The organism is Streptomyces sp. NPDC057950 (genome assembly GCF_042887295.1).
Lineage (GTDB): Bacteria > Actinomycetota > Actinomycetes > Streptomycetales > Streptomycetaceae > Streptomyces > Streptomyces kaempferi.
Genome location: NZ_JBHVPP010000013.1, coordinates 1 through 55480 on the forward strand (window position 1 = coordinate 1; position 55480 = coordinate 55480).

Sequence of the window (55480 nt, forward strand, 5' to 3'; positions counted from 1 at the left end):
GGGCCCGGCTTCGGCCGGACCCCGCGGCCCACACCCGGGGGCCCGCCGGACAAGGCCGAACCCGTGGCCCGCACCACCGCCGGGCGCCGTGAGGACCGTGCGGCGGTCCCCTGCCCGGTCGACGTGGTCGTGTCAACTCCCGGGGCGGCGGAGGTAGTTGTGATGCGTGCGCCACGTCGTCGAAACCAAGATTCAGTGTGCCGAATCGCAGCGGCGAGACCATTTGCGTGCGAGGCTGTCGCGTGAGGCATATGACCTGAGGGCTCTTGACCGTGTCCGAGAGGGATGTCGCACGGTCGGGGAGGGGGCGGGGCGGATGTGCCGCAGACAGGGAGAGGGCCCCGGCACCAGATGGCGCCGGGGCCTGTCCTCCCCTGTGCTGACCCGGAGCCCCGAGCTCCCAGGGTCATCCCCTTCGGACCGTTGTCCCCGAGCGGTCCGCCTCCCGCTGAAGATCTCCCCTCGGCAGCGGCGGTCAATCCCCGCTGGTGGTCACTCGAACGAGGGGTGTTGTCGCCGAGCGGGCTATTTTCGAATGTCTATTCGATAATGTGGCGGTGTACGACGGACGCACCGGGTACCCGTGGAGCGGCACAGGAAGCGGCACGGACGGCACGCCGGCGATATCGGCACATCAGTGGTGACAGCGGCACGACAGCGGCAGGAAGCGGCACAGAGCGGTACGAGGGACCGGCGGGCTCGAGTGGGAGCGGGCGGTCCGAGCGAGCTAGGGGGGTGCCAGACCTATGGTGCGGCGCATCGACGTGACAGGCGCGGGCGGTCTACGCCTGGCCGCGTGGGAGTTCGCCGATTCTCCCGAGAACGCTCCGCCGCCGGGCCCGTCGGCCCCCGGCGTGCTGTTGCTGCACGGCCTCATGGGCCGCGCCTCGCACTGGGCCCCCACCGCCCGCTGGCTCTCCGGGCGGCACCGTGCCGTCGCGCTCGACCAGCGCGGCCACGGCCGGAGCGACAAGGCGCCGCAGGAGGAGTACACCCGGGAGGCGTACGTCGAGGACGCCGAGGCCGCCCTCGAGCAGCTGGGTCTCGGCCCGGCCGTCCTCGTCGGTCACGCCATGGGCGCGCTCACCGCCTGGCAGCTCGCCGCCAAGCGCCCCGACCTCGTCCGTGGGCTGGTCATCTGCGACATGCGGGCCTCGGCGTTAGGCGCCGCGTCGCAGCGGGAGTGGGAGCACTGGTTCAAGGCATGGCCGATGCCGTTCGCCACGCTCGCCGACGTACGGAAGTGGTTCGGCGAGGACGACCCCTGGGTCGAGCGCCCCAGCCCGTCCCGCGGCGAGTTCTACGCCGAGGTGATGCACGAGACGGCCGACGGCTGGCGGCCCGTCTTCGAACCCGAGCAGATGCTGAAGTCCCGCGAGACCTGGGTGTACGACGCCCACTGGGAGGAGCTCGCCCAGGTCCGGTGCCCCGCCCTGGTCGTCAGGGGCCTGGACGGCGAGCTGGGCCGGGCGGAGTCCCAGGAGATGGTCCGTGTCCTGCCGCACGGCCGGTACGCGGAGGTGGCCGACGCCGGCCACCTCGTGCACTACGACCGTCCACAGGCGTGGCGCACCGCGATCGAGCCGTTCCTCGACGGCGTCCTCACCGGCTGACCGGGAACCCGGGGGCGCCCGTCCGCGCGCCCCCGGGGCGTGGCCGCGAGGGCCCGCGCCCGGCGCACCGAGAGCACGCACCGAGAGCACGCACCGGGCGCCGCCGGGCCCGCCCCTCGGGCGGACGACGGGACTTCACGGACGCGCCCCGGCTCACCCCTTGCTCACCGCCGCCAGGATCTCCGGCAGCCGCCGGGCCGTCCGCGGCGCGGCCATCCGCAGCCCCAGCAGCGCGATCAGCGCCCCGTACCCGGCGCCCAGCGGCAGCAGCAGCCAGCTCCACCGGTCCCCGTCCGCCGTCACGTTCACCCAGATGGCGAGGGCGATGACGGGAGAGCTGAGCAGCGCCGCCGAGACCATCCCGCCGAAGATGGAGATCCAGGCGAGCCCCGCCTGCCCGGGGGCCACGTTCTTGTAGCCCTCCTGCGGGATCGAGTACGGGAAGCGCGCCGACGACCAGGCGCCGGTGGCCAGCATCGCGCCGAGCAGCGCGAAGGACAGTCCCAGCACCTCGGGCAGCCGGGTCCAGTCGCCGAGCAGCGCGGTCGTCAGAACGCTCACGAGCGTCGCGTACGGCAGGGTGATCACCAGCAGCGCCAGCGCCCGCCCGCGCAGTTCGACATACGCGTCGCGCGGGGACGAGATCGTCATGGCGACCATCCAGAACGCGGACGTGTCCTGCCCGAACTGGTTGTACATCTGGATCCCGAGCATCCCGGCCGCGAAGCACGCGAAGTAGACCGAGCCGGTGCCCTGCATCGCGTTGAACACGGGCACGATCAGCCCGATGGCCAGCGAGGTCACCCACGCGGCCTTCGTCTTCGGGTCCCGCCACACGTACCGCAGACTGCGCTCCATGACCGTCCCGGTGCGCCCGGACGGCAGCAGCCGGCCGAGCCCCGACGGCCCCCTCTCCCGGGCGGGCTCCGCGGCCCGCAGGGTCGAGCCGTCCGGTGAGGTCATCAGGCGGGTCAGATGCCGCGACCACAGTGCCAGCAGCCCCGCCAGCGCGGCCACGCCCAGCGCCAGTTGAACGGCCCCGGCCCCGTACGAGCCCTCGCTCACCGAGTCCACTGCGCCGATCGCCGACGCCGGCGGCACCCACCGCAGCACCTCTGCCACCGGGTCGAGTTCCGCGAGGCCGCCCGCCGAACCGAGCCGCTGCGCACCGAAGTTGACCAGTTGCGCGCCGACCGCGATCACCAGCCCGCTGAGCACCGCGAGATCGCGGCCCTTACGGCTGGACAGCAGCCGGATGTTGGCGGCGGCGACGGCGCGCGCGAGGGCCACGCAGACGAGCAGGGCCACGGCCACGGCGACGACGGCGGTGACGTACGCCGCCGCGCCGTGCGCCACCGAGACGACGGACCCGACGAGCAGACAGAGCGTGAACAGCGGCCCGATGCCGACCAGCGAGGCCGCGAGCAGCGCCCTGACGAGCGGGCGCGGCCGCAGCGGCAGCATGACCAGCCGGGTCGGGTCGAGCGTCTCGTCGCCGCTCGGGAAGAACAGCGGCATCACCGCCCAGCCGAGCGCCAGGACCACCACGAGCGGCACGGTGACGGAGACGGCGTGCGCGTTGCCGCGCAGGGCGATCAGGCCCAGCAGCTGGAGGGCGGCGAAGAGCAGGACGAGGACGACCGAGGTGACGTACGCGGCCCGCCGCCCGCCCGACTGCCGCAGCCCGTTGCGCAGGAGCGACAGCTTCAGCCGTACGACGACGGGGGTGATCGACGCGGCGGAGGCGGGCGCGGCGGAGCTCGCCGGGGTGCCCGACGCGGTGCTCGCGGGGAGGCTCGCCGGGGTGCTCATAGTGCGCCGCCGCCCAGCCAGTCCAGATCGGCCCCGGGCGTGCGGCCGTGCGCGCCGACGAGTTCGAGGAACGCCTGCTGGAGGGAGGGCGCGTCGCCGCGGACCTCCGCCAGCGGGCCGTGGGCGCGGATGCGCCCCGCGACCATGACGGCGACCCAGTCGCACAGCGACTCGACGAGTTCCATCACGTGGGAGGAGAAGACGACCGTGGCGCCCGATCCCGTGTACCGCTCCAGGACGCCACGGATGGTCTGCGCCGAGACGGGGTCGACGCCCTCGAACGGCTCGTCGAGGAAGAGGACTTCGGGGTTGTGGAGGAGAGCGGCGGCGAGGCCGATCTTCTTGCGCATGCCCGTCGAGTAGTCGACGACGAGCTTGTGCTGGGCGCCCGCGAGGTCGAGGACGTCGAGGAGCTGAGTGGCGCGCTTGTCCACCTCCGGGCCGGGCAGTCCGCGCAACCGGCCGGTGTAGGCCAGGAGTTCACGCCCGGAGAGCCGCTCGAACAGCCGCAGGCCCTCGGGCAGGACGCCGATCCGGGCCTTCACCGCCGCCGGGTCGCGCCACACGTCACGGCCCACGACCTCGACGGTGCCCTGGTCGGGCCTGAGCAGTCCGGTCACCATCGAGAGGGTGGTGGTCTTCCCGGCCCCGTTCGGGCCGACGAGCCCGATGAACCGGCCCGCGGGCAGTTCCAGGTCGATCCCGCCGACGGCGACCTGCTCCCCGAACCGTTTCCAGAGCCCTTGCACGTGTACGGCTGCTCCTTGGGTCATGGAGGCACCCTACGGGGGAGCGCCCTCCTTCCAAGGGGGAGGGAACGGCGCGACCGGCCACGACGGAGAGCCGGGCCGGATCAGGGTCACGGTCCTCCAGCGTCACGGCCCTACCGTCCTACCGTCCTACCGGTCCCGTCCGCACGCGTAGGCGAGCGGTGAGATCAGCTCCTCCACGTCCGGCAGCCATCGGTTGGCGGGCGTGGGACGGCAGGCCCACTGCACGGCCCCCCGGGACCCGAACCGGGTCGGCGGGGCGGCGACGTACGAGCCCTCGCCGAGCGCGACGAGGTCGAGCGAGGCCGACGGCCAGCCGAGCGCCCGTACGAGGTCGGGGACCTTCGCGGCGGCACCGGGGAGTACGAAGAAGTGCATGCGCCGGTCCGGGGTGCAGGTGACCGGACCGAGCGTCAGCTCCATCCGCTCCATGCGGGCGAGCGCGAGGAAGCCCGCCGACTCGGGCACGTCGATCGCGTCGAACGTCCGCCCGGTGGGCAGCAGGATCGACGCCGTGGGCTGCTTCGCCCACATGCGGCGGGCGACGGTCGCGCTGCCGGTGGCCTGCGTGGCCCAGTCGTCGCGCGCCGGATGTGCGCCGGGGGCGGAGCACCCGTTGTCGCCGCAGGAGCAGCGCTGGGTCCCGTCCACGACTTCCAGCCAGGCCCCCGGGAACACGTCCCAGTGGCGTTCCTCGGCATATCGCACGGCGGTGTCCAGCAGCGGTTCGCCGCGCTGCTTCGGGATCTGGGCGGCCTCGGGCCCCGCGATGGTCTCTTCCACGATGAACACAACTCTGGTGGCCACGGGGGGTTACGGGCGTCCCGTGCGCGGGGGAGGGGCATCGTTCCCGCATGTGGGGCGCATGGATGCACGGGTGGGGGCGCGCACGGGGAACGGCAGCGGGGGGTGGGTAACCAGGGGAGGGGTCGGGCAACCGCCCTTACCCCGGCAATCCTCACATGTCCCGCATCTTCGGTATGTCTGCGGGGCATTGATCTTCCTGGCCGGCCTCGTTCCCCGACGTCGGCCGATGAGGACACGTCAAACCGGTGCGTGGGCAGGCACCGCAGCCACAGGGGGTACGCATGGCCGCAAGGCCGCTCGTCGCGCGGCAGCCGAACGAACGACTGCAGGCGCTCATCCAAGAAGCGGGCTGTTCCAACGCCGGACTGGCCCGCCGGGTCAACATGTGCGGCGCGGAGCACGGCCTCGATCTGCGCTACGACAAGACGTCCGTGGCGCGCTGGCTGCGAGGCCAGCAGCCGCGGGGACGGGCGCCCGCGATCATCGCGGAGGCGCTGGGCCGCAAACTCGGCCGTACGGTCACGATCGACGAGATCGGCATGGCGAACGGCAAGAACCTCGCGTCGGGCGTCGGCCTTCAGTTCTCGCCCACCGTCCTCGGCGCCATCGAGCAGGTGTGTGAGCTGTGGCGGAGCGACGTCGGGCGCAGGGACTTCCTGTCAGGCTCGTCCGTCGCCGCCTCCGCGCTCGTCGAGCCCAGCCGCGACTGGCTGATCTCCGCGCCGGACTCCCAGGTGGCGCGCGCGGCGGGGCCGCGGGTCGGGCTCTCGGACGTGGCGGCGGTGCGCGCGATGACCCAGGCCCTGGTGGACCTCGACCACCAGTACGGCAGCGGCCATGTGCGCCCGGTCGTCGTGCACTACCTCAACAGCGTGGTCTCCGGCCTGCTCGCGGGCTCCTACCGGGAGGCGGTCGGGCGTGAACTCTTCGCCACCGTCTCCCGGTTGACGGAGCTCGCGGGCTACATGGCCATCGACACCGGTCAGCCGGGTCTCGCCCAGCGCTACTACATCCAGGCGCTGAGACTCGCCCAGGCGGCCGGGGACCGGGGCTACGGCGGCTACGTACTCGCCGCGTCCATGAGCCACTTGGCGGCGCAGCTCGGCAACCCGCGCGAGATCGCGCAGTTGGCGCGCGCCGCCCAGGAGGGCGCGCGGGGGCGGGTGACACCGCGCGCGGAGTCGATGTTCCACGCCGCCGAGGCGCGCGGATACGCGCTGATGGGCGACGTGCGCGCCGCCCAGGTGGCGTCCGGGCGCGCCGTCACCGCCCTGGAGTCCGCCGACGCGGCCTCGGGCGACGACCCGGCGTGGATCGCGCACTTCGACGAGGCGTATCTCGCCGACGAGTTGGCGCACTGCCACCGTGACCTGGGGCAGTCGGAGGCGGCCGCGCGGTGCGCGGAGGAGTCGCTGGCCGGGCTTCCGGAGTCACGGGCCCGCCGCCGCGCCATCGGCTATGTGCTGCTCGCCACCGCGCAGGTACAGCAGCGCGAGGTGGAGCAGGCGTGTCATACGGGGCTGAGGGCGGTCGAGTTGCTGGGCACCCTGCGCTCCAACCGTGGCGCCGAGTACCTGGAGGACCTGCAGCAACGCCTCGATCCGTACCGGGAGGAGCCGGTGGTGAGGGAGTTCGGGGCAAGGCTGGAGCTGCAGGCGGCGGCGTGAACGTTTTCCGAGCGCGGGCGTGAACGGCGGGAAAACGACGGTGTCCCGTGGGAAGGGAGGGGAATACAGCGCACGGCGGGACGTATTCGTTACCCCGGTCACCGGGGGCGGGGTGATGACCTGTGCTGCGTGGCACGGGCTCGTGGGGACCCGGTAGCGTGAGCCGACGATTCCGAAAGGTCCCCCATCAGTAGGAGTCCCGGTGACGCAGAGTGGACAGGGCGAGCAGCCCTCGGCGCGCCCCGCGCGTGAAGGCATCGTGCTGCCCTCCGACGGTGGCGAGCCGTTGCTGCCGGGCATGACGGGCGACCAGGCCGTTCCGGCGGGAGGCCGGTCCTGGGACCGGCCGTGGGGTCCCGACCCCGCCGCCGCCCCACAGCCCGGTGAGGGCTGGGGGCCGCCGGCGGACGGCACCCAGGTCTGGGGCGAGCCCGGTGCGCACCGGGCCGCCGAGCCGGGTCCGGACTGGGGCGCCCACGAGGTGTCGTCCCAGGGTTCCGGCGGCTGGCCGGCGGGGTCGGACCAGACCCCGGACGCGCGCTGGGGCACCGCGGCCCAGCAGGGCGCACAGGCGCCGGGCGCCGGGCCGCTCCCGGCCGAGGGCACGCAGCCCCAGCCTTACGGCGGGCAGCAGTCGCCGTCGTACGGCGGCCACGGGGCGCCCGCGTACGACAACGGTTCGTACGACAACGGCTCGTACGACAACGGGCAGGCCCAGGCGTACGGCGCTCAGGGCGGCCAGGCCCACGACGGGTACGCGGGAGCCGGCCCCGTGGGCCCGCAGCAGCCCGCGGGCGGCCGGCCGCTTCCGCACGCCGTCGCCCCCGGCGCCCTGCCGCCCGTCGCCGACGAGGGTGCCACGCAGTACATCCCGCCCGTCCCGGCCGCCGACGAGGGCGCGACCCAGTTCCTCCCGCCGATCGGCCCCGGTGCCCTGCCGCCCGAGGTGAGCGGGGGCGGGACGCAGTTCCCGGGGCACGCGCCCCAGGGGATGCCCGGCGCGGGATCCCCGTCGCAGGCCGCGAACCCGGACGCCGAGGCCACCCAGTTCATGGCTCCGGTGCCCGCCGATCAGTCCGGGGGGACGTACGGGATACGACCGGGCGGCCCGGAGGACCGGCAACCGCCCGCGGAGTTCGACAATCTCTTCCGCGCCGATTCGAGCGCACCGGAAGCGCCCGGGTCCACGCAGCAGCTTCCGCGCTTCGAGGCGCAGGCCCCGCAAACCCCGCAGACCCCGTACGGCGCGCAGGCCCCGCAGACCCCTTACGGTGCGCAGGCCCCGTACGGCGCGCAGGCCCCGGGGGCACCCGGTGGACCGGGTGGGCGGGCCGCCACCCGGCGTGGCGCGCCCGCCGAGGGCGGCGGCGGGCGAGGCGGCTCGCGCGTCCCGCTGATCGCTGCCGTCGGCATCGGCATCGTCGTGCTCGGTGTCGGCGCCGGTGCCCTGCTCAGCGGCGGTGGGGGCGGCGACAGCACGGGCGGCGGCAGCAAGAACGTGTCGGCGACGGCCGCCGCCACCGACGGTTCGGCGTCCACGGGTGCCGACCCGGCCAAGGCGCAGGCCGTCGCGCTGGACAAGCTCCTCGCGGACAGCAACAACAGCCGTGACTCGGTCGTCAAAGCCGTCGAGAACGTGAAGGCGTGCAACAACCTGGGCCAGGCGGCCGGCGATCTGCGGGGCGCGGCCAAGCAGCGCGCCGGGCTCGTCACCCGGCTCTCGGCCCTCTCCGTCGACAAGCTCCCGAACCACGCAGAGCTGACCGCCGCGCTGAACAACGCGTGGAAGGCCTCCGCGGCGGCCGACAACCACTACGCGGCCTGGGCCGACCAGGTCGGCGGCAAGAGGGGCTGCAAGGGCGGCCACGCCCGCACCACCGGCCAGACCCAGGCGGCCAACGCGGCCAGCGGCACCGCGAGTGCGCAGAAGTCGAAGGCCGCCGGGCTGTGGAACTCCATCGCGTCGAAGTACGGACTGACGCGGCGCACACCGATCCAGCTGTGAAAACCCCTGGGGCCCGCCCCGCCGGATCATCCGGCGGGGCGGGCCCCAGGCGGCTCAGTGCTGGTCCGCGTTCTCCAGAGTCTCCGACTCGTCCTTGAAGCTGCCGTCGCCGGCCGGGACCAGCTGACCGTCGCGCACCACCTGGAAGGTGACATGGGCGTTGACCAGGCGCGGGAAGTCGACGGCCGCGATCAGGTCCTCGAAGCGCCAGCTGAGCGTCGGGGTGAGCCGGCCCGTGGTCACCTTGAGGCCGTTGTCGAGGGTCTGCCGGATCGCGTTCGAGGTCACGTCGCCGCCGAGCGACTGCACGATCTTCTTGAACACGTTGTAGGCGATCCAGGTGGTCTGCACCCCGGCGTCCGCGGGGTCGATCCGGTTGTCGCCGAAGGCCTGCTCCTTGATGACCTTGTGCATCGGGTCCCAGCGCGGGTCGCTGGCCACCGGGTACCAGCCGGTGACGTACGCGCCCTCGTAGGGGCCCGACTTCCCGCCGCTGGCGTCGATCCGCGACTGGTCGACGCTGCCGAGGACCGTGCCCGTCCCCACCTTCCGGTAGTCCGCGCGGCTGCGCCGGAAGGAGTCCATGAAGGTGTCCGTGTGGTCCCCGAGCGCCGTCACCACGCATCCCGTGCTCTGCGGGTTCGTGGTCGCGCGGTCGAGAGCACGCTTGGCCTGCTGGGAGTACTCGGTCGCGTCCTCGGCGGCGCGCTGGTCCTCGGCGGGCGGGTGCTGCTGTGACTTGAGGCCCGCGTCGAGCAGCACCGGGAGCTGGTCGCCCGCGACGGTGTCGGGGCGGATCAGCGACACCGGGCCGCACTTCTTGCCGAGCTGCTGCCCGAGTCCGGCGAGCAGCGCGGGCGCGCCGCCGTTGATCGGGTAGGAGTCCGGGCTCGTGAACTCGTCGTCGGTGACGCCGTAGCCGCCTATGTACGGGATGCCCGCGGCCTCCAGCGGAGCCAGGAACGAGCGGCCGTGCTGGCTGTAGGAGCCGACGACGGCGACCACGTTCTCCCTGGCCGCGCGCCGGGCGCACTGCGCGGCTCCCACCGTGTCGTTGTGGTCGTTGCAGGTCAGGACGGTGAGCTTGTGGCCCTTGATGCCACCGTGCGCGTTCACCCAGCGGGCGTATGCCTCGGCCATGGCGGGCATGCCGGGCTTGTTGGTCGCGGCGGTGTCCTGGGGGGCCCAGGTCATCACCTTGATGGTGTCGTCCCCGGAACCTCCCGTGACACCGGGCACGACCCCGCATCCGACGGCGATCGACGCGCACGCGACCAGCGCGGCCGCGGGCAGCAGTCTGGCCCTGGCGGGTCGGGAGCGGGTGGGTGAGGTGGTGCGGGTACGTCGCCTGCCGGTCATGGACACGCACGATTCCCCCACATCACAAACCCGCGTGTGACCCGCGGTCAACACGAGGTGACATAGGGGTGAATTGGAGGGGCGGATGATCTGCTTTTCATGAAGAACGTACGATCGGTGACCGTGCAAGGTTCGGAGAACTCTTCCCGTCGCGGCCGTCGCTCCCCCACCATGGGCGGCATGCCACTGAACGACATGCCGTGGTGGCGCTGGCGCAGCAATGTGCGCTCCGCGCTGCACATGCTCTCCGACCCCGCCTTCCAGCGTGATGTCTGGCTCGCCGGGGTCGACGGATACGGGGACGTCACCGACGCCGTGTACCGGCTGGTCGAGGACACCTGGCTGGACAACTGGTCCGCCGAGAAGTACGTCGGCACGATCTTCCGGGACTCCCAGGAGGCGGCCCTCGTCGACACCGCGGTGCTCCGCGTCCTGCGGATCGTGCACCAGGTCGGACCCGACGCGCCCGTCTCCGCGTACGTCGACCACGCGGCCTGGCCGGAGGCGGTGCGGGCGGCGCGTGACGCGCATGTGCGGCTGGCCGCGAGCGACGGCGAGGACCCCGACGTCCCGCCGCGGACGCTGGAGGTACTGCGGATCATGACGCGCTCGGCGTAGCGCCGCGGCGCGGGCGTCCGCGTGGCGGGACGGTCGCCCGTCGCCGGGGCCCCGTATGGGACCCTGTGCCGCATGAACGAGCAGTCCGTGCGTGCCGTCGAGGCCGCCGCCGAGCCCGCCGAGCAGTACGTCCTGACCCTCTTCTGCCCGGACAAGAAGGGGATCGTGCACGCCGTGTCGAGCTACCTCTTCATGACCGGCTGCAACATCGAGGACAGCCAGCAGTTCGGCGACCACGACACGGGCCTGTTCTTCATGCGCGTCCACTTCTCGGCGGAGTCGCCGGTGACCGTGGACAAACTGCGGGCGACCTTCGCGGCCATCGGTGATTCCTTCCACATGGACTGGCAGATCAACCGGGCCGAGGACAAGATGCGCATCGTCCTCATGGTCAGCAAGTTCGGCCACTGCCTCAACGACCTGTTGTTCCGGGCACGGACCGGGGCGTTGCCCGTCGAGATCGCGGCCGTGGTGTCCAACCACACGGATTTCGCCGAGCTTGTGGACTCGTACAACATCCCCTTCCGCCACATTCCGGTGACCAGGGACACCAAGGAGCAGGCCGAGGCGGAGCTGTTGGAGCTGGTCAGGGCCGAGGACGTGGAACTGGTCGTTCTGGCCCGCTACATGCAGGTGCTCTCCGACGACCTGTGCAAGCAGCTCAGCGGCCGGATCATCAACATCCACCATTCCTTCCTGCCGAGCTTCAAGGGCGCCAAGCCGTATCACCAGGCGCATGCCCGCGGCGTCAAGCTCATCGGCGCCACCGCGCACTACGTCACCGCGGACCTCGACGAGGGGCCGATCATCGAGCAGGAGGTCGAGCGTGTCGCCCACGACGTGACACCCGACCAGCTCGTCGCGCTCGGCCGGGACGTGGAGTGCCGGGCTCTGGCGCGCGCGGTGAAGTGGCACGCGGAACGCCGCATCCTCCTGAACGGCCGCCGCACGGTCATCTTCGCGTAGCCCGGCTGCCCCTGCCCGGGGGCCGCCTCGGCCTCGGCGGCCTCGTCCTCGATCGGGCCGGGCGGGCTGATGGCGCGGGCCTGGGCTGCGGAATTTCAGCCCGTCCGGTGTTCGAGGACGAGACCTTCGGGCGAGCGGCGGTCCAGGGGGCGGCAGCCCCTTGACGGGGGTCTGGGGGCGGAGCCCCCAGGGACAGGACGGGGCGTCGGGGGCGAGGAAACGCCCCCGCCACCTACATCCGGCTCAACGACGCCGCGGCGAACAGCACGTCCCTGATCGCCTCCCGGTCACCGACCTGCCCCGCCGCCGCTTCCTCCGGCGGCACGTGCCCGGCCGCCAGCCGACAGAACTCCACCCCGTCCAGCGCGACATGAGCGACCTCGTGCTCGGCGGACGCCACGGCGGCCGGCGAGTCGAGCGGGATCAGCCACTCCCCACCCCCGGCCCCCTCGATCTCCAGCCGGAGACTGCGCCCGGGTGCCCCCGCCGCGACCAGATGACGCGAGGCCGGGGCCGCCCGCCCCGCCCGCCGCCGCTCGGCCAGCGACATGGGCAGCATCCGCGCCGCGAGATCGATCATCCGGTGCAGATGCCGCGGCGCCGGCGGCTCGTACGGATAGTCCACCGCGTCCGCGATGTCCCCGGCGTGCACCCAGCACTCGAAGGCCCGGTCCAGCATCGAGTCACGGAGCGGCAGCGCGAAGCCGCCGTAGGACACGGCGAGCCGCCCGGAACCCCCGCCGGCGAACGCCACCGTGCGGACGAGATGGTGGCTCTGCTCCCGCCAGGGCCCGCGCACGGCCCGGGTGGGCGGGAAGTGCGAGGCACGCCAGTAGGCCTCGGTGCGCCCGGTGGGCGTCGCGGCCTCCGGCGCGGCCGGGCCGGGCCCCTCCGCGGCCCCGGTCGCGGCGGCCGCCGCCTCGGCCCGTCCGCGCGCGGCGGCCCCGCCGAGCGGATCGTCCAGGCCCAGCGCGACCCCGACCAGCCCGTCCACGCTCAGCAGGTGCGCGATCACCCCGGCCACCGTCGTCCGACGGCTCACGGGCCCGTCGTCCTCGAACCAGCGCAGCCGCACCGGGGCGTGCCACTCCGCGTCCGCTATGTCCTGCAGCAGCGCGTCGAGCCGCGCGGTCTCCGCGTCGTAGGGTGCCGCCCACTCGGGCACCGGGATGCGCGGCGGACGCCGGTCCAGGCAGCTCTCCAGGACCCGGGTGCGCAGCGCGGGGTCGAGGTCGAGGCTCTCCGGCGGGTGCAGCAGCCCGACCGCCCCGCGCAGCCGCAGCGCCTCGTCCGCGCACGCACCGCACCCCCCGAGATGCTCCTCGACCGCGGCGGTCTCCTCCCCCGAACACGCGGCCAGCGCCCACGCGCCGAGAAGCGACTTCAGCACCTGGTGCTCCAGGACGAGCGGCGCGGGTGCCGGCAGCGGCGGCCCGGTGTCCTCGACGGACGAACGCGGCGTCGGTAGGCGCGACGGCTGCCCGATACGGCCCGAACCGCCGTCGCTCCCGTCACCGAAGCCCCCGTCACCGAAGCCCCCGTCACCTGAGCCGCGGGCGTCGCCGACATCGGCGACATCGCTGTCACCGCCTTCGGACCCAGCGGGACCACGGCCCTTCCCCTCGTACGACGTCTCGTGTTCCTTCCCCGGGCGCTCCTTCTCCTCGCGCTCCCAGTGCTCCTCGCGTTCCCGGGGCCCCTTGCCGGCCTCGTGATCGGCGAAGCCGTCGGACCGGTCCGCTCCTTCCGTCACCGCGCACCCCCGAACCCGGGCGGCCCGCCGGGGGACCCGGCGTCGTGGGCGGTGGACAGCAACTGCAGGCCGAGGCGGAGCCGGCGCCGGGCCTCGTCCTCGGTGACGCCGAGATCGGCGGCGGCCTGGCGGTAGTCGCGGCGCTGGAAGTACGCCAGCTCCAGCGCGGCCCGCAGCGGGGTGGGCATGGACGTGACGATGTAGTCCGCGCGGGCGGCGACGGACGCACTGCGCACCTTGCGCTCCAGCTCCTCGGTGGTGCCCCCGCCCTCCAGGGCGAGCGCGGCGGTCTCGGTCGCGCGCAGCCGCTGCACGGCGAGGCGATGGGTCAGCGTGGCGACCCAGGACCGCAGCGGGCCCTGCTTCGGGTCGTAGGACTCGGGGTTCTCCCAGACGTGGACGAACACCTCGCGGGTGATCCCGTCGGCGGCCCGCTCGTCGCCGAGCACGCGGTGCGCGAGGCCGTGCACCAGGGAGGCGAACCGGTCGTAGAGCTCACCGAGCGCCGCCGCCTCCCCGCGTGCGAGCCGCTGCTGCATCTTGCGGTCCCAGCGGGGCGGTGCGTCCTTCGCCGCCATACGGCCCCCTCGCGCCTGCTCGTGCCCGGTGTGTCTGTGCGTGTCCAGCCTGTGTGTACCGCTGTCTCGAATGTAGTCGGCACGTAGGACAGCGCACGCCCCTTTACGCCAACGTGCGCCCCTGGACGGGCCGGGAATGGTAAAAGCCCCCCACATGCCCCGCACATCCGATCGAATGAGACCGTACGTGACCGACATGCGACCGAAACAGTTCGCTCGTTCAGCAATTTCGACCGTAGACCGACGTTTCATCGATCGCGGTCCGGTGTTTCATGGAACGACGGTTGGGCAGCCGCGCTGAAAGGAAGCGTAGGAACTGCTTCCGTTTCCTGGTGGGCGAGGCGAGCGAGAGGCGACGCGGTGACGCTCAAGGTGACCGACGGCGAACTGGGCGGATGGGCCGTGCTCCGGGTGTCGGGCGAGATGGATCTCGCGACGTCACCGGTGCTGCGCCAGCGGGTGCACGACGCGGTGGCGGAAGGCCGCCGCAGCCTGGTCCTCGACCTCTCCGAGGTCCTCTTCTGCGACTCCAGCGGTGTCGGCGTCCTGATCGCCACCCGCCGGCTGGTCCGCTCCTGCCAGGGCCGGCTGCGCCTGATCCTGCCGGACCAGGGAGCGGCCGACGGTTCGCACGTCAACCGCGTCCTCGCGGCCCTCGGTGTCCGCCGTCTCTTCGACGTCTATCCGGACGCCCGCACGGCCGTCGACGAGGAGTCGAGCCCCCTCTCGGCGTGAGATCCCACGGGTCACGCCCCGCGTCAGACCGGCGCCGCGGTGCGCCACGGAGTTGTCCAAGAATTCCTGCGGTCTTGGTACAAGCGTCGTTTTCCGGCTCCCTTCGCGGCCGGGCCGTCGTACGCTCCCTGCCAGATGAACCCGCAGTCCGGCACAGAGTCCGGCTGAGTTGTAAGGCGGTCCGAGAAGGCCATGGTCAGTACCGAGTACGAACGCAGGATTGCCGCCCGTTTCGCGGGCTTCGACCAGGACGGCAACGGCTACATCGACCGGGAGGACTTCAACGCGGCGGCGAAGTCCGTCCTCGCCGAGTTCGGCACGGCGGCCCGGTCCGACAAGGGCCAGGCCCTGTACGTGGGCGCGGAGGCGTTCTGGCAGGGCATGGCGGGCATAGCGGACCGTGACGGAGACCAGCGCATCAACCGGGAGGAGTTCGTCAACGGCGCCGTGAAGCGGCTGCGGGACAACCCCGACCGCTTCGGGGAGATCGCCCGCCCCTTCCTGCACGCGGCCCTCGCCGTCGCGGACACCGACGGGGACGGAGCGGCCACGGTCGAGGACGCCGAGCGCGTGCTCAGGGCCCTGGGCGTGAGCGACGAGATCGCCGCCCTGGCGGCCGGTGCCCTCGACACGGACGCCGACGGCCGGATCGGCGAGTCGGAGGTCGTGACCGCGTTCGCCCGCTACTTCACGGTGCCGGAGTAGCCCCCGCCGACCCGGCCGGCCCCGAGAACCGCTCCCGGAGCCGGTACTTCAGTACCTTCCGCAGCGTCTCGTTGCGCGGGAGGGCCTCCATCACCTCCAGCTGCTCCGGCAGCTTGTGCACCGAGAGCCCTTCCGCGCGCAGGTACGACACCGCGGCCGCGAGCGTCAGCGGCGCCGCCCCGGGCGGTTGTTCGACCACCGCGCAGACCCGTTCCCCGCGTTCGGCGTCCGGCAGCCCGATCACCGCGACGTCACCGACGGCCGGGTGCCGGTGCAGCAGGTCCTCGATCTCCTTCGCCGAGATGTTCTCGCCCTTGCGGATGATGACGTCCTTCAGGCGCCCGGTCAGGACGAGGTGCCCGCTCTCCGTCAGACGGCCCACGTCACCCGTGATCAGGAACCCGTCCGCGTCGAAGGACTCGGCGGTCTGCGCCGGATCCAGGTAGCCCTGGCAGACGGCCTCGCCGCGCAGCCGTACCTCGCCGTCCACGATCCGTATCTCCATGCCTTCCGGAGGTCTGCCCTCCGTGGTCGCCAGGTTCTCGGCGGTGTCGTCCGGCGCCCCCATGGTGATCATCGGAACCTCGGTCATCCCGTACCCGTGGGTGAGCTGCACGCCCATCTCCCGCACGACACGGTGGTAGACCTCGGGCGGCTTGGGCGCGCCGCCGCCCGCCAGCAGCCGCAGCGTGGGGATCACCGGACGGCCGGGCGCCTTGCGCTGCTCGGCCAGGAACATCGAGTAGAAGGCCGTCGAGCCGCCCGCCACCGTCACCCCGTGCGCGCGGTACTCCCCGAGCGCGGCGGGCAGCGCGAAGTGCTCGAACATCACCGCGGGGAATCCGTACAGCAGCAGCATCACGGTGTAGTCGGGCCCGGCGATGTGCGCGTACGGGAAGGCCATCGAGCCCACGTCCTCGGCCGACAGCCGCAGCGCGTGCGCCAGGCAGGAGCCGCCCGCGATCAGCGAACGGTCCGTGTGCAGGACGCCCTTGGGGTCGGAGGTCGTGCCCGAGGTCCAGTAGATCCAGCGCACGGAGGTGCCGTCGGCCGGCGGTGGCGGGAGGACGCCGGGATCACCGTCCGGCAGCACGTCGTACGCCTCGAAGACACCCTTCGCGCCGAGCCGCCGCGCCATCGCCGTGTGGTCGAAGCCCCGCCATTCGCCCGGTACGGCGAAGTACTCGGCCCGGGACTCCCGCAGCGCGAAGCCGACCTCGCGGTCCCGGTAGAAGGGGATCACGGGGGACTGGACGGCGCCCAGACGCGCCAGCGCGAAGGACAGCACGGCCGTCTCGATGCGGGTGGGCAGCTGCCAGGCGACCACCGTGCCGGGGCGCACGCCCCTGTCGTACAGGCCCGCCGCCACCCGCTCGGCCCGCTCCCGCAGGGCGCCGAAGCTCAGGGAGCGGTCGCCCTGGAGGAGGACGGGCCGGTCGGGGGTGAGACGGGCGCGGCGGTCGACCAGTTCCCAGAGGGTGCGCGAGGCGCCCAGAGCGTGTGCGGTGTCGTTCACGACGGCCCCCTGTAGCTGACGGGTTGTCAGATCCGCTCGAGAGCGTAGGGCGCACCGCCTTGTCGGTCCATAGGCGCGGAGCTAGCCTGCTATCTGACGGGTCATCAGATACGTATGCCAGGCGGAGGCCACCCATGACGGAACTGCCGCGGATCGTCAGCGTCGACGACCACGTGATCGAGCCCGCGCACCTCTTCGAGACCTGGCTGCCCGCGAAGTACCGCGACCGCGGGCCGAAGCCCCTCACGGCCGGCATCGGTGAGCTCGCCTACGTCGGCGGCAAGTACCGGATCACCATGGACCCGGACGGGCCGCCCACCGACTGGTGGATCTACGAGGACCTCAAGTTCCCGTACAAGCGCAACATCGCCGCCGTCGGCTTCGATCGCGACGAGATGACCCTGGAGGGCATCACCCGCGCGGAGATGCGGCCCGGCTGCTGGGACCCCGCCGAGCGCCTCAAGGACATGGATCTCAACTACGTCGAGGCCAGCCTCTGCTTCCCGACCTTCCCGCGCTTCTGCGGCCAGACCTTCGCCGAGGCGCACGACAAGGAGGTGGCCCTGGCCTGCGTACGCGCCTACAACGACTGGATGGTCGAGGAGTGGTGCGGTGACAGCGGCGGCCGGCTGATCCCGCTCTGCCTCATCCCGCTGTGGGACATCGGCCTGGCCGTCGCGGAGATCCGGCGCAACGCGGAGCGCGGCGTGCGGGCGGTGACCTTCTCCGAGATCCCCACCCACCTGGGCCTGCCCTCCATCCACTCCGGCCACTGGGACCCGTTCTTCGCGGTCTGCCAGGAGACCGGCACGGTCGTGAACATGCACATCGGGAGCAGCAGCCAGATGCCCGCGGCCTCCCCGGACGCGCCTCCCGCCGTCCAGGCGTCGCTGTCCTTCAACAACGCGATGGCCTCGATGATGGACTTCCTCTTCAGCGGAGTCCTGGTGAAGTTCCCCCGCCTCAAACTCGCCTACTCCGAAGGCCAGATGGGCTGGATCCCGTACGCCCTGGAGCGCGCCGACGACGTCTGGGAGGAGCACCGCGCCTGGGGCGGCGTCAAGGACCTCGTCCCGGAACCCCCGTCGACGTACTACTACCGCCAGATCTTCTGCTGCTTCTTCCGCGACAAGCACGGCGTCGCGTCCCTGGACGTCGTCGGCCGCGACAACGCCACCTTCGAGACCGACTACCCGCACGTCGACTCGACCTTCCCGCACACCAAGGAGGTCGCCCTCGACCATGTGAAGGGCCTCGACGACGAGACGGTCCACAAGCTGATGCGCGGCAACGCGATCCGCATGCTGGACCTGGACCTCGACAGGTAGCCGGCCCGTGGACCTCACGTACACCCCCGAGGAGGAGGAGTTCAGGGCCCGGCTGCGCGAGTGGCTCGCCGAGGCGCTCCCGGCGCTGCCCCCCAAACCCTCCCCGGACGACTGGCCGGGCCGCCGCGCCTACGACCTCGGGTGGCAGCGGACCCTGTACGACGCCGGGTACGCCGGACTGCACTGGCCCCTCGACGCCGGGGGCCGGGGGGCCACACCGGTCCAGCACCTCATCTACCTGGAGGAGACGGAGAGGGCGGGCGCCCCCTACGTGGGGGCCAATTTCGTCGGGCTGCTGCACGCCGGACCGACCATCGCCGCCGAGGGGACCGCCGGGCAGCGGGCCCGCTGGCTGCCGCCCGTGCTGCGCGGTGAGGAGGTCTGGTGCCAGGGGTTCAGCGAGCCGGACGCGGGCTCGGACCTCGCGGCGCTGCGCACGCGCGCGTGGCGCGACGGCGACGACTACGTGGTGAGCGGGTCCAAGATCTGGACGTCCCACGCCGAGGTCGCCGACTGGTGCGAGCTGCTGGTGCGCACCGACCCGGCCGCCCCGAGACACCGGGGCATCTCCTGGCTCGCGATGCCCATGGACGCCCCCGGGATCACCGTCCGCCCGCTGCGCACGCTCGCGGGGTCGGCGGAGTTCGCGGAGGTCTTCCTCGACGAGGTGCGGATACCGGTCGCCCACCGGGTCGGCGCCGAGAACGACGGCTGGCGCGTGACGATGGTGACGTTGTCGTACGAACGCGGTACCGCCTTCGTCGGTGAGGTCGTGGCGTGCCGGCGGGTCCTGGGCGAACTCGCCCACGCGGCGCGCGGCAACGGCCGCTGGGACGATCCGGCGCTGCGGCGGTGGCTGGGCAGGCTCAACGCCGAGTTCCGCGCGCTGTGGCGGCTCACCCAGTGGAACGTGAGCGAGGCGGAGCGTACGGGGGGAGTGCCGGGCGTCGGCGGCTCGGTCTTCAAGCTGCGGTACTCGCACGCGCGCCAGGAGCTGTACGACGCCGCCGCCGAGGTCCTCGGCCCCGGGGCACTGGACCTGGACCGCGAGTGGACCCGCGACCGCCTCACGTCCCTGTCCTACACCATCGCGGCCGGCACCTCGCAGATCCAGCACAACATCGTGGCCGAACGCATCCTGGGTCTGCCGAAAGGGCGGTGACACTCCGTGGACTTCCGACTCACCGAGGACCAGATCGCTTTGCGGGACGGTGTACGGGCGCTGCTGGCGGGCCGCTTCGGGCCGGAGGCGCTGCGGGCGGCGGTGGCCCGCGGCGGCCGGGGACTCGACCGGACACTGTGGCGGGAGCTGGGCGAGGCGGGCTTCTTCTCACTGCGGCTGCCGGAGGCGGACGGCGGTGTCGGACTCGGGCTGCCCGAGGCGGTCCTGGCGTTCGAGGAGGCGGGCCGGGTGCTGCTCCCGGGCCCGCTGGTCGCGACGCATCTCGCGGCCGGTGAGGTGGCCGGGGCGGCGACCGGCGAGAGCGTGGTCACCGCCGTGTACGGCGGCCTCGTGGAATGGCTGGACGAGTCCGACGCGGTACGGGACGGCGCCGGGAGTACGGCCGAGGACGGCGCCGCCGGTGCCGTACCGCTCACCTCCGTGGACCCGCTGACCCCGCTGCACCGGGTACCCGGGGGCTTTCCCGCCGATCCCCCCAGCCCTGTGAGTCCCGCCCGCCTTACCGGACCCACCGACCCCATCAGCCCCACAGGCCACACCGGCCCCATTGGCCCTCCGGATCCGCTCGCCACGCTCCTCACCGCCGCCGAGCAGCTCGGCAACGCCGCCCGGACCTGTGAGACGGCGGTGCAACACGCCCGGACCCGCGAGCAGTTCGGGCAGCCGATCGGGGCCTTCCAGGCGGTCAAGCACCTGTGCGCGCGGATGCTGGTGCGGGTGGAGCTGGCGCGGGCCGCGGTCTACGCGGCCGCCGTGACCGCCGACCCCGTGGACATCGCGGCGGCCCGGCTGCTCGCCGACGCCGCCGCCGTGCGCGGTGCCCGTGACTGCCTCCAGGTGCACGGCGGCATGGGCTTCACCTGGGAGTCCGACGTCCACCTGTATCTCAAGAGGGCATGGGTGCGGACCCGGCGGGGCGGTTCGGCCACGGAGAGTGAGGAGCTGCTGGCGGACGATCTGGTGTCCGGAGCGGGCCGATGAGGCTTTGTTCAGGCGCGCTCCGGGACGGTTCGCTCCCAATGTCACGGATCGTGGCATATCGGCATCACAGAGCGTTGATATCGGGTTGTGTCCTACGCGTGACTTGTCACGGCCTGGAGTCGGCGCCGTGCTCCGGTACCTTGTGTGGGATGCGAGTGGTTCCGAGACTGAGCCATCCCGGTGTTGCCCCTGAGGCCGCGCCGGATCCGGCGATGCTCGCCGTTCGCGAGGCGGTCCGGGACCCCGTGACCGCCTGTTCGACTCCCCGTGGCGAGCGTCGCACAGTATCCCGCACGCGTACTCCTTCGCGCTGGAATATGCCCGAAGCGCTTGTTGGGGTGACTGTACGTCAACCATGCTGTCTCTCAAGGGAATCACGTTCCGTGATCCTGGTTCTGGTCATGCAGGTCATGGCCACGATCGTGGCCCTCGTGAGGCGCGAGGCGATGTGTCCGCCGGTTCGGATGGTGTGAACGGTGCAGGTGCTTCAAGTGCAGCTGGAGATCCGGCCCGACCCCGCAGAGGTGGGGCGAGCCCGGAGATGGGCCCGGTCGAGGCTCGCCGGATCAGGCATAGAGGCCGATGAGCCGCTCGCCGAGACGCTGATCCTGCTCGTCTCCGAACTCGTCACCAACGCCGTGGTGCACACCGGGTGTCCGGCCGTACTGCGTCTCTCCCTGCCGGGCGTCCCCGGTGAGTCGCTGGGCACGGTCCGCCTGGAGGTGGCCGACTCCAGCGACTGCCCCCCGCGGCCCCGGCACGCCGAGGGCGACGAGACCAACGGCCGCGGCCTGGAACTGGTCGACGGGCTCGCGGACCGTTGGGGCTGGAACCCCGAGGGCGTCGGCAAGAGCATCTGGTGCGAGGTGGACCGCTGCACGTCGGCCGCGAAGGCGTCCGCCGCCTGTGTGACCTACCAGGGCTTCGCCTACGAGGCGTACGAGGCCGTCTGACGCGTACGCGGTTCATGCATGTATGCAGGAATCCCGGTTGTCCGGCAGTGGGCCGAGCCGAATGCGCCGGGTCGTGCTTCTCTGCGCGCCGCCACAAAGGGTGCATAAGTGATAATCCCCCGAACGGGTGTTGACGTGACGTGTCCGTTTGATCACGCTTATGGGCAGCGATGCGCCGCGAGGGGACGGCGAGGGTTCCGGTGACGGGAGCCCTCGGCGAGTGCGGATCGTGATTCGGCGTCGGCTCCTTCGGGGTCCTGAGGGGCAGGGTGGGTGCGCCGGAGCCGGATGGCGGCGCGCGTTGCCGAGCTCGGGGCGAGCAGTGACGCGCCGCCAGTCGACTCTTTCCGTCGGCTTTTGCCGCTTCCCCCGGTCCCTTTCGTGTGGCTCTGTGTCACTTACAGCAGAGCGACGGGGGCGACCGGGGTGCCGGTGCCGCCCACGAAGGGTTCGGGCATCGCCGACAGCAGGAACGCGTAGCGGCCTTCTTCTCCACAGGCTGTGGACAACTCTTCGAGATTCCAGTTCTGGCCCTGCGGCATCCCCATCTCGACCAGGTCGAGAGCGTGCACGGGCAGCCAGAGGTCCTCGATCTCGGGAGGGAAGATCTCGAACGTGAGGGTGTCGTTCGCGACCGCCGCGACCTCGCGCACGTGGAACCACTCCGGCGTGCGGACGGACAGCCCCGGCGACGGATACCCGTATCCGTGCTTGTCGCCCGCCAGCAGGACCTGGACCTGACCGGTCCGTACGAGCACGATGTCGCCCGACCGCACCCGGGTGCCGGCCAGTTCCTCGGCGGCGTCCAGGTCCTCGGGGGTCACGGCGTGCCCGCCGTCGAGGCGGTCGACGCCCCGGGCGCGGGCGACGTCCAGCAGCACGCCCCGCGAGACGATGTGCCGGGGCTTGTCGATACCGCCGAACGCGGCGCCGCCGTGCGGGGTGATCGTGCCGGCCGGACGGCCGTTGTAGAGCTTTCCCGAGTGCGAGACGTGGGCCAGCGCGTCCCAGTGGGTCGCCGCCTGCAGGCCCAGGGTCGCGGCGTCGTCGCTGCACGCGACGGTGCCGGGCCCGAAGACCTCCTGGTTGATCTGCACCATGACGTGCAGCGGATTGACCCGCCCGGGGATCATCCCGGTCTGCACCCCGTCCTGCTGGAGGGGGAGCGCGAGGGGGACGCGGCGGCCCGAGCGGACGCCCGCCGCGGCCCGGCGCACCACCTCGTCGGTGATGAGATTCAGGGTCCCGATCTCGTCGTCGGCACCCCAGCGCCCCCAGTTGTTCACGCGTTTCGCGATCTCGTGGAAGGCCGGGTGGAGCGTCGGCAGTGACATGAGTCCTCCCCGAGGGCTTGTCTCCGGGTATCTGACGGGTCGTAGAATCCGAGTTGAATCTAACGGACCGTCAGAAACTGCGGGAAGGGGCCGGACGTGGGGAACTTCTTGGCAGGCCAGGTCGTCGCCGTGACGGGAGCGGGGCGCGGCATAGGCCGCGCCGTCGCGCTCGCGGCGGCCGGTGAGGGGGCGCGCGTCGTCGTCAACGACTACGGGGTCTCCGTCGAGGGCGCCGAGCCGACGAGTTCGGTCGCCGACGCCGTGGCCGAGGAGATCGGGGCGGCGGGCGGGGAAGCGATCGCGGTGGCCGACGACATCTCCACGATGGCCGGCGGGCAGCACGTCGTCGACGCCGCGCTCACGGCGTACGGGCGGATCGACGGCGTCGTGTGCGTGGCCGGCATCCTGCGCGAGCGGATGCTGTTCAACATGTCCGAGCAGGAGTGGGACCCGGTCGTGGCCACCCATCTGAAGGGCACGTTCACGGTCTTCCGGGCGGCCTCGGCCGTCATGCGCGCGCAGGGCTCGGGAACGCTGATCGGCTTCACCAGTGGCAACCACCAGGGCTCCGTGGCGCAGGCCAACTACAGCGCGGCCAAGGGCGGGATCATCTCGCTGGTGCGCAGCGCCGCACTCGGCCTGCACAAGTACGGGGTGACGGCGAACGCGGTCGCACCCGTCGCCCGCACCCGCATGTCGGCCGGCGTCCCCATGGAACTGACGGAGATCGGCGAACCGGAGGACGTCGCCGCGCTGGTGGTCTACCTGCTGTCGGACCGCGCCCGGCAGGAACGGATCACCGGGCAGGTGTACACGATCGCCGGACCGAAGATCGCGGTGTGGGCGCAGCCGCGGGAACTGCGGGCCGGGTACGCGGAGGGCGCCTGGACCCCGGAACGGATCGCGGACTTCCTGCCGGGCACGGTGGGGGTGGATCCGATGCCGCTGCTGGAGCGGGTGGAGGCGATGGCGCGGGCGGCGGCACGGAAGTCGCGCCCGAACGCGTGAGGGTGGGGTGGTGCCGGCCGAGCGGGAGGACGACGCGTGGAGTTCGGATTCGATGCCGGGGACGAGATCTTCCGGCGTACGGCGCGGGACTGGCTGGCGGCGCACCATGTGGGTGATCCGGGCCGCCGGGACTGGGAACGGGAGCTCGGACGGGACGGCTGGATCGGCCTCGGATGGCCCGAGGACGGATACGGGAACCGGCGCGCGAGCCTGACCCAGCAGGTCGTCTGGGCCGAGGAGTACGCCCGTTCGAAGGCTCCCGCGCGCTCGGGTCACATCGGGGAGAAACTCCTCGCCCCCACCCTCATCGGCCACGGGACGGCGGACCAGAAGGCCCGCTTCCTGCCCCCGATCGCCCGCGGCGAGGAACTCTGGTGCCAGGGTTACAGCGAGCCCGGCGCGGGCTCCGACCTCGCGGGCATCAGGACGACGGCCGTACGGGAAGAGGGCTCCGCGGCCGCCCGCACGTACCGCGTCAGCGGCCAGAAGATCTGGACCTCGCTCGCCCACGAGGCGGACTGGTGCTTCGTCCTGGCCCGCACCCGGCCGGACGCCCCGCGTCACCACGGCCTGTCCCTGCTCCTCGTCCCGATGGACCAGCCGGGCCGCGTCGAGGTCCGCCCGATCCGCCAGCTCACCGGCACCAGCGAGTTCAACGAGGTCTTCTTCGACGGTGCGCGGGCGCGGGCCGAGCACCTCGTCGGCGGCGAGGGCAACGGCTGGCGGGTGGCGATGAGCCTGCTCGGACACGAGCGCGGCGTCTCGACACTCGCCCAGCAGGTCGGCTTCGCGGCGGAGCTGCGACGCGTGATCGAGACGGCCGTCGCGACCGGCGCGGCCGGTGATCCGGTCGTCCGGGACCGGCTGGTGCGCCTGTGGGCGGAGCTGCGCACGATGCGCTGGAACGCCCTGCGGACGCTGGGCGGTTCGGGCGACGTGGGCGCGCCGAGCGTCGCCAAGCTGCTGTGGGGCGGCTGGCACCAGCGGCTGGGCGAACTCGCGGTGCAGGTGCGGGGAGCGGAGGCGGCGACCGGCCCGGTGGACTGGTCGGCCGCGGCACCGTACGAACTCGACGCGTTCCAGCACCTCTTCCTGTTCAGCCGGGCCGACACCATCTACGGCGGCTCGGACGAGATCCAGCGCACGATCATCGCCGAGCGCGTGCTCGGTCTGCCGAAGGAACCCAGGGGATAGCCCCCGGGGACGAGAGGGGAGCCGGTGCGATGCGAGGCGTGATCTTCGACGGCAAGCAGACCCAGGTCGTGGACGACCTGGAGGTAAGGGATCCGGGACCCGGCGAGGTGCGGGTCGCCGTCTCCGCGGCCGGACTCTGCCACAGCGACCTCTCCGTGGTGGACGGGACCATCCCCTTCCCCGTTCCCGTGGTGCTGGGCCACGAGGGCGCCGGGGTGGTCGAGTCGGTGGGCGCGGGCGTCACCCACGTCCGGCCCGGAGACCATGTCGCCCTGTCCACACTCGCCAACTGCGGCGCGTGCGCGGAGTGCGACCGGGGGCGGCCGACGATGTGCCGCAAGGCGATCGGCATGCCGCGGCAGCCGTTCGCGCGCGGCGGGCGGCCGCTCTACCAGTTCGCCTCCAACTCGGCCTTCGCGGAACGGACGGTGGTGAAGGCCGTCCAGGCCGTCCGGATCCCGGACGACATCCCGCTGCCGTCCGCCGCGCTGATCGGCTGCGGGGTGGTGACGGGCGTGGGCGCCGTCCTGAACCGCGCGCGGGTGGAGCACGGGGAGAGCGTCCTCGTGATCGGTACGGGCGGCATCGGGCTCAACGTGATCCAGGGGGCCCGGATCGCGGGCGCCCTGAAGATCGTCGCCGTCGACTCCAACCCGGCCAAGGAGACGGTGGCCCGCCGGTTCGGCGCGACCCACTTCCTCACCTCCACCGAGGCCGTCCGCGAGATCCTCCCCACGGGCGCGGACCACGCCTTCGAGTGCGTCGGCCGCGTCGAACTCGTCCGCCGGGCGATCGACCTGCTGGACCGCCACGGCCAGGCGGTCCTCCTCGGCGTGCCGCCCGCCACCGCCGAGGCGTCCTTCCTCGTCTCCGCGATGTACCTGGACAAGTCGATCCTCGGCTGCCGCTACGGTTCGTCCCGCCCCCAGCGCGACATCGCCCTCTACGCGGACCTCTACCGCGAGGGCCGTCTGCTGCTCGACGAACTGGTCACCCGGACGTATCCGGTCGAGGACTTCGACAAGGCGGCCCAGGACGCGCACGAGGGGAGGGTGGCAAGGGCGGTACTGACCTTCTAGGGAGCGTGGAGGCGGCCGTCCACGGGCAGGGGAGATCCACCGGGGGCCGGTCGGCCGGCGGCGCCCGCCCGCCCGGTACCGAGTCGCGTGCCACCGCTTCGGCCACCCCCGTCCGGCCCGCCTCCGGCCTCCCGGCCCGAGGAGCGGAAGGTACGGCGGTACGCGGTGGGGGTGACCCCGAGCACCGCCTGCAGGTGCTGCCGCATCGACTGGGCCGTCCCGAAGCCGGCGTCCCGCGCCACCTGGTCGACCGACAGACCGCTCGACTCCAGCAACTGCCGGGCCCGTTCGACGCGTTGCAGGGTGAGCCACTGCCCGGGGCTGACGCCGACCTCCTCGCGGAAGCGGCGAGTGAAGGTGCGCACGGACATGGACTCCTGTCCGGCCATGTCGCGCAGCTGGATCGGCTCGCCGAGGCGGCCGAGTGCCCAGGCGCGGGCCGCGGTCGTGGTGGCCGCCTGCGGCTCGGGGACGGGCCGCCGGACGTACTGCGCCTGGCCGCCGTCGCGGTGCGGCGGCACGACGGTCCGGCGGGCCACGTCGTTGGCGACGGCCGTCCCGTGGTCACGGCGGACGATATGGAGGCACAGGTCGATTCCGGCGGCGACGCCCGCGGAGGTGAGGACGTCCCCGTCGTCGACGAAGAGCACGTCGGCGTCGACCTTGATCCGGGGGAAGAGCCGCTGGAAGTGCTCGGCGTGCGACCAGTGGGTGGTGGCGGGGCGGCCGTCGAGGTATCCGGCGGCGGCGAGGACGTATCCGCCGGTGCAGATGGAGACGAGCCGGGTGCCGGGGCGGATGTGGGTGAGGGCGGCGGCCAGTTCGGGGGTCAGGACGCCCTGCTCGTGGACCGGGCCCAGTTCGTAGGAGGCGGGGACGACGACGGTGTCGGCGGTGGCGAGCGCCTCCGGTCCGTTCGCGACGAGGACGGCGAAGTCGGCGTCGGTGGAGACCGGGCCCGGCGGCCGGACCGAGCAGGTGACGACCTCGTACAGGGGGCGTTCCTCGGCGTCCCGTGACTTGCCGAAGATGCGCTGCGGGATGCCGAGTTCGAAGGGCAGCAGCCCGTCGAGGGCGAGCACGACGACGCGGTGGCGGCGGAACGTACCTCGAGGACTCATGGCCCGATCCTAGCGAATGCTGACCTTCCGGCCACTCGTTCGGCAAAGCCGCGGGAGCGAAGCTCTATGGCGTGACCCAGACAACCGACGCCGTGGACGCCGCCCAGATGCCCCCCGCCCCCGGGCGAACCCGGATCCACCGTGCCTGGTTCGTCGCCGCCGTCACCTTCGTGACGATCATCGGCGCCGCCGCCTTCCGTTCGCTGCCGGGTCTTCTGATCGACCCGCTGCACCAGGAGTTCCACTGGTCGCGCGGCACGATCGGCGCGGCTGTGTCGATCAACCTCGCGCTGTACGGACTGACGGCGCCCTTCGCCGCCGCGTTGATGGACCGCTTCGGCATCCGGCGCGTGGTCGCGGTCGCCCTGATGGTGATCGCGCTCGGCTCCGGGCTGACCGTGTGGATGACGACGGCCTGGCAGCTGCTGCTCTGCTGGGGTCTGCTGGTCGGACTGGGCTCCGGCTCGATGGCCCTGGCCTTCGCGGCGACGGTCACCAACCGCTGGTTCACGGCACGCAAGGGCCTGGTGACCGGCATCCTGACGGCGGCCTCGGCCTCCGGTCAGCTGATCTTCCTGCCGGTGCTCTCCTGGATCGTCACCGAGCACGACTGGCGCCCGGCCGCGGTGACGGTCGCCCTCGCGGCGCTCGCGGTCGTCCCCTTCGTCTGGCTGCTGCTGCGTGACCACCCGGCGGACGTGGGTCTGAAGCCCTACGGCGCCACCGAGTTCGTGCCGAAGCCCGCGCCCGTGCAGGGCGCGGCCCGGCGTGCCGTGACCGTCCTCCTCTCGGCCGTCCGGACCGGCCCCTTCTGGCTGCTGGCCGGCACCTTCGCCATCTGCGGCGCCTCGACGAACGGCCTGATCCAGACGCACTTCGTGCCCGCGGCCCACGACCACGGGATGCCGATCACGGCGGCGGCCTCTCTGCTCGCGGTCATCGGGGTCTTCGACGTGGCCGGGACGATCGCCTCCGGCTGGTTCACCGACCGTTTCGAACCACGTCGGCTGCTCGCGGTCCACTACGCGCTGCGCGGGGTCTCGCTCCTCTTCCTCCCCATGCTCATGTCCTCGACCGTGCACCCCCCGATGATCTTCTTCATCGTCTTCTACGGCCTCGACTGGGTCGCCACGGTCCCGCCCACCCTGGCCCTGTGCCGTGAGCAGTACGGCGAGGACAGCGCCATCGTCTTCGGCTGGGTGCTCGCCTCCCACCAGATCGGTGCCGCCCTCGTCGCCTTCCTCGGCGGTGTCGCGCGGGACGCGTTCGGCTCGTACGACATGGTCTGGATCGCCTCGGGCGCGCTGTGCGCGGTGGCGGCGATGATGGCGCTGGTCATCCGGCGGCGGCCGGTCGCCCCCGTGCTGTCCGTGCGGACGGCCGTCTGAGGTCAGCGCGCCGGAAGCCGGTCGTACGTCCTGAAGGTGTACCGCGCGGACAGGGTGATCGCGTTCCCGGTCGCTCTCGGCAGCCCGAGCCGGTCGTCGACGAGCCGGCCCAGCGGGCCGCAGCCCACGGGGGCCGGGGCGGTGAAGGTGTCGTCGTACGCGTCGAACCTGATCACCGGCGGGTCCTGGGAGACCCACTCGGAGTCGCCCGCGCGCCGCAGACGGAGTTCGACGGGGGTGTCGCCGCCTATGACGCAGCCGTGCGGCAGCAGGGGGCTCAGGACGCGGAAGCGCAGGGTGAAAAGGCCCATGTTGTTCCCGGTGGAGTAGAAGTCGGACCTGCCGCCGTACTCGGGGCGCAGGGCCAGCGCCGGCAAGGGGCCGTGACCTGTCGTGCCGGTGCCGAGGAGGCCGCCCGGGACGGAGGTCGAGGTGGAGCGCAGCGCGCCCCAGACCTGCCCGTCCGTGCCGTCCGGCAGCGGGCCCTCGGCGTGGGTGACGGTCATCGGCGCCAGCTCGGGAACCCTCCTGCTGCCGAGGGTCAACGAACCGGTGGCGGTGAGGACCTCGCACTTCCAGCGGGCCGCGTCGACGCCGGCCGGGATGTCGGGGCAGTCACCGAAGTCGTACGGGACGACGGGCGGCTCGCCGGCGGCGATGTCCGCGGTGGTGGCGACGCCGGCAGCGCTGGCGGGGACGGCGTCCGCGGCGACGGTCACGGTGGTGGTGGGTGTGGCGGCGTCGGCGTGGGAGCCGGCCGTGGCGGTGATCGTGGTGGCGAGGGCGGCGGCGAGGGCGAGCCCGGCGGCCCCGCGACGGACGGCCGAGGGGCGTTTCCCAGCGGTGATCTCCATGCCCTTCAGCCTGCCGCCACGCACCCCGGGCAGGCCACCGGGAAGCCCCTGGGCCCACCCTGATCCACCCCTGACACCAAGTCAGGGTGCGCCCCTGACAACCATGAACGGCGCGGCGCGACGGGCCTCGCCGACGCGGCTCAGACGAAGCGTCCTCGGTGGAACAACAGCGGCGGGACGTCCGCGCCGTCGCCCGCGTCACCGGCCCCGCCTCCGTCACCCGTGCCGAGCGCGTCCACCCGTCCCACCACGATGAGATGGTCCCCGCCCGTGTGCACCGCGTGGATCGTGCAGTCGATCCAGGCCGCGGTCCCCGCGAGGCGGGGTGAGCCGGAGACGGGTGCCGCGTCGTACCCGACGCCCGCGAACTTGTCGGCCCCGCTCACCGCGAACCCACGGCACAGGTCGCCCTGGTGCGCGCCCAGTACGTTCACGCAGAAGACGCCGGCGCGGGCGATGCGCGGCCAGGTCGTCGACGTACGGCCGACCATGAAGCAGACCAGCGGCGGGTCGAGGGAGAGGGAGGAGAAGGACTGGCAGGCGAAACCGGCCGGTCCCGCCGTCTCCCCGGGCCCCTGAGGTGCGGTGATGGCGGTCACGCCCGTCGCGAAGTTCCCCAGCACCCGCCGGAACTCGCCGTGATCGACCGGCGCCCGCTCGTCCTCGCCGACGGCGCGCAACTCCGGCCGCGGCAGCGTCTCGACCGGCACCGCGACGGCGGGAGCCCCGGCCGACCGGAGATATCGCACGGCCGCCGCCGCCATTCCTGCGTGTCCCATCACACCGCTCATTGAACCTGACGCTGCATCAGATAGGAAGGGGTGGCCGACCTCCGAGGGCTCTCACCGTCCCCGGTACTCCGCGGCCCGCCGCTCCACGAAGCTCGCCACCCCTTCCTTCGCGTCCGCCGTCGTCATGTTGATCTCCTGGGCGGCCGCCTCCGCGGCGAAGGCGGCGGTGCGGTCGGTGTCGAGGGAGGCGTTGACCAGTTGTTTGGTGAGGGCCAGGGCGCGGGTCGGCCCGGCGGCCAGGCGTTCGGCCCACTCGCGTGCGGTCTTCTCCAGGTCCTCGGGCGGGACGACGCGGTTGACGAGGCCGAGCCGTTCGGCGTTCCTGGCGGTCAGCGCGTCGCCGAAGAACATCAGCTCCTTCGCGCGCTGCGGCCCGATGAGACGCGGCAGCAGATACGCCCCGCCGCCGTCGGGGACCAGCCCGCGGCGCACGAACACCTCGATGAACCTGGCCGGTTCGGCGGCGAGTACGAGGTCGCAGGCGAGGGCGAGATGGGCACCGAGGCCCGCCGCGGTGCCGTTGACCGCCGCGATCACCGGCTTCTCGCAGTCGAGGACCGCCGCGACGAGCCGCTGGGCGCCGAGACGGAGGGTGCGGGCGACGTCGCCGGGGATCCGCTCGCCGGCCGCGGGCGCCCCTCTCAGGTCCGCGCCCGCGCAGAAGCCGCGTCCCGTCGCGGTGATCACCACGGCCCGTACGTCCGGATCCGCGGACGCCGACTCGAGCAGCGCGATCACGCGTTCACGCTGGTCCCAGGTGAGGGCGTTCATCGTCTCGGGACGGTCGAGGGTGATCCACGAGACGGCGTTGTCAGTGGCGTGACGTATCAAGGAGTCGAGGGACTTCTGGTGGGATCGAGCGGAATCGGACGGTTCGCGAGAGGAGTCGGGCATGGGGGTGCTCCGGTTCGTAGGAGGCGGGGTCGGCGGTGGGTGGCGCGGCTGGTGGCGCGGCGGGTCAGCGGCACACCACCAGGGCGTCCAGCGCCACCGCCCCCTGCCCTCTGGGCAGCACCATCAGCGGATTGACGTCGAGCTCGGCGATGTCGTCACCGAGCTCCAGCGCCATCCGCTGGACGCGCAGGACGACCTCGACGAGTGCGTCCACATCCACCGGCGGCGCGCCGCGCACACCGTCCAGGAGCGCCCGGCCGCGCAGCTCGCGGAGCATCCCCCGGGCCTGGTCCTCGCCGAAGGGCGGCACGCGCACGGCCGTGTCCCGCAGTACCTCGACGAGGACGCCGCCGAGCCCTACGGTCACGGTCGGCCCGAACAGCCGGTCGTGCGTGACCCCCACGACCATCTCGACGCCCCGCTCGACCATCTGGCACACCAGCACCCCGTCCAGCGAGATCCCCTCGTAGCGCGCGATGTCGGTCAGCTCGCGGTAGGCGTCCCTGACCTGACTGGCGGAGGTCAGCCCGATCTTCACCAGGCCGAGTTCGGTCTTGTGGGCGATCTGCGCGCCGGACGCCTTCATGACGACCGGGTAGCCCACCAGGCCGGCCGCGCGCACGGCCGCCGCCGCGCTGGTCACCAACTGCTCGCGCGGCACCCGGATCCCGTACGCGCGCAGCAGCTGCTTCGCCGCGTGCTCGCTCAGCTGCTGACCCGGCCGCATCAGCGCCTGGGCCTTGCGGAAGGAGGGCGAGGGGGTGCGGGGCGCCTCGTCGAAGGGCGAGCGGTACGCGGCGACGAACCGGTGGTGCTCCAGATGGGCGCGCACGGCGGTGATGCAGTTGGCGAACGTGCGGAAGGTGGCGACCCGCGCCGACCCGAGCAGCGTCTCGCGGTAGGCGGCCTCGGTGCCGACCGGCGACCCCCACACCACGCACACCAGCTTGTCCGTCCGCTCCGCCGCGTCCACCAGGTCCTGCGCGAGCTTGTCGCTCATCGGCGGGAAGGGGCCGGTGATCGGGCAGATCAGCACCCCGACCGCGGGATCGGCGAGGATCGCGTCGATGATCTTCCGGCCGCGCCAGTCGCCGACCGGGTGTCCGCCGTTGTCGACGGGGTTGGCCACGCTCAGGTACTCGGGTATCCACTGGTGCAGTTCGGCCTGCTTGGCCGCCGACAGGTCCGGCAGGCGCAGCCCCGCCGCCGTCGCCAGGTCCGAGAAGTGCGCCCCCGTGCCGCCGGAGATCGAATAGACGGCGACCCCGTCGGCCAGCGGAGCGCGGGCGCGGGCCAGCAGGGCGGCGGTGTCCTGGAGTTCGTCGAGGCCGTCGACGCGGATCACGCCGTACTGCCGCATCGCCGCGTCCACCACCGTGTCGGCGCCGGTCAGCTTGCCGGTGTGGGAGGCGGCGGTGCGGGCGCCGGTCTCGGTGCGGCCGACCTTGACGGCGACGACGGGCACCCCGCGCCGGGCGGCACGGTCGGCGGCGAGCAGGAAGGAGCGGCCGTCCTTGAGCCCCTCGACGTAGCAGGCGATGGCGCCGATCTCGGGCCGCTCGGAGAAGTAGGAGATGAAGTCGGCTGTCTCCAGGTCGGCCTCGTTGCCGGTGGGCGCCCAGTGGGAGAGCCGTACGCCCAGTTCCTGCATCGCGTAGACCGGCCGCCCCTGGTGGCCGGACTGGGTGATGAGGGCGACCGCGGGCCCTTCGAGGTCGTCGCGGAACCGCTCGAAGGCGTTGAGGTTGGTGTTGGGGCCCAGCAGTCGCAGGCCGGAGCGGCGCACGGCGGCTGCGAGCCGCTCCTGCGCGGCGGCGCCCTCGGCGCCGGTCTCGGCGAACCCGGAGGCGAAGGCGACGGCGAACTTCACCTTGGCCTCGCTCAGTTCACCGATCACGGCGAGCGGGTCGCCGACCAGGAGCACGGCCAGGTCGACCTGTTCGGGCAGGTCCGCGACGGAGGGGAAACAGGGCAGCCCGAAGACGGACCGACGGGTGGGGTGCACCGGGTGCAGCCGGGCCCCGACCCGCTCGGCCCAGGACATCAGCTGCCGGGTGATGCCGGTGTTCGGCCGTCCCTCGGTGTCCGAGGCGCCGACGACGGCCACCGACCCGGGACGGAAGAAGCGGTCCAGATCGGGTACGCCGGCGTACAGCGGGCGACCGCTGACGTCGAGGTCGTCGACGTCGGCCGGCCGGCCGTGCACGACGGGTGAGGGCTGCTCGCCGCAGGCGATGACCCGGGCCCGGCGGGAGTCGGTGGTGAGGGTGCCGTGGGTTGATCCAAGCATCGGTCCGCCCGCTCCTGTGTGACAGCCAATTAACTGACGCTCTGTCAGATTACTTAACTGACGGCCTGTCAGGAACAGTCGTGCAAGCAAAGCCGCCCGCGCGCGGTGAGGGCTGTGTGCCCCCGTGGGTGCGCGGGCGAGTGTCCACAGGGTCGTGCGGGAGCTGTGCGACGGGTGCGCGGCAGGCGGACGGGGGTGCGTGGACGGGTGCGGCGTGCACCTGGTTCGTACCCGCGGTAAGGGGCCCGGAACCCGCCTCATTGGTCACCGGCGTCATCGCCCGCCCACCTGCGCGAACACGGCCGGGCTCGGGTCCGGTCCCGCTCGTGACCGGTGCGGTTCAGGTGCGGCCCGGCTCGCCTGCCGCGCCCCGCGCACCGCGGACCCCGCTCAGCCCGCCGTGCGGGTGCGTCCCGCGGCGCGTGCCACGGCCTTCGCGATCTTCCTGGCGTCCAGGGCGAGTTCGCGGAACATGCCGCTGATGGGGTTGGTGAAACCGGTGAAGTACAGGCCGGGCGCGTTCTTCGGGGTGCGGCCGCCGTGCACGACCGGGCGGCCGCGCCCGTCCAGCACGCCGAGGTGACCGACCATGCCCTCCAGCGCGCGCTCGTACCCGGTCGCGGCGATCACCGCGTCGGGGCCGATCCGCGCTCCGTCGGCGAGGACGACCTTGCCCTCCTCGAAGCCCTCCACCGCCGCCACGATCTCGACCCGCCCCTTGCGCACGGCGTCGATGAGGCCGACGTCCTGGACGGGGATCGAGCCTTCCTTGACGCGCGAGTAGAGGCCGGTGCCGGGGCGCGGCAGCCCCTGCGCCGACAGGTCCGGGACGCTCACCTTGGCCATCGGCCCGGCGAGGGCGTCGACGAGGCGCACCGGCAGCCGCCGAACGAGGATGCCGGTGAACTGGGCGGCCCAGCCGGCCGTGGAACGCCGCACGATGTGCGGGGCGGTGCGCACCGCGAGCCGCACCCGCCCGGCGCCGCCCTCGACCAGGTCCACGGCGATCTCGGCGCCCGTGTTGCCGACGCCGACGACCAGGACGTCCCGTCCGGCGTAGGGGGCCGGGTCGCGGTAGTCGCCGGCGTGCAGGAGTTCGCCGCTGTACGCGTCACGGCCGGGCCAGTCCGGTATGCGGGGCGTGTGGTTGTGGCCGGTGGCGACGACGACCGCGCTGCCGGTCAGTTCGCGGCCTCCGGTGGCGTGCAGCAGCCAGGAGTCACCGGCGCGTTCGACGCGGGAGACCTCGACGCCCGTGACGATCTCCAACTGGTGGTGCTCGGCGTACTTCTCCAGGTAGCGCACCACGTTGTCGCGCGACACCCACCGCCCGAACGCGCGGGGCATCGGGAGTCCCGGGAGGGCGGACAGCCGGCGCGTCGTGTGCAGGTGCAGCCGGTCGTAGTGGCGCCGCCAGGAGGCCCCGACCCGGTCGGACTTCTCCAGCACGACGGCCCGTACGCCCTGGGCGCGCAACGCGTACGCCGCCGCGAGGCCACCGGGGCCGCCGCCGATCACGTACACGGGGCGGTCCTCGTGGGACGGTACCGGGCGGAGTGTGGAGGAAGCAGTCGAGTCGGCCATGAGCGCGAGCGTAATCACGTCGTCAATTGATAGGTCTCGGTCAAGACCTGAATCGGTTGCGAACTGATCACGGCTGTAGGAGGGGTGGGTGCGATCGGTGGCGTAGGTCACCTGGTCGCGCTCCGGACGCGGAGGCGGGGTCGGTGTGAGCCTCTTGCGCGGACATCCCGCGTACGCTGAACTGACGTACCGTCAGAAACGGTGACGGCAGGGGGGGTTCGGCCATGGACACGATCTGGCTCGACGGGGCGCAATGGCTGGCCGTGCTGCGGATCGGGCTCGGACTGTGGTGGCTGGAGAGCTGGCGGCACAAGGACAGGACGGCCTGGTTCGAGCGGGGGACCGGGATCGCGTGGGCGGCGGACGTGGCGGCCAAGCACCGCTGGAGCGCGGTGCGTTCCGGCTTCCAGGCGGTCGTGGCGCCACGCCCGAAGGCGATGGCGTACGTCGTCGTGTACGCCGAACTCGCCATCGGAATCGGCCTGGTGGCCGGCCTGCTGACCCCGGTCGCCCTGGCCGGGGCACTGCTGCTCAACGTCCTGTACTTCACGCTCATGATCCACGACTGGGCCGAGCAGGGGCAGAACGCGATGATGGCACTGATCTCGGCCGTCGCCCTGTTCGGGATGTCCTGGCAGACGTGGTCGCTGGACGACGCGATCGGGCTGTTGCGATGAGCACCCGGTTCGACGTGCCCGAGGCCGACGCCTTCACCCGTCCGTACTGGCAGGCGGCCGCGGCGGGCCGGCTGCTGCTACGCCACTGCGACGCCTGCGGGCGGGCGCATCACTACCCCCGCGAGTTCTGTCCGCACTGCTGGAGCGAGGACGGACGCTGGCGGCCCGCGAGCGGCCGCGCCACGCTCTACACGTGGTCCGTCGTGCACCGCAACGACCTCCCGCCGTTCGGCGACCGTGTGCCGTACGTCGCCGCCGTCGTCGACCTCGCGGAGGGCCCGCGGATGATGACCGAGGTGGTGGAGTGCGCGCCGGGCGCGCTGCGGATCGGCATGGAGCTCGAGGTGGCCTTCCGGGAAGGGACGCCCGTCTTCCGTCCCCGCCCCGCCGCCGCCGCGCCCGCGCACCCCCGGGGGCCCCGAGCGCCCCGGGTGTGAGCTCGGGCCGCCGAAGCGTTTCAATGAATGGATGTCCGGTTTCCACGTGAGGTCCCCCGCCGAGCCCTTCCCCGAGCTGCACGGCCTCGGTCTGTTGCTGCGGCCCTGGGACGCGGACTCCGACGTCGATGTCGCGGCCTGGCTGCGCGGTGTGTCCGACCCGGAGTTCCAGCGCTGGAACACCCCGCTCCGGCCCGTCCGGGACATCGACAGCGCCCGCGAGTCGCTCCGCTCGCGCACCGAGAGCGCCGCCGACGGCACCGGCGTCTCCTTCTGCGTCATGGACGAGACGGGCGGTACGCCACTGGGGCACATCGGCATCAACGAGATCGACCACGTCATGCGCGTCGCCCGGATCGGCTACTGGGTCCTGCCGGAGGCCCGAGGCCAGCGGGTCGCCACCCGCGCCCTCGCCCTGGCCTCCCGCTTCGCCTTCGGCGCGATCCGTCTGCACCGCCTCGAGCTGGGCCACGCCCTCGGCCACACGGCCTCCTGCCGGGTCGCCGAGCGGTGCGGCTTCCGCTGCGAGGGGACGCTCAGGGGCGCGATGTTCGAAGCCGGGCGGCACGACGCGTTCCGGGACGTCCATCTGCACGCGCGGATCGCGACCGACCCGGTGCCGGTCCTGACGGACCCGGACACGCAGGTGGCCCAGCCGTAGCGCCCTGTGAGACCCCGCCCCCGGGCCTGTCGCGCTTCCCCGGCCGGTCGCCGTACCGGAAAAACCGGAGGCGGCGGACGGGCGGCGGGCGGAATCATGACGGCATGCCTCGTGAGCCTCACACCTGGGCGGTCACCCACGACGTGGACGCCTTCCTCGCGCGCGCGGGGGACTTCCTCCGTGAGCGGCCCGCTCTGCACACCGTGCCGCTCACGGTGACCCACGCGCTGCGCACCCGGGGTCCGAGCACGTTCGGGGCGCAGCCGCCGGTGCTCGGCCTGCTGGAGCGGGGCGGGGACGTACGCGCGGCCTTCTTCCGCACACCACCCCACCGGCTGAACGTCACGCCCCTGTCGGCGCAGGACGCCGACTCCCTCGCCGCCCGTCTGGCGGACCTGGGACACGACCTGCCGGGCGTCACCGCCGACCGCGCCACCGCCGCGGCCTTCGCCGAGGCATGGCAGCGGCGCCGCCCGGGGGTGAGTGCCCCGCTGCACCGCCACGACCGGCTGTACCGGCTGGGCACACCGGCCGTGCCCGGACCCGTCCCGCCCGGCCGGCCACGGGTCGCCGAGGACGGTGACCGGGGGCTGCTGGCCCGCTGGTACGGCGAGTTCGCCGAAGCGGTCGGCGAGCGGACCGCGCGGGTCGCCGACGACTGGGCCGCGGCCCGGATCGCCCACGGCGGCATCACCCTGTGGGAGGCGCCGGACGGCACCCCGGTCGCGATGGCCGGCGCGACACCCCGGATCGCCGGGCAGGTGCGCGTCGGCCCGGTCTACACCCCGGCCCCGTTCCGCGGCCTGGGCTACGCGGGGGCCGCCACCGTCGAGGTCGGCCGGGTCGCCCTGGCCTCCGGCGTGGACGACGTCCTGCTCTTCACCGACCTCTCCAACCCCACCAGTAACGGCCTCTACCAGCGGATCGGCTACCGGCCGGTGGCCGACTTCGACGTGTACGACTTCGAGGACGTCTCGCGTCCCGCCGAGATGCCTGCCTGACGGTGACGGGAGTTCCGCCGTCTGGACCAGCGCCCGCATTCCCTCAGGGCCACAGCAGCTCCGTGTGCCAGTCCGTTCCCGTGCGGCGGTAGACGAGCCGTACGTGCCGGCGTCGCGCGTCTCCCTGGAAGAACTCCACCTCCTCCGGCTGGAGGCGGTAGAGGGTCCAGGTCGGCGCCGTCGCGTCCGGCTCGCGCCCGGCGCGCTCCCAGGCGGCGTCCGAGGCGAGCGCCAACTCCTCGACCGAGCCGAGGACAGCACTCTGCCTGCCGACCAGCGCGGCGGCCAGCGCCCCCGTCGAGCGGGCGCGCAGATCCGCCTGCCCCTCCCGCGGCGGCGCGACCGTCACCGGGCCGCGCAGCCGGATCTGACGGCCCTGGGCGGGCCAGTAGAACTCGAGCGCCGCGTACGGACGGGCCGCGAGCTGCCGCCCCTTGCGGCTGGTGGTGTGGCTCGCGAAGGCCCATCCGTCCGCGTCCGCGCCGTGCAGCATCACGATCCGCACGTCCGGCAGACCGTCCTCGTCCACCGTCGCCAGCGACATCGTGTGCGGCTCGCTCTGGCCCGCAGCCACCGCCCGCGCGAACCACTCCGTGAACAGGGGCAGTGGTGCGGGGGGCGCCTCCGCCGGGTCGAAGGAGGGCAGCTCGACGTCCCACACCCGCAGCGACCTCAGCAGCTCGTGAAGATCCGTTCCCATGCCCCGAGTATCACTCGGGCATCCGGCAGAGCTGCGCCCTGAGGACCCCGTGCAGCAGTTCCGCGTCCACGAACTCCCCGACCTCCGGTGCGCCGGCGCCCCAGCCGAGCGGGTAGGTGTTGCCCTCCGGAGCGGGGACCCCGATGTACTCGTCCTGCCGGGACCGGGCGAAGCGGCGGGCCCCCGGCGGCCAGTCGTGCTCCGCGCTCTCCCCGGGGGCCAGCAGGAAGTACGTCCACCGGCAGCCGCTCATCTCCCGTACGACGGGTCCGGGGCGGCCGTCGGTCAGTCCCGTGAGGTGGTGCAGCACGGCTTCCCCGCGCACGCCGCAGACACGCACGGCGTCGAAGTGGACCCCGGCGAGACGTAGCTGAAGACCCGACTTGGGGACCCAATTCGGGGTGAGTTCGTTCGTCATGACTATGAGCGTGACGGTGGTTGCGTAGCGTGACCAGGTGGACGGGGTCCACATTGCCGGTTGTGGGGAGGACGGTGGTTGTCGTGGGGGCGAGTGGTGGGGTGTCCATGGGGCGCAGGCTGGTGGGGGAGTTGCTGCGGATTCACCGGGGGCGGCTGGGGCTGACGCAGAAGGAGGCCGCCGACCTGGTGCACGTGTCCGAGTCGTGTTTCGGGGCGTACGAGAGGGGTGAGCGGATTCCGACGATCGAGTTCCTCAAGGGCGCCGACAAGGGGCTGGATGCGCGGGGCGCGCTGATCGCGTGCGTCGAGATGATGGAGGAGGCGAAGTATCCGCCGAAGTTTGTGGACTGGGTGCGGCTCGAACGGCTGGCGCAGATCGTCAGCGGGTACGAGGTCATGGTGATTCCGGGTCTCTTCCAGACGGAGGCGTACACGCGAGCCTTGTACGAGTCTCGCGTTCCCGCCTATACGGAGGAGGAGATCGAGAAGTATGTCGAGGCCCGGCTGGAACGTCAGGCGGTGTTGACCCGAAACCCGCCGCCGCGTCTGAGTTTCCTGGTCGAGGAGTCGGTGCTGGAGAGGCCGTTCGGCAACCCGAAGGTGTTGAGGGAGCAACTGCTGCACCTGCTCGAATGCATGCGGGCGCTGAACCATCTGACGGTCCAGGTCATGCCGACCGGACGGCATACGCATGCCGGACTGCAAGGACCAATGCAGTTGATGAGCACGGAGGAAGGCCGCAATCTGGTGTTCGTCGAGTCCCAGGCAGGCAGTACGTTGATCACCAGGCCGGATCAAGTCAACGGTCTGTTCGACGTGTTCGGCATGCTGCGGGCTCAGGCGCTCACACCGTGGGAGTCCGCGGACCTCATCGAAGGGAAGGCGGGGCAACTGTGAACACGACCGAACTTGTCTGGTTCAAGTCGAGCTACAGCACCAACGAAGGCGGCGCCTGCCTCGAAATAGCCCCCACCCCCACCACCATCCACATCCGCGACTCCAAGAACCCGGCGGACACGGTCCCCACCCTCGCCGTCACCCCCACCGCCTGGACGGCCTTCCTCCGTACCGTCCGCTGAGGCGGGCGTCGCGGGCCTATCGCCCGAGTACCACCGTGCCGGACGAGCAGAACCAGCCCCCGGTGCCGGACGCCACGGCCAGCCGGGGCGGTTCGCCGTCCGCGAGTCGTACCTGGCGTCCGTCCGCCTCCCCACGCAGCTGCCGGACCGCCTCGACCAGCAGGAACAGCCCCCGCATCCCGGGATGCTGGGCCGACAGGCCGCCTCCGTCGGTGTTCACCGGCAGCTCCCCGCCCACGAGCAGCCGCCCCTTCCCGGCGTCCACGAACGCCCCTCCCTCGCCCTTCGCGCAGAAGCCCAGGTCCTCCAGCGTCACGAGCGTCATGTAGGTGAAGGCGTCGTAGACCTCGGCCACGTCGATCTCGTCCGGCCGCACCCCCGCCCGCTCGAAGGCGAGACGTCCGCTGACCGCCGCGGGGGACACCGTGAAGTCGGCCCACTCGGACATCGTCGTGTGCGAGACGTGCTCCCCGGTGCCGAGGATCCACACCGGGGCCGTACGGCAGTCCCGTACGTACTCCTCGGCCACCAGCAGCACCGCCGCGCCACCGTCGGAACGCAGGCAGCAGTGCAGCTTGGTGAAGGGGTCGGCGATCATCGGGCCGGACAGGACGTCGTCGACCGTGATCGGGGCGCGGAACATCGCCTCCGGGTTCAGGGCCGCGTTCGCGCGGGCCTGGACGGCGACCGAGGCGAGCTGTTCGAGCGTCGTGCCGTACTGGTGCATGTGGCGGCGCGCGGCCATCGCGTACTTGGCGATGAGCGTGTGGCCGTAGGGGGCCTCGAACTGGAGCGGGCCCCGGGCACCGAAGGAGAGGTCGCCGGTGCGGCGGCCCGCCTTGATGTCCGCGCGGGCCGTCGACCCGTACACGAGGAGGACGGCGCGGGCGTGACCGGCCGCGATCGCGTCGGCCGCGTGCGCCGCCATGACCTCCCAGGTGGAGCCGCCGACGGCGGTCGAGTCGACCCAGGCGGGACGCAGCCCGAGGTACTCGGCGACCTCGGCCGGGGGGAGCGTGCCGAGGCCGGCCGAGGCGAAGCCGTCGACCCGGGCCCGGTCCAGGCCCGCGTCGGCGAGCGCCCGGCGGGCGGCCTGCGCGTGCAGGGTGTAGGGGGTCGCGTCGTCCACCCGGCCGCAGTCGGAGAGGGCGACACCGACCACGGCGACCTTGCGCTTCCCCGGAGTCATGAATCTGACGGTACATCAGATAATTGACGCGGGGGAGGCCGTCCCGCCCACCGCCCCGCCTCCATCGTTCCGCCCAGCCCGCCTGTGCCCCGTCTCTGTGCATCTCCCTCCGCACGTCCTAATATGACGGCCCGTCATATCAGGAGGGGCCTGCCCATGGACGCCCGTTTCACCCCCGAACAGGACGAGATCCGCCGCACCCTCCGGGAACTCCTGCTCAAGCGGTGCGGCCCGGACGAGGTGCGGGCCGCCGTGCGGACCGCCGCCGGATACGACACCGGCCTGTGGGACACGTTCGCCCGGCAGCTCGGTCTGCCGGGGCTCGCCCTTCCCGAGCGGTACGGCGGAGTCGGCTGCTCGGTCACCGAACTCGCCCTCGCCTGCGAGGAGTCGGGACGCGCCCTGGCCCCCTCGCCGCTGATCCCCACGGCCGTCCTGGCCGCCCCGCTGATCCTGGCCCTGGGCACCGAGGACCAGCGCGCCGCGCTGCTGCCCCGGATCGCGTGCGGTGAACTGACCGCGGCCCTCGCGGCGCCGGGCGCCGGGCTCGCCACCGCCCTCGGGCTGGTCGGCGACCACCACGGGGACTGGGCGGGCGGCGGACGCGCCGGCGGGGTGCAGGCCCGGCGGGCCGACGGCGGCTGGCGGCTCTACGGGCAGGCGGCCCATGTGCTCGCCGGACACAGTGCGCGGCTCCTGGTGGTGGCCGCGCACACCGGAGGCTTCGCCAGGTCGCGGACATCGCTGTTCCTCGTCCGGGAGGACGCCGAGGGGCTCGTGCGGGTGCGGCAGACCTCGCTGGACGAGACGAGGACGCAGGCCCGGGTGGAGCTGAGGGACGTGGCGGCCGAGCCGCTGGGAGGGGAGGACGCCGACGCGCTCGGCGAGCTCGCCCGCCTCGGCCGGAGTGCCGCCGCGGTGCTCGCCGCGGAGGCCGTGGGCGCCGCCGACCGGGCCCTGGAGCGGACCGTCGAGTACGTGCGGCAGCGGGAGCAGTTCGGGCGGGCCATCGGGAGCTTCCAGGCGGTCAAGCACCGCCTCGCCGACGTGTACGTGCGGGTGCAGGCGGCGCGCTCGGCCGCCTACTACGCGGCCTGGGCGGCCGGTGACGGCGGCGGCCACGAACGGGTCGGGGGGCTCGCTCTCGCCCAGGCGCTGGAGGCGCTGCGCGCAGCCGCCGCCGAGGGGATCCAGCTCCACGGGGGCATCGGTTTCACCTGGGAGCACGAGGCCCACCTGTACTTCAAGCGGGCGTCCGGTGACGAACTGCTCTTCGGGCCCGTGCACCGGCTACGGGCGCACGCGGCCGACGACGCGCGCCTCTTCGAGGGCGGGGAGGTGGTGGTCTGATGGCCCGCGGGGCGCTCCCCGGGGTCCGGCTCGTGCAGAAGGTGTCCTCGACCCGGACCTTCGCCCGCGTCGCGCCGCGTCTCGTCCCCGCCGTGGACCGCGCGGTGCACCGGCTGACCCGCGGCAGGGTGCTGCTCAGCGCGCGGATGCTGCCGGGCGTCGTCCTCACGGCGCGCGGCGCCAGGAGCGGGCTGGCCCGGCGGACGCCGCTGGCCTGCATGCCGGAGGGGGCCGACGCGGCGAGCTGGCTGCTGGTCGGCTCCAACTTCGGACGCGCGGACCATCCGGCGTGGACCGCCAATCTGCTCGCCCACCCGGACGCCGAGGTGAGCTGGAAGGGCACGGACATACCCGTGACGGCCCGGCTGCTGGCGGGGGCGGAGCGGGACGCGGCCTGGCAGGCGGCGCTGGTGTTCTGGCCGCCGTACGCCACGTACCAGGCGCGGATCGAGCGGGAGATCCGGCTGTTCCGGATCACGCGGCGCTGAGGGGCGGGAGCCGTCCCGTCGTGGCTGCCGGGGGTGCCGAGGGGCGGGGCGAGGCACGGGGCCCGCACAGCGCAGCAGGCGACAGCCCGCCGGAACGGTCCGTCCGGCGTGGGCTGCCGCCTGCATGACAGGAGGGGGGCAGGGGAAAACGGAGGGGAAGCGACTCCTATTTGGTCGGCTTCTTCCCGGTCACGCCGAGATGTACCAACAGCGCGAGATTCGGCTTGAGTTCAGCCTGTTTGACACCCCACGTCTGGAATCCCTTCTGGTGCGAGGCCACCGCCGCGAGCATCGCGACGAGGGAGCCGGCCATCGCCGCGGGATTCACGTCCTTGTCGACCCTGCCCTTGGCCTGCAGCTCGGTGACCGTGTCCGTAAGGGAGTTGTTCACCGAATTCAGGATCTTCATGCGGATCTTGTAGAACCGCTTGTCGCCCTCGGCGGCGCCCAGGTCGACCACACGGAGGATGGCGTCGTTCTTCCGCCAGAACTCCAGGAACCCGTCGACGAGTTCCTGCGCGGTCTGCCAGCCGGCCTTGCCGGCCCAGGAGCGCCCGTCGAGCAGTTCGGTCAACCCGGCTCCCTCCGCGGCCATTTGCTCCGCGATCTCCAGGACGGCGCCTTCGACGTCCGGAAAGTACTGGTAGAAGGTCGCCGGTGAAGTGCCTGCCTTACGGGCGACATCAATGACTTTGACGTCCCGGTAGGGGGAGGAGCTGAGCATTTCACTGAGGCAGTCGAGCAGCTTCTGCCTGGTCGCCTGCCCACGCCGACCGGCCACGCGGCCGTCGACGGTACGCACTTGTCCTGTCATGCCGTCAGCTTACCGAGGGGTGATCGGAGCGCGATTCGGCCGACTGCAAATGGGGTGCGGTGGGGTGTTGTGGGGCGTGGGTGGGGTGTGAGATGGGCGCCGGGCGGGTCCGCGGGGCCTTCGCGGCCGGTACCCGCCACCGCGCGAGGTGGCGGAAACGCCATTAACTTGGCCGCATGGCCGTATCCCCGGCATCCGGCGCCGCCGACGCGTCCGGTGCCTTCCCCGAAGGCGTCCCCTGCTGGGTGGAAGCGCAGCTTCCCGACGTGGAGGCGGGCCGACGCTTCTACGGTGAGCTGTTCGGCTGGACCTTCGGGGAGGGCTTCGGGCCGCCCGAAGCCGGGGTGTGGGCGCGCCACCACGGCGAGCCCGTCGCCGCCCTGGCGCCCAAGGGGGACGGCCGCATGCCCACCGTCTGGACGGTGTATTTCGCCACCCCGGACGCCGCCGCGCTGGCCGCCCGGATCACCACGGCGGGCGGCCGGCTGATCACCGCGCCCACACCGGTCGGCTCCTTCGGCACGACGGCCCTCGCCACCGACCCCGAGGGCGCGGTGTTCGGCCTCTGGCAGGCCGGAGAGCACCCCGGCTTCGGAAAGCGGCACGCGCCGGGCTCCTTCTGCTGGGCGGAGTTGTACGCACGGGACACCTGGGTCGTCGACGCGTTCTACGGGGCCCTCTTCCACGACGCCCTCTTCGGCGCCGACGCCTCCCCCGACGTCGGCCGGGCCCCCGTCCTCGACGTCTTCCCGGCCGAGATGCCGCCGCACTTCCTGGTCCATTTCGGGGTCGAGAGCGTCGAGGCGGTACTCGGAACGGTGAACCGGCTCGGCGGCCGCGTCCAGGTGCCCGCCTTCGACACCTCGTACGGAAAAGTGGCCGTCGTCACCGACAATCAAGGGGCGTCGTTCGCCGTCATCCAGCGGTGAACGGCCCCGGCCGGTGGCGGTGAAGCTCCGTCCGCCGGTGGGGAGTAGCCGTTATATCCCGAGACACCCCGATCCGCCCCCGGGTTCGCAACCGGTGGCGCGGACAGGAAGAATCGGGGTGCGTGCCGCCAAGGCGGTGCGGTGGTGAGACGCTGCACTGGGCTGCGTTCATACGTGGATGACGTGGCTCGTACGGGGAGGTGGCAGGCAAGTGGTGGATCAGCTGACGCAGCACGATCCGCGTCGGATCGGGCCGTTCGAGGTGCTGGGGCGGCTGGGTGCCGGCGGCATGGGGCTGGTCTATCTCGCGCGCTCGGCCTCCGGCCGTCGCGTGGCGATCAAGACGGTCAGGACGGAGCTCGCCGAGGACCAGCTGTTCCGGGTGCGCTTCACGCGTGAGGTCGAGGCCGCGCGCGCGGTCTCCGGCTTCTACACGGCGGCCGTCGTCGACGCCGACCCGCGCGCCGCGGTGCCGTGGCTGGCCACCGCGTACGTTCCGGCGCCCTCCCTCGAGGAAATAGTGAACGAGTGCGGGCCGATGCCGGCCCAGGCGGTGCGCTGGCTGGCCGCGGGCGTCGCGGAGGCCCTGCAGTCCATCCACGGCGCGGGGCTCGTCCACCGCGACCTGAAACCTTCGAACGTGCTGGTGGTCGAGGACGGGCCGCGGGTCATCGACTTCGGTATCGCGTCCGGTGTGTCGAACACCCGTCTGACGATGACGAATGTCGCCGTCGGCACGCCCGCGTACATGTCACCCGAGCAGGCGAAGGACTCGCGCAGCGTGACCGGCGCGAGCGATGTCTTCTCGCTCGGCTCGATGCTCGTCTTCGCCGCCACCGGGCACGCCCCCTTCCACGGAGCGAACCCGGTCGAGACGGTCTTCATGCTGCTCCGGGAGGGCCCCGACCTCGAAGGACTCCCGGACGAGCTGAGGCCGCTGATCGAGTCCTGCATGCAGATGGAGGCGACCGGCCGCCCCAACCCGGCCGACCTCCAGGCGCAACTGGCTCCCCACCTGTTCGGCTCCGGCTCGGACGACAGCGGTACGGCGTCGGCCTGGCTGCCCGAGCGGGCGGTGGGTCTGATCGAGTCGCGCCGCGGGGGCCGTCCGCCGGTGAAGACCCCGCCGTCCGGGGGCCGCAGCGGTGGCGGACGCCCGGCCGTGCCCCCGCCGCCCGCGCACGCTCCCGCGGTCGTCGGGGCGCCCGACACCGGCCCGGTGCGGCTGGCGGGCGCCAAGGTGCCCATCGGTCCCGGGCCACGCGTCGCCGACGCCCGTGCCGCCGCCGTGAAGGCCCCTCCTCCAGAGGCCGGCCTCGCCGCCTCCTGGTCCCGGCCGCGCGTCGGCGTCAACGGCGCCGACCCGGTGCCGGCGGTCGCGCCGCCGCCCCCGCCGGACTCCCCGTCCGGCTGGCGGCCCTGGCGCTTCCGTATGTCGAACGACGTCTGGGGCACGCCCACGGTCGCGGGCGACCTCGTCTACGTCACGTCCTTCGAGGTCCACGCGCTGGACGTGGCGACCGGCCGCCGCAGTTTCAAGACGCGGGACGTGGCCTGGTCGATGGCGGTCGCGGACGGCCGTATCCACGCCTCCGACGGCCCGACGCTGTTCGCCCTGGACGCCCGGGAGGGCGCCGATCTGTGGCGGCTGGCGACGGATGCCTGGGTCTACTCCCTCAAGGCCGACCGCGGGACCGTCGTCACCGGGACGCGCGGGGGCGGTGTGCAGGCATGGGAGGCATCCAACGGCCAGAAACTCTGGGAGGTCACCGGCGCCCAGAGCGACTTCGAGTCCCCGGAGGCCGGACCCGCCGTGCACGACGGCACGGTGTTCGTGTGGAAGGACGCGCGGCTGCGCGCGCTGGAGGCCCGTACGGGTGAAGAGCGCTGGTCGTACCCGATCGGCGACGCGGCGTCGTGCGGCGGTGTGCCGGTCCGGCTGACCCGGGCCGACGACGGCTACGTCTACATCTCCGCGGGCACCCGGGTGCTCGCCGTCGACATGGCGAGCGGTCACGTCCGCTGGCACTTCGAGGCACCGGCGGTCTTCCTGTGCCCGCCGACCTTCGTACCGGGGCCCGCGGTCGCGGGGGGCGGGGTGTACCTCGCGGACTACCTCGGCACGGTGTACGCGCTCGACGCCACCGACGGGCGGGACCGCTGGCGCATCGCGACCGAGGCCCGAGCCTCCATCGAGCCGGTGCTCGTCGCCGCGGGGCATGTCCACGTCGGCAGCGGAAAGGGTCTGTACACCCTGGACGCGGTCACGGGTACGCCGAAGTGGCGCTTCCAGGCGGGCGGCGACATCGTGGGCGCCCCCGCCGTGGCCGAGGGCCGCATCCACTTCGGCTCCACGGACCACCTCCTGTACACGCTGAAGGCCGACGACGGGCGGCTGCGCTGGAAGCTGGCGACCGGCGGCGAGATCACCGGCGCCCCCGTCGTCAAGGACGGCGTCGTGTACGCCTGCAGCAAGGACCGCTGTGTGTACGCCCTGGACGCGGAGAAGGGGACAGGGACGGCCCGTACGACGTGAGGGCCCCCGCCGGTCGGCACGGTACGGGGGTGGGTGCGAGGGCCGTGGGTAGGGTGATGGGCATGTACACGCGGGGGCGCAGACTCAGATTCACAGCGGTGTCGGCGATGGTGGTGCTGGCCCTGACCGGCTTCTCGTCGGGCCATGGCCACGGGAGCCGCGGTCACCACAGCGGTGGCGGGGGCGGTTGCAGCAGCTCCCGCCAGGACCACGACAGTTCCTCGTCGACGTCGGGCGGCGGTGGCTCGTACGGCAGTTCCTCTTCCGGCGGCTCCTCTTCCGAAAGCTCCTCGTCCGGCGGCGACGCGTACGGCTCCGGCACGAATACCGGCGACGGCGGCGGCGCCACGTACCGATCGCGGCCCACCCACCGTTCCACCCCCACCGCGTCCTCCACCGGCGGCACGGCCCGGCCCCTGAAGGACGGCACCGCGGTGCTCGTGCACTGCGCGAGCACGGCGGACCCGTACGCGACCGTCGAGGTCAGGAATCCGAACGGGCGCGACAGTGTCCTGACGGTGAAGATCGCCTTCAAGGACGCGCGCGGCCTCACCGTGATCGACACCTCCGACCAGGTCTCGGTGTCCGCGAAGGACAAGGCGACCGTCCGGGTGCCCGTCGCCGGTGCGGGCCACGTGGACGAGATCGATCACTGCGAGGTCGATCGACGGGCCGCCGTGGTGCGTTGACGGCCCGCGAGGCTCACCGCGTCCGGAAACCGCCAGGGCGTCGTGCGGCGAACAGCTCCGCCTGCCGCTCGCCGGGCAGGTTGCCGAGGGAGACGAGCTGCGGGGCGTGTGCGAGGGCTGCCGCGCGGGTCGCCTCCTGGGCCTGCCAGAGCGCCCGCACGGTGCCCTGGACGGCGTCGGACGGGTAGGACGCGATGACGGCGGCGCACGCCACGGCCGCCGCCAACGCCCCGCCCGGGGGCGTGAGTTCGGAGACCAGGCCGATCTCGTGGGCCCGCCGGGCGGAGATCCGCTCGGCCGTCCCCATCAGTGCCATCCGGGCCACCTCCCCGAAGGGCATGCGCTGGGCGAGGTAGACCGACTCGTACGCGCTGACCATGCCGTACGTGGTGTGCGGGTCGAAGAAGGCCGCGGTCTCGTCGGCGACGACGAACTCCGCCTCCCCGAGCAGGTAGAAGGCGCCCCCGCAGGCCATTCCGCACACGGCGGCCACGACCGGCTTCCACAGGTCGTTGGCCTTGGGGCCGATCCGCAGGAGCGGATCGTCCACCATGAAGGGCGAGTCAGGCTGCGGCACCTCGGCCGCACGGTCGAGCCCGGTGCAGAAGGCCCGCTCGCCGGCCCCGGTGACGACGACGGCCCGCACGGTGTCGTCGAACCGGAACGCCTGCCAGGCGGCTGCGAGTTCGCGGGCGGTCGCGACATCGATCGCGTTGAGCCGGGCGGGCCGGTCCAGGGTGAGGACGGCGACCCCGGTGTCCTGGTCGCAGGAGATCCGCAGCCCGCCGCTCACGACCGCTCCAGAACCCACTGCGGCAGCCCCTCGGCACCGAACACGACCCGCACCCGGGCCCCGATCCGGATCCGGTCGGGGGCGAGGGAGCCCAGCGGGGTACCCGGCCCGGCGACCAGGTTCCCGACCAGCCGGATGCGCGGGGCGTCCGAGAGTTCGACGACGGCCGCGTTGTACGGCACCCGGGCCGCGTACGCGGGCAGCAGGGGCGGATGCGGGACGACGTACGACCAGACCCGGCCCAGCCCGCTCATCAGGCGCCACCGGCTGTCGAAGGAACGGCAGTGGGGACAGCAGGGGCGGGGCGGGAAGCGCAGTTCGCCGCAGTCGGCGCACGCCTGGATCCGCAGCTCGCCCCGGGCGGCGTACTCCCAGAAGGGCGCGCCGTCCTCGTCCACGACCGGCGGGAGCAGGGGTTCCGTGGCGTCCGGGGCGGGGGGTCGGGTCATCTCGGCTCCTCAGGTTCGCAGCAGGACGGCGGAGGTGGGGACCCCTTCCCCGGCCGTGACCAGACAGGTGGCGGCTCCCGGCACCTGCGCCGTGCTGGTCCCGCGCAGCTGCTTCACGCCCTCGTTGATGAGGTTGAAGCCGTGGACGTACGCCTCGCTGAGCCCGCCCCCGCCCGTGTTGAGGGGCAGCCGGCCGCCGATCTCCAGCGCGCCGCCCTCCGTGAAGGCGGCGCCCTCGCCCCGGCCGCAGAAGCCGTAGCCCTCCAGGGAGAGCGGTATGAGAGGCGTGAAGGCGTCGTAGATCTGGGCCACGTCGACGTCGTCCGGGGTGAAGTCGGCGTTCTTCCACAGGTGCCGGGCGGCGGTCCAGGCGGGGCCGGTGAGCGGGTCGTCGTTCCAGTAGTTGACCATGCCGTGGTGCTGGGCGGGCAGGCCCTGGGCGACGGAGTGGACGTACACGGGTCGCCGCCGGCAGTCCCGCGCCCGCTCGGCCGACACCACCACGCACGCCAACGCCCCGTCCGTCTCCAGGCAGTTGTCGAAGAGGCAGAGGGGCTCGCTGATCCACCGCGAGGTCATGTACATCTCGCGGGTGAGCGGGCGGTCGTACATCATCGCGGCGGGGTTCTGGTTGGCCCGGTTGCGGCAGGCGAGCGCCACGTTGAAGAGGTGGTCGCGGGTGGCGCCGTACTCGTGCATGTAGCGCCGCGCCAGCATGCCGATCTCGTCGGCGGGTCTGAGCAGCCCGAAGGGGCGGGTCCACTGCGCCGGGGTGGGGAGCTGGGCGACCGTGTTCCTCCAGGGCCGGGGGCCGCTGCCCCGTTTGCGCGACCGCCAGGCGACCCCGACCGTCGCCTGCCCGGTGGTGACGGCGGCGGCGAGATGAGCGACGGTCGCGCACGAACCGCCGCCCCCGAAACCGACCTTGCTGAAGAAGGTGAGGTCGCCGAAGCCGAGGGCCTTGGCGACCTCGACCTCGTCGGTCTCCTCCATCGTGTAGGAGGCCAGCCCGTCGACCTCCGCGGGGGCGATCCCGGCGTCGTCGAGGGCGGCGAGAATCGCACGACAGGCCAAGGTCTTCTCGGAATCGGGGAGTTGCCGGGCGAAGGGGGTCTGACCGATGCCGACGACGGCCGTGGCGTCCTTGATCCCCGCCGTGCTCCGTGCCATGGGCGCGCGCCTCCCTGTGAACCGGGGCTGCTGACAGTGCGTCAGGCTACAGCTAATCTGACGGGTAGTCAGCTAGCTGTTCGTCGGTCATGGGGAGGCCCGCCGTGCGCGGTGACTTGGAGTGGGGCAGCGTCCCGGGGCTGGTCCGGTCGGCGGCCCGGCGGTTCGCGGACCGGGAGGCCGTCGTCGAGGGCCGGACGCGCGTCACGTACGCGGAGCTGGGCGCCCGCGTGGAACGCGCCGCGGCGGCCTGCCTGGCCGAGGGGGTGCGCACGGGCGACCGGGTGGCCGTCTGGGCGCCGAACACCCTGGACTGGATCGTCTGCGCGCTCGGCGCGGTCTCTGCGGGCGCCGTGCTGGTCCCGCTCAACACCCGCTTCAAGGGCGCCGAGGCGGCGTACGTGCTGGCCCGGAGCCGGGCGAGACTGCTCTTCGTGACCGGGACGTTCCTGGGCACCTCGTACGTGGCGTCACTGCGCCGGGCGGCCGGCGAGGGAGAGGGTCCCGGCCCGCTGCCCGGACTCCCGCACCTGGAGCAGGTGGTGGTGCTGTCGGACGACGCCCCCGCCGGCTTCCGCACCTGGAAGGACTTCCTGGCGGACGGGGAGGGCGTCGGGGCGGCGGAGGTACGGGAACGGGCGGCGTCCGTGGCGGGAACCGCCCCGTCCGACATCGTCTTCACGTCGGGGACGACGGGACGGCCCAAGGGTGCGGTGATCACGCACGCGCAGAGCCTGCGGGGTTACGCGATCTGGAGCGAGCTGGCCGGGCTGCGGGCGGGCGACCGCTATCTGATCGTGAACCCCTTCTTCCACACCTTCGGCTACAAGGCGGGGGTGCTGGCCTGTCTGATGCGCGGCGCGACGATGGTCCCGCAGTCCGTGTTCGACGTGGACACGGTGCTGGCGAACGTGGCGGCGGAGCGCATCTCGGTCCTCCCCGGCCCGCCCACGCTCCACCAGTCCCTGCTGGACCACCCGAACCGGGACGCGTACGACCTGTCCGCGCTGAGACTGGTGGTGACGGGGGCGGCCGTGGTTCCCCTGAGACTGGTGGAGCGGCTGAGGTCCGAGCTGAGGATCGGCACCGTACTCACCGCGTACGGGCTCTCCGAGGCGAGCGGGATCGTCACCATGTGCCGCCGGGGCGACGCGCCCGCCGTGATCGCCTCCACCGCGGGCCGCGCGATCCCGGACACGGAGGTCAGGGTGGCGGACGCGGACGGGACGCCCCTCGCCCCCGGCACCCCCGGCGAGGTACTGGTCCGAGGGTTCCACGTGATGCGGGGCTACTTCGAGGACCCGGCGGCCACGGCGGCGGTGCTGGCCCCGGACGGCTGGCTGCGCACCGGTGACGTGGGCGTCCTCGACGCGGCGGGCAACCTCCGCATCACCGACCGGATCAAGGACATGTTCATCGTCGGCGGCTTCAACGCCTACCCCGCCGAGATAGAGCAGCTCCTCGGCGTCCACCCGGACGTCGCGGACGTGGCGGTGATCGGCGTGCCCGACGGACGGCTGGGAGAGGTCGGCAGGGCCTATGTCGTACGGCGCCCCGGAGCGGCTCTGACCGGCGACGACCTGATCGCCTGGTCGCGCCGCGAGATGGCCAACTACAAGGTGCCCCGGACGGTCGAGTTCGTCACCGAACTCCCGCGGAACGCGAGCGGGAAGGTGGTGAAGGGGGACCTTCGGCGACGCTGACGGCGCCGCGAGCGCCGCGGGGCGGTGTCGCCGGCCGGCGCGGTGGGCGCGGGGCGCCCTGTGGCCCCGGCCGGCCCCGGACACACGTCGACCGCGGCGGCTCCCCCTCCGCGCCGCCGCGGCCGATCCCCGTCGTGAGTGGTCAGTTGGACGGTTCGGTGGTCGCGTGCTGGTCCAGCGGCTTGATCTCGCCGCCGGTGGCGTGCTGGTCCAGCGCGATGACCTTCTCGTCCGTGGCGTGCTGGTCCATCGTGACGAGTTCCTCACCGGTCGCGTGCTGGTCCAGTGGCTTGACGACGGGCTCGGTCTTCTTCTCGCTCATAGCGGTCAACTCCCCGGTTGTGTGGCAGGCAAGAGGCTTGGGGCCCGCCCGGCATCTCCCCCGATGGGCGCCGGACGGGCACCAATTGGCCGTTCAGGTTAACCTCACGGCCTCACTGCCGATCCGCCTGCCCCCCGACGCGACGGAACGACAGGAGTGAGCATGTCGGGTGGTGATAAACGTTCGATGAACGCGCCGGCATCCGGTCAGACAGCGGCGGTCACGGCCAGCAGGCCGCGCACCTCGTCCGCTTCCGGTGAGCCCAACTCCTCGTGGATCCCCAGGGCTTCCCGCCAGCAGACTTGGGCGCGACCGGTCTGTCCGATGCCGCTGAGGGCGCGACCGAGGACGGTGAGCACGAGCCCGCGCCGCCACTCCCCGCCGATGCCCCGCAGCACGGTCAGGGCCATCTCCGCGTTGGAAGCGGCCTGCGCCGGCCGGCGGGCGGCGAGATCGACCTCCGCGAGCCGGAAGAGAGTCATTCCCTCCCAGAGCCGCTGGCGGCTGTCCCGGAAGGTCTCCAGGGCTTCCACGAGGCTTTCGGCCGCCGGGCCGAGGTCCCCGTTGCGGGTGAGCGCCAAGCCCAGGGCGTAGCGCCCGTTCGCGCCCCTGAGGGCGTTCCCGGTGGAGTCGTAGATGTCGATGCCTTGCTGAGCGAGGGTGACGGCGCTGTCGACACGCCCCGTGGCCATGTGTATGCGGGACAGGTTGCACAGTGCGCTGGCCTCGCCCGGCCGGTTCTTGTTGCTGCGGAAGTTCTCGATGGCCGAGGTCAGGTGCCGCTCGCCCTCGGCGTGCCGGCTCTGGTAGATGGCGATGATGCCCCGGGTGTTGGGGGCCCAGCACCTGGCGACGGGGTCGTCCGCCTCCTGCGCCATGCGGGTGGCCTCGATGGCGGCCGCGTCAGCCTGGTCGAACCGTCCCGCGACCATGTGAACGTCGGTGAGCGTAGTCAGCGCCCGGCCGGCGGCGCGCGCGTCACCGATGGCACGGGCACACTCGAGCGCCGCGTTCGCGGCGACCTCGTACTCGCGCGAATTGGCCCCCGACTCGGCAAGATCCTTGGCGGCCCAGAGCAGGTCGACGGCTCTCCGAAGCCGGCTGTCCGCCACGGACTGGCGCACGCACGACAGGAGGGCGTTGGCTTCGGCGTACAACCAGTCGTGCGCCGGATGCCGATCGTCGAACACCAGCCCCGGGTACTTCGTGGCCTCGAGGTGCTCCACCAGCCGGTCGCCGGGACGCTCGATCGCATAGACCCCGGCAGCCGTCGCCAAGTAGAAGTCCAGCAGCCGCGACAGCGCCGCGTCCCGCTCGCTCGGTGGCTGTTCGTCGCGTTCGGCGCAGGCGCGCGCGTAGAGGCGGACCAGGTCGTGGTAGCGGTAGCGGCCGGGCGCGGCGGACTCCAGGAGGGAGGTGTCGACGAGGGACTCCAGGAGGTCCTCGGTGTCGTCGACCGGGAGGTCCAGGACGGCGGCGGCGGCGGCCAGCGAGATGTCCGGGCCGTCCGCGAGGCCCAGCAGACGGAAGGCGCGGGCCTGGGCGGGTTCCAGCTGGCCGTAGCCGAGTTCGAAGGTGGCCTTGACGGCGAGGTCGCCGGCCTGGAGTTCGTCGAGGCGGCGCCGCTCGTCGCCGAGCTTCGCCGCCAGCACCGAGACCGTCCAGGTGCGGCGGGCGGCCAGCCGGGAGGCGGCGATACGGATCGCCAGCGGGAGGAAGCCGCAGGCCGCGACGACGTCCAGGGCCGCCTCGCGCTCGGACGCCACCCGCTCCTGCCCGACGATCTTCGTGAAGAGCTGGAGGGCCTCCTCGGGGGACATCACGTCGAGGTCCACCAGATGGGCACCGGCCAGGTCCACCATCCGCACCCGGGACGTCACCAGGGCCGCGCAGCCCTCCATGCCGGGGAGCAGGGGGCGCACCTGGGCGGCGTCCCGGGCGTTGTCCAGCAGCACCAGGACCCGGCGGCCGTCGAGGACCGAGCGGTAGAGCGCCGCGCGTTCCTCCAGCGAGTCGGGGATGGAGGAGGCCGGGTGGCCCAGGGCGCGCAGGAACGCGCCGAGCACCGTCTCCGGCTCCGCCGCCCGCTGCCCGGCGCCCTGGAGGTCGACGTAGAGCTGTCCGTCGGGGAAGGCCGCCCGCGCCTGGTGGGCGACGTGCACGGCGAGGGTCGTCTTGCCCACCCCGCCGATGCCGGCGAGCGCGGAGACGGCCATGACCTGGCCCTCGCCCTCGGCGGAGGAGGCGGAGGCCAGGACGTCGCTGAGTTCCTGGACGAAGGAGGCGCGGCCCGTGAAGTCCGTGACGGTGGCCGGGAGCTGGGCCGGGCGGACCGGCGCGGCCGCGGGTTCCGCCGCCGGGGCGGAGGGCTCGGCGAGGCCCGGGTCCGCCTGCAGGATGCGCTGCTGGAGTTCCTTCAGGCCCGCGCGCGGGTCGACGCCCAGTTCGTCGGCGAGCAGGCGGCGGGTGTCGGCGTAGACGGCGAGGGCCTCGGCCTGCCGCCCGCTGCGGTACAGCGCCAGCATGAGCAGCTCGCGCAGCCGCTCCCGGAGGGGGTGCGCCGCCGTCAGCGCGGTGAGTTCGGAGACCGCCTCGGCGTGGCAGCCCTGCTCCAGGTCCATGTCGAGCCTGGACTCCAGGAGCTGGAGGCGCCATTCCTCCAGGCGTGCCCGCTGGGTGTCCGCGTACGGTCCCGGCACGCTCGCCAGGGGTTCCCCGTCCCACAGGGCCAGCGCCCGGTTCAGCAGCTCGCGGGCGAGGCACAGGTCTCCGGAGTGCTTCGCCTTCTCCGCGTCGGCGGAGATCTCCTGGGCCTCGGCGAGGTCGAGCGTGCCCGCGCCCTCGGACAGCCGGATCGCGTAGCCGCCCGACTCGCTGATCAGCACGCCGGGGTCGAGGGCCTTGCGGAGCCGGGAGGCGTACGTACGGACGGCCGCGAGTGCCTGCGAGGGGGGTTCCTCGCCCCACAGGGCGTCGATCAGCTCGCCGGAGGTGGCGGTGCGGCCCTCCCGCAGCAACAGCGCTGCCAGCAGGGCGCGTTGCTGCGGGGACCCTGTGGGCAGCGATTCCTCGCCGCGCCAGGCGCGCACCGGTCCGAGCACGCTGAAGCGCAACGCCGCCGATTCCTCGGGGCGCCGCTGCTCCGGCACTCGCGGTACACCGTCCATCGCTGTCCCCCTGCCGAACC

Annotated in this window: 50 protein-coding genes; 27 read left to right on the forward strand and 23 right to left on the reverse strand. The window is 72.7% G+C overall.

From position 1 onward, the window contains the following. Positions 1-746: 746 nt before the first annotated feature. A complete protein-coding gene (locus ACFVTC_RS21710; protein ID WP_390129364.1) occupies positions 747-1613 on the forward strand; it encodes an alpha/beta fold hydrolase in 867 nt (288 codons plus the stop codon). A 153-nt stretch (positions 1614-1766) separates the two neighbouring features. Here the strand turns inward: ACFVTC_RS21710 and ACFVTC_RS21715 are convergent, their stop codons facing one another. The 3 genes from ACFVTC_RS21715 to ACFVTC_RS21725 form a co-directional block, all read right to left on the reverse strand. Beyond that, entirely contained in the window at positions 1767-3425 is a 1659-nt protein-coding gene (locus tag ACFVTC_RS21715) for a transporter (RefSeq protein WP_390129366.1), read from the reverse strand. Next, the gene (locus ACFVTC_RS21720) at positions 3422-4198 is read right to left on the reverse strand and encodes an ABC transporter ATP-binding protein (RefSeq protein WP_390129368.1); all 777 of its coding nucleotides are present in this window, start codon (positions 4196-4198) and stop codon (positions 3422-3424) included. Before ACFVTC_RS21720 ends, ACFVTC_RS21715 begins: the two co-directional genes overlap by 4 nt. A 126-nt stretch (positions 4199-4324) precedes the next feature. After that, on the reverse strand, positions 4325-4987 hold the full coding sequence (locus ACFVTC_RS21725; protein WP_390129795.1) for a bifunctional DNA primase/polymerase: 663 nt from the start codon (positions 4985-4987) through the stop codon (positions 4325-4327). A gap of 296 nt (positions 4988-5283) precedes the next feature. Here ACFVTC_RS21725 and ACFVTC_RS21730 point away from each other — a divergent pair, with 296 nt between their 5' ends. After that, entirely contained in the window at positions 5284-6669 is a 1386-nt protein-coding gene (locus ACFVTC_RS21730) for a transcriptional regulator (protein ID WP_390129371.1), read from the forward strand. A gap of 202 nt (positions 6670-6871) precedes the next feature. Further along, entirely contained in the window at positions 6872-8674 is a 1803-nt protein-coding gene (locus ACFVTC_RS21735; RefSeq protein ID WP_390129372.1) for a hypothetical protein, read from the forward strand. A 54-nt stretch (positions 8675-8728) separates the two neighbouring features. Here ACFVTC_RS21735 and ACFVTC_RS21740 read toward each other — a convergent pair whose 3' ends face one another. After that, positions 8729-10033, reverse strand: coding sequence for an ABC transporter substrate-binding protein (locus tag ACFVTC_RS21740; protein ID WP_390129375.1), 1305 nt, complete (start codon positions 10031-10033; stop codon positions 8729-8731). A 117-nt stretch (positions 10034-10150) separates the two neighbouring features. Here ACFVTC_RS21740 and ACFVTC_RS21745 point away from each other — a divergent pair, with 117 nt between their 5' ends. Both ACFVTC_RS21745 and purU read left to right on the forward strand, forming a co-directional pair. Further along, entirely contained in the window at positions 10151-10651 is a 501-nt protein-coding gene (locus ACFVTC_RS21745; protein ID WP_168533752.1) for a hypothetical protein, read from the forward strand. A 72-nt stretch (positions 10652-10723) separates the two neighbouring features. After that, positions 10724-11617: a formyltetrahydrofolate deformylase gene (gene purU, locus ACFVTC_RS21750; protein WP_390129377.1), complete on the forward strand. Its 894-nt coding sequence runs from the start codon at positions 10724-10726 to the stop codon at positions 11615-11617. A 232-nt stretch (positions 11618-11849) separates the two neighbouring features. Here purU and ACFVTC_RS21755 read toward each other — a convergent pair whose 3' ends face one another. After that, the gene (locus ACFVTC_RS21755; RefSeq protein WP_390129380.1) at positions 11850-13370 is read right to left on the reverse strand and encodes a zf-HC2 domain-containing protein; all 1521 of its coding nucleotides are present in this window, start codon (positions 13368-13370) and stop codon (positions 11850-11852) included. Beyond that, positions 13367-13948 (reverse strand): sigma-70 family RNA polymerase sigma factor, encoded by a 582-nt coding sequence (locus tag ACFVTC_RS21760; protein ID WP_168528669.1) that lies wholly within the window; start codon positions 13946-13948, stop codon positions 13367-13369. Before ACFVTC_RS21760 ends, ACFVTC_RS21755 begins: the two co-directional genes overlap by 4 nt. 360 nt (positions 13949-14308) lie before the next feature. Here ACFVTC_RS21760 and ACFVTC_RS21765 point away from each other — a divergent pair, with 360 nt between their 5' ends. Together ACFVTC_RS21765 and ACFVTC_RS21770 are read left to right on the forward strand one after the other, a co-directional pair. Continuing rightward, positions 14309-14683 carry an STAS domain-containing protein gene (locus ACFVTC_RS21765; RefSeq protein WP_390129382.1) on the forward strand — a complete coding sequence of 125 codons (375 nt, stop codon included), beginning with the start codon at positions 14309-14311 and terminating at the stop codon, positions 14681-14683. Positions 14684-14875: 192 nt separating this feature from the next. Further along, the gene (locus ACFVTC_RS21770) at positions 14876-15388 is read left to right on the forward strand and encodes an EF-hand domain-containing protein (protein WP_168528668.1); all 513 of its coding nucleotides are present in this window, start codon (positions 14876-14878) and stop codon (positions 15386-15388) included. Here ACFVTC_RS21770 and ACFVTC_RS21775 read toward each other — a convergent pair. Further along, positions 15372-16904 carry a class I adenylate-forming enzyme family protein gene (locus ACFVTC_RS21775; RefSeq protein ID WP_390129385.1) on the reverse strand — a complete coding sequence of 511 codons (1533 nt, stop codon included), beginning with the start codon at positions 16902-16904 and terminating at the stop codon, positions 15372-15374. The two genes, ACFVTC_RS21770 and ACFVTC_RS21775, sit on opposite strands and share 17 nt — an antisense overlap. A gap of 134 nt (positions 16905-17038) precedes the next feature. Here ACFVTC_RS21775 and ACFVTC_RS21780 point away from each other — a divergent pair, with 134 nt between their 5' ends. The 4 genes from ACFVTC_RS21780 (at position 17039) to ACFVTC_RS21795 (ending at position 21349) form a co-directional block, all read left to right on the forward strand. After that, on the forward strand, positions 17039-18232 hold the full coding sequence (locus ACFVTC_RS21780; RefSeq protein ID WP_390129388.1) for an amidohydrolase family protein: 1194 nt from the start codon (positions 17039-17041) through the stop codon (positions 18230-18232). Positions 18233-18239: 7 nt separating this feature from the next. Beyond that, positions 18240-19394 (forward strand): acyl-CoA dehydrogenase, encoded by a 1155-nt coding sequence (locus ACFVTC_RS21785; protein ID WP_390129390.1) that lies wholly within the window; start codon positions 18240-18242, stop codon positions 19392-19394. A gap of 6 nt (positions 19395-19400) precedes the next feature. Further along, positions 19401-20396 (forward strand): acyl-CoA dehydrogenase family protein, encoded by a 996-nt coding sequence (locus ACFVTC_RS21790; RefSeq protein WP_390129392.1) that lies wholly within the window; start codon positions 19401-19403, stop codon positions 20394-20396. A gap of 476 nt (positions 20397-20872) precedes the next feature. Then, complete coding sequence (locus ACFVTC_RS21795) at positions 20873-21349, forward strand: ATP-binding protein (protein WP_390129394.1); 477 nt, start codon at positions 20873-20875, stop codon at positions 21347-21349. A 398-nt stretch (positions 21350-21747) separates the two neighbouring features. Here the strand turns inward: ACFVTC_RS21795 and ACFVTC_RS21800 are convergent, their stop codons facing one another. Then, positions 21748-22683, reverse strand: coding sequence for a cyclase family protein (locus ACFVTC_RS21800; protein ID WP_390129396.1), 936 nt, complete (start codon positions 22681-22683; stop codon positions 21748-21750). A gap of 96 nt (positions 22684-22779) precedes the next feature. On the opposite strand from ACFVTC_RS21800, the gene ACFVTC_RS21805 reads away from it, so the two are divergent. From ACFVTC_RS21805 to ACFVTC_RS21815, 3 genes are read left to right on the forward strand one after another with little or no spacing between them, the layout of a single operon-like run. Continuing rightward, entirely contained in the window at positions 22780-23691 is a 912-nt protein-coding gene (locus tag ACFVTC_RS21805; RefSeq protein ID WP_390129398.1) for an SDR family oxidoreductase, read from the forward strand. 36 nt (positions 23692-23727) lie between these two features. Further along, on the forward strand, positions 23728-24885 hold the full coding sequence (locus ACFVTC_RS21810) for an acyl-CoA dehydrogenase family protein (protein ID WP_390129401.1): 1158 nt from the start codon (positions 23728-23730) through the stop codon (positions 24883-24885). Between the two features lie 29 nt (positions 24886-24914). Next, a complete protein-coding gene (locus ACFVTC_RS21815) occupies positions 24915-25964 on the forward strand; it encodes a Zn-dependent alcohol dehydrogenase (protein WP_390129403.1) in 1050 nt (349 codons plus the stop codon). Here ACFVTC_RS21815 and ACFVTC_RS21820 read toward each other — a convergent pair. After that, complete coding sequence (locus tag ACFVTC_RS21820; RefSeq protein ID WP_390129406.1) at positions 25961-27085, reverse strand: GlxA family transcriptional regulator; 1125 nt, start codon at positions 27083-27085, stop codon at positions 25961-25963. The two genes, ACFVTC_RS21815 and ACFVTC_RS21820, sit on opposite strands and share 4 nt — an antisense overlap. A 71-nt stretch (positions 27086-27156) precedes the next feature. Between ACFVTC_RS21820 and ACFVTC_RS21825 the strand changes: the two genes are divergently transcribed. Next, positions 27157-28473, forward strand: coding sequence for an MFS transporter (locus tag ACFVTC_RS21825; RefSeq protein WP_390129409.1), 1317 nt, complete (start codon positions 27157-27159; stop codon positions 28471-28473). A 2-nt stretch (positions 28474-28475) separates the two neighbouring features. Here the strand turns inward: ACFVTC_RS21825 and ACFVTC_RS21830 are convergent, their stop codons facing one another. From ACFVTC_RS21830 to ACFVTC_RS21850, 5 genes are all read right to left on the reverse strand, one after another. Continuing rightward, a complete protein-coding gene (locus ACFVTC_RS21830) occupies positions 28476-29327 on the reverse strand; it encodes a hypothetical protein (protein ID WP_390129411.1) in 852 nt (283 codons plus the stop codon). Positions 29328-29467: 140 nt separating this feature from the next. Further along, positions 29468-30106 (reverse strand): flavin reductase family protein, encoded by a 639-nt coding sequence (locus ACFVTC_RS21835; protein ID WP_390129413.1) that lies wholly within the window; start codon positions 30104-30106, stop codon positions 29468-29470. Between the two features lie 63 nt (positions 30107-30169). Then, a complete protein-coding gene (locus ACFVTC_RS21840) occupies positions 30170-31012 on the reverse strand; it encodes an enoyl-CoA hydratase/isomerase family protein (RefSeq protein WP_390129415.1) in 843 nt (280 codons plus the stop codon). Positions 31013-31076: 64 nt separating this feature from the next. Continuing rightward, a complete protein-coding gene (locus ACFVTC_RS21845; protein WP_390129418.1) occupies positions 31077-33302 on the reverse strand; it encodes an acetate--CoA ligase family protein in 2226 nt (741 codons plus the stop codon). 390 nt (positions 33303-33692) lie between these two features. Next, entirely contained in the window at positions 33693-34886 is a 1194-nt protein-coding gene (locus tag ACFVTC_RS21850; protein ID WP_390129420.1) for a flavin-containing monooxygenase, read from the reverse strand. 224 nt (positions 34887-35110) lie between these two features. On the opposite strand from ACFVTC_RS21850, the gene ACFVTC_RS21855 reads away from it, so the two are divergent. From ACFVTC_RS21855 to ACFVTC_RS21870, 4 genes are all read left to right on the forward strand, one after another. After that, entirely contained in the window at positions 35111-35563 is a 453-nt protein-coding gene (locus ACFVTC_RS21855; RefSeq protein WP_390129423.1) for a DoxX family protein, read from the forward strand. After that, positions 35560-36000, forward strand: a complete 441-nt coding sequence (locus tag ACFVTC_RS21860) for a Zn-ribbon domain-containing OB-fold protein (RefSeq protein ID WP_390129426.1) — start codon at positions 35560-35562, stop codon at positions 35998-36000. The genes ACFVTC_RS21855 and ACFVTC_RS21860 overlap by 4 nt, the downstream gene beginning before the upstream one ends. Positions 36001-36031: 31 nt before the next feature. Next, positions 36032-36661 (forward strand): GNAT family N-acetyltransferase, encoded by a 630-nt coding sequence (locus ACFVTC_RS21865; protein ID WP_390129428.1) that lies wholly within the window; start codon positions 36032-36034, stop codon positions 36659-36661. Positions 36662-36765: 104 nt separating this feature from the next. After that, the gene (locus ACFVTC_RS21870) at positions 36766-37662 is read left to right on the forward strand and encodes a GNAT family N-acetyltransferase (RefSeq protein WP_390129430.1); all 897 of its coding nucleotides are present in this window, start codon (positions 36766-36768) and stop codon (positions 37660-37662) included. Positions 37663-37705: 43 nt separating this feature from the next. Here ACFVTC_RS21870 and ACFVTC_RS21875 read toward each other — a convergent pair whose 3' ends face one another. Then, the gene (locus tag ACFVTC_RS21875) at positions 37706-38362 is read right to left on the reverse strand and encodes a pyridoxal 5'-phosphate synthase (protein WP_390129432.1); all 657 of its coding nucleotides are present in this window, start codon (positions 38360-38362) and stop codon (positions 37706-37708) included. A gap of 10 nt (positions 38363-38372) precedes the next feature. Then, on the reverse strand, positions 38373-38780 hold the full coding sequence (locus ACFVTC_RS21880) for a hypothetical protein (RefSeq protein WP_390129434.1): 408 nt from the start codon (positions 38778-38780) through the stop codon (positions 38373-38375). A gap of 107 nt (positions 38781-38887) precedes the next feature. Here ACFVTC_RS21880 and ACFVTC_RS21885 point away from each other — a divergent pair, with 107 nt between their 5' ends. Next, a complete protein-coding gene (locus tag ACFVTC_RS21885) occupies positions 38888-39679 on the forward strand; it encodes a Scr1 family TA system antitoxin-like transcriptional regulator (RefSeq protein WP_390129436.1) in 792 nt (263 codons plus the stop codon). Further along, complete coding sequence (locus ACFVTC_RS21890; RefSeq protein ID WP_390129438.1) at positions 39676-39861, forward strand: DUF397 domain-containing protein; 186 nt, start codon at positions 39676-39678, stop codon at positions 39859-39861. Before ACFVTC_RS21885 ends, ACFVTC_RS21890 begins: the two co-directional genes overlap by 4 nt. A gap of 16 nt (positions 39862-39877) precedes the next feature. Here ACFVTC_RS21890 and ACFVTC_RS21895 read toward each other — a convergent pair whose 3' ends face one another. After that, entirely contained in the window at positions 39878-41050 is a 1173-nt protein-coding gene (locus ACFVTC_RS21895) for an acetyl-CoA acetyltransferase (protein WP_390129440.1), read from the reverse strand. A gap of 156 nt (positions 41051-41206) precedes the next feature. On the opposite strand from ACFVTC_RS21895, the gene ACFVTC_RS21900 reads away from it, so the two are divergent. After that, positions 41207-42400 (forward strand): acyl-CoA dehydrogenase family protein, encoded by a 1194-nt coding sequence (locus tag ACFVTC_RS21900; protein WP_390129442.1) that lies wholly within the window; start codon positions 41207-41209, stop codon positions 42398-42400. Further along, complete coding sequence (locus ACFVTC_RS21905; protein ID WP_390129444.1) at positions 42400-42888, forward strand: nitroreductase family deazaflavin-dependent oxidoreductase; 489 nt, start codon at positions 42400-42402, stop codon at positions 42886-42888. Before ACFVTC_RS21900 ends, ACFVTC_RS21905 begins: the two co-directional genes overlap by 1 nt. Positions 42889-43054: 166 nt before the next feature. On the opposite strand, the gene ACFVTC_RS21910 is transcribed toward ACFVTC_RS21905, so the two are convergent. Further along, positions 43055-43702 (reverse strand): TetR family transcriptional regulator, encoded by a 648-nt coding sequence (locus ACFVTC_RS21910; protein WP_153290019.1) that lies wholly within the window; start codon positions 43700-43702, stop codon positions 43055-43057. Between the two features lie 176 nt (positions 43703-43878). On the opposite strand from ACFVTC_RS21910, the gene ACFVTC_RS21915 reads away from it, so the two are divergent. The 3 genes from ACFVTC_RS21915 to ACFVTC_RS21925 all read left to right on the forward strand — a co-directional run bounded on the left by ACFVTC_RS21915 (position 43879) and on the right by ACFVTC_RS21925 (position 47856). Next, positions 43879-44631 carry a VOC family protein gene (locus ACFVTC_RS21915; RefSeq protein WP_390129447.1) on the forward strand — a complete coding sequence of 251 codons (753 nt, stop codon included), beginning with the start codon at positions 43879-43881 and terminating at the stop codon, positions 44629-44631. Positions 44632-44842: 211 nt separating this feature from the next. Further along, the gene (locus ACFVTC_RS21920; protein WP_390129449.1) at positions 44843-47167 is read left to right on the forward strand and encodes a PQQ-binding-like beta-propeller repeat protein; all 2325 of its coding nucleotides are present in this window, start codon (positions 44843-44845) and stop codon (positions 47165-47167) included. A gap of 62 nt (positions 47168-47229) precedes the next feature. After that, positions 47230-47856: a hypothetical protein gene (locus ACFVTC_RS21925; protein WP_390129451.1), complete on the forward strand. Its 627-nt coding sequence runs from the start codon at positions 47230-47232 to the stop codon at positions 47854-47856. A gap of 13 nt (positions 47857-47869) precedes the next feature. Here ACFVTC_RS21925 and ACFVTC_RS21930 read toward each other — a convergent pair whose 3' ends face one another. Genes ACFVTC_RS21930 through ACFVTC_RS21940 form a run of 3 tightly spaced genes read right to left on the reverse strand, consistent with a single transcriptional unit; the run spans position 47870 to position 50268 of the window. Further along, the gene (locus tag ACFVTC_RS21930; protein WP_390129453.1) at positions 47870-48649 is read right to left on the reverse strand and encodes an enoyl-CoA hydratase/isomerase family protein; all 780 of its coding nucleotides are present in this window, start codon (positions 48647-48649) and stop codon (positions 47870-47872) included. Then, positions 48646-49062: a Zn-ribbon domain-containing OB-fold protein gene (locus ACFVTC_RS21935; RefSeq protein ID WP_390129797.1), complete on the reverse strand. Its 417-nt coding sequence runs from the start codon at positions 49060-49062 to the stop codon at positions 48646-48648. Before ACFVTC_RS21935 ends, ACFVTC_RS21930 begins: the two co-directional genes overlap by 4 nt. Before the next feature lie 45 nt (positions 49063-49107). Continuing rightward, complete coding sequence (locus ACFVTC_RS21940) at positions 49108-50268, reverse strand: lipid-transfer protein (RefSeq protein WP_390129454.1); 1161 nt, start codon at positions 50266-50268, stop codon at positions 49108-49110. A gap of 104 nt (positions 50269-50372) precedes the next feature. Here ACFVTC_RS21940 and ACFVTC_RS21945 point away from each other — a divergent pair, with 104 nt between their 5' ends. After that, positions 50373-51971: a FadD3 family acyl-CoA ligase gene (locus tag ACFVTC_RS21945; RefSeq protein ID WP_390129456.1), complete on the forward strand. Its 1599-nt coding sequence runs from the start codon at positions 50373-50375 to the stop codon at positions 51969-51971. Between the two features lie 142 nt (positions 51972-52113). Here the strand turns inward: ACFVTC_RS21945 and ACFVTC_RS21950 are convergent, their stop codons facing one another. Both ACFVTC_RS21950 and ACFVTC_RS21955 read right to left on the reverse strand, forming a co-directional pair. Further along, positions 52114-52293 (reverse strand): hypothetical protein, encoded by a 180-nt coding sequence (locus ACFVTC_RS21950; RefSeq protein WP_390129458.1) that lies wholly within the window; start codon positions 52291-52293, stop codon positions 52114-52116. A 206-nt stretch (positions 52294-52499) separates the two neighbouring features. Continuing rightward, positions 52500-55460 carry a BTAD domain-containing putative transcriptional regulator gene (locus ACFVTC_RS21955; RefSeq protein ID WP_390129460.1) on the reverse strand — a complete coding sequence of 987 codons (2961 nt, stop codon included), beginning with the start codon at positions 55458-55460 and terminating at the stop codon, positions 52500-52502. Positions 55461-55480 lie beyond the last annotated feature (20 nt).

What these genes read in the sequence shown, in the direction of transcription:
- ACFVTC_RS21710 (WP_390129364.1), top strand. Translation starts at nt 747, where the DNA reads ATGGTGCGGCGCATCGACGTGACAGGCGCGGGCGGTCTACGCCTGGCC.
- ACFVTC_RS21715 (WP_390129366.1), bottom strand. Translation starts at nt 3,425, where the DNA reads ATGAGCACCCCGGCGAGCCTCCCCGCGAGCACCGCGTCGGGCACCCCG.
- ACFVTC_RS21720 (WP_390129368.1), bottom strand. Translation starts at nt 4,198, where the DNA reads ATGACCCAAGGAGCAGCCGTACACGTGCAAGGGCTCTGGAAACGGTTC.
- ACFVTC_RS21730 (WP_390129371.1), top strand. Translation starts at nt 5,284, where the DNA reads ATGGCCGCAAGGCCGCTCGTCGCGCGGCAGCCGAACGAACGACTGCAG.
- ACFVTC_RS21740 (WP_390129375.1), bottom strand. Translation starts at nt 10,033, where the DNA reads ATGACCGGCAGGCGACGTACCCGCACCACCTCACCCACCCGCTCCCGA.
- purU (WP_390129377.1), top strand. Translation starts at nt 10,724, where the DNA reads ATGAACGAGCAGTCCGTGCGTGCCGTCGAGGCCGCCGCCGAGCCCGCC.
- ACFVTC_RS21760 (WP_168528669.1), bottom strand. Translation starts at nt 13,948, where the DNA reads ATGGCGGCGAAGGACGCACCGCCCCGCTGGGACCGCAAGATGCAGCAG.
- ACFVTC_RS21770 (WP_168528668.1), top strand. Translation starts at nt 14,876, where the DNA reads ATGGTCAGTACCGAGTACGAACGCAGGATTGCCGCCCGTTTCGCGGGC.
- ACFVTC_RS21780 (WP_390129388.1), top strand. Translation starts at nt 17,039, where the DNA reads ATGACGGAACTGCCGCGGATCGTCAGCGTCGACGACCACGTGATCGAG.
- ACFVTC_RS21800 (WP_390129396.1), bottom strand. Translation starts at nt 22,683, where the DNA reads ATGTCACTGCCGACGCTCCACCCGGCCTTCCACGAGATCGCGAAACGC.
- ACFVTC_RS21815 (WP_390129403.1), top strand. Translation starts at nt 24,915, where the DNA reads ATGCGAGGCGTGATCTTCGACGGCAAGCAGACCCAGGTCGTGGACGAC.
- ACFVTC_RS21820 (WP_390129406.1), bottom strand. Translation starts at nt 27,085, where the DNA reads ATGAGTCCTCGAGGTACGTTCCGCCGCCACCGCGTCGTCGTGCTCGCC.
- ACFVTC_RS21830 (WP_390129411.1), bottom strand. Translation starts at nt 29,327, where the DNA reads ATGGAGATCACCGCTGGGAAACGCCCCTCGGCCGTCCGTCGCGGGGCC.
- ACFVTC_RS21835 (WP_390129413.1), bottom strand. Translation starts at nt 30,106, where the DNA reads ATGGGACACGCAGGAATGGCGGCGGCGGCCGTGCGATATCTCCGGTCG.
- ACFVTC_RS21840 (WP_390129415.1), bottom strand. Translation starts at nt 31,012, where the DNA reads ATGCCCGACTCCTCTCGCGAACCGTCCGATTCCGCTCGATCCCACCAG.
- ACFVTC_RS21845 (WP_390129418.1), bottom strand. Translation starts at nt 33,302, where the DNA reads ATGCTTGGATCAACCCACGGCACCCTCACCACCGACTCCCGCCGGGCC.
- ACFVTC_RS21850 (WP_390129420.1), bottom strand. Translation starts at nt 34,886, where the DNA reads ATGGCCGACTCGACTGCTTCCTCCACACTCCGCCCGGTACCGTCCCAC.
- ACFVTC_RS21855 (WP_390129423.1), top strand. Translation starts at nt 35,111, where the DNA reads ATGGACACGATCTGGCTCGACGGGGCGCAATGGCTGGCCGTGCTGCGG.
- ACFVTC_RS21860 (WP_390129426.1), top strand. Translation starts at nt 35,560, where the DNA reads ATGAGCACCCGGTTCGACGTGCCCGAGGCCGACGCCTTCACCCGTCCG.
- ACFVTC_RS21865 (WP_390129428.1), top strand. Translation starts at nt 36,032, where the DNA reads ATGTCCGGTTTCCACGTGAGGTCCCCCGCCGAGCCCTTCCCCGAGCTG.
- ACFVTC_RS21870 (WP_390129430.1), top strand. Translation starts at nt 36,766, where the DNA reads ATGCCTCGTGAGCCTCACACCTGGGCGGTCACCCACGACGTGGACGCC.
- ACFVTC_RS21875 (WP_390129432.1), bottom strand. Translation starts at nt 38,362, where the DNA reads ATGGGAACGGATCTTCACGAGCTGCTGAGGTCGCTGCGGGTGTGGGAC.
- ACFVTC_RS21880 (WP_390129434.1), bottom strand. Translation starts at nt 38,780, where the DNA reads ATGACGAACGAACTCACCCCGAATTGGGTCCCCAAGTCGGGTCTTCAG.
- ACFVTC_RS21885 (WP_390129436.1), top strand. Translation starts at nt 38,888, where the DNA reads ATGGGGCGCAGGCTGGTGGGGGAGTTGCTGCGGATTCACCGGGGGCGG.
- ACFVTC_RS21895 (WP_390129440.1), bottom strand. Translation starts at nt 41,050, where the DNA reads ATGACTCCGGGGAAGCGCAAGGTCGCCGTGGTCGGTGTCGCCCTCTCC.
- ACFVTC_RS21900 (WP_390129442.1), top strand. Translation starts at nt 41,207, where the DNA reads ATGGACGCCCGTTTCACCCCCGAACAGGACGAGATCCGCCGCACCCTC.
- ACFVTC_RS21905 (WP_390129444.1), top strand. Translation starts at nt 42,400, where the DNA reads ATGGCCCGCGGGGCGCTCCCCGGGGTCCGGCTCGTGCAGAAGGTGTCC.
- ACFVTC_RS21910 (WP_153290019.1), bottom strand. Translation starts at nt 43,702, where the DNA reads ATGACAGGACAAGTGCGTACCGTCGACGGCCGCGTGGCCGGTCGGCGT.
- ACFVTC_RS21915 (WP_390129447.1), top strand. Translation starts at nt 43,879, where the DNA reads ATGGCCGTATCCCCGGCATCCGGCGCCGCCGACGCGTCCGGTGCCTTC.
- ACFVTC_RS21925 (WP_390129451.1), top strand. Translation starts at nt 47,230, where the DNA reads ATGTACACGCGGGGGCGCAGACTCAGATTCACAGCGGTGTCGGCGATG.
- ACFVTC_RS21940 (WP_390129454.1), bottom strand. Translation starts at nt 50,268, where the DNA reads ATGGCACGGAGCACGGCGGGGATCAAGGACGCCACGGCCGTCGTCGGC.
- ACFVTC_RS21950 (WP_390129458.1), bottom strand. Translation starts at nt 52,293, where the DNA reads ATGAGCGAGAAGAAGACCGAGCCCGTCGTCAAGCCACTGGACCAGCAC.
- ACFVTC_RS21955 (WP_390129460.1), bottom strand. Translation starts at nt 55,460, where the DNA reads ATGGACGGTGTACCGCGAGTGCCGGAGCAGCGGCGCCCCGAGGAATCG.